Below are 49069 nucleotides of genomic sequence, written 5' to 3'. Positions count from 1 at the left end.
CCAGTAGCGCCCGTGTTACCTCGAGGTCCAGTGGCACCGGTAGCGCCCGTGTTACCTTGAGGTCCAGTGGCACCAGTAGCGCCCGTGTTACCTCGAGGTCCAGTGGCACCGGTAGCGCCAGTAGCGCCCGTGTTACCTCGAGGTCCAGTGGCACCGGTAGCGCCCGTGTTACCTTGAGGTCCAGTGGCACCAGTAGCGCCCGTGTTACCTCGAGGTCCGGTAGCGCCAGTAGCACCTGCTGGCCCTTGAGGTCCAGTAGGTCCAGTAGGTCCTTGAATGAATGAAGCAGAATTAACTAGAGCGGTTTGTAATGCTGCGATTAATTTAAGAAGCTCTTGAAGTGTGCAAGGGTCAATTCGGAATAGTTTTGTAATGGATAATAAAAAATTAATTAGATTTTGAAGCTCGATAAATACAGCGCTTGCTACGAAAGTTGGATTTTTTAATATAGTTATTAAGTTTTTAATAATAGCTAACCCTTGTGCTTTCAGGGAGGAAGTGGCGTCTAGTGAACAAATAAATTTACTTAGCAGGTTCAATGTATCGATTAGATCTTCAATATTTTGGGGAGATGGATTTGCGAAAAGTTTTGGGATTATTTTTGTTAAATCGATAATGATTGCGCGAAATGTTCTAAGTTGTGCCTTAGTAACTGGGATTGATGGAGTGTTGGGGATTCGTCCAGCGCTACTTGGAAAGCATGGTTTGGAGAATTTGTTTTGACTGTCGTCATAACGAGACATTAAATCTCTCCTTTCTAATGAGAATGTGAATGAAACTCATCATAGTAGATGCGAAAATTAGTTAAATGGTCATAGTAAAATCGTTTGTTTGAAGAAAAAATAGAAAAAACGCCTTATGATAAGGCGTTTTTTCTATTTTCTGCGTATTGATAATATCGTTTTAGTGAAATTTTTGATTTGAACCCAGCTAGCTTTATAATTTCTGACTCTGGAGTCTCTTTTTTAATTAAATTTAAAATATAGGTGTTACGAAAGTGTTGCCCGGAGATTCCTTTGCGTAAATTAGCTCTAGACACTTCAAGGCGAATCATTTTTTGGATAGCGATTTCTGTTAATCCCTTTGGTGCATCATTCTCGTATACCCATCTGTATGTTCCGCGATTAAAATCGAATGCGACAAATAATGGGTCATTACTATGATATTTTGGACGAACGGGTTCAGGGATGCTTTTGTAATAAGTATATAGTTGTTTTTTGTCTTCACTGGTTAATGTAATTGTTCTTTCTACTCCTGCGGTAGCGGGTATAGATAACGTGTTAGTTTCAAAGTGGACGTGATGCATAGTTAATGATGTAAGTTCCTGTAAGGATAATCCATAGTCAATTAATAAATTTAAAATAGCGATATTACGATCCATCAATAAAGGGCGTACAGGACGTTGTTTTTCTGAAAGTCCTTCTAATGAAGTGACTATATGTTTTAATCTTTTTTCTTCATCAGATGAAATGAAATCTTCATTGCGGAGTGTGCGGTCTGGTTGAATAGAAATTTCCATGTTCTTTAATGGATTAGGAATGTTTAGAAAGTGATGCATTCTATTTAGTACAATGAATACGCGGTGCATCGTTTTCTCTGAGTAATGTCGATTCTTTTTTAAGTCGGAAAAGTAATCTTCGTAGTCTTTTGTACAAAGTGTAGCCCATATATTACTGGAAGGGAGCTTTTTGTTTTTTTCTAACCAATGTCCGAAATCTTCAATGTCATAAACATAACGTTTAATGGTTGAAGGTTTTCGGCCTTTATTCAATAAAAAAATAGAAAAGGCTTGTATTGTATCATGGAATTCCGTTGTCTCCATAGTCCCACCACCTTCATTATTTCTTTTATTATAGCAAACTTTTCTGAAAATAGTCATTTGTAAGGGAGACAAGAATAATAATATTTGGTGAGTGGATAAAATGAGGTGATTGTATGGAACAATCGATGCGAAAGAAAAATAATAATCAAATTAACATTGTGTTAAATCATCGAAAGAAAATTTCTTTACCGGCCGCAGAAAATAAAACAGTAATTTCAAGTGAAACTACTACGAAACATGAGATGCTGCAAAGAATTGAAGAAGAGATGGGAAAGCTCGTTGGGATGGATGATATAAAAAAGATAATAAAAGAAATATATGCTTGGATTTATGTAAATAAAAAAAGACAAGAAATAGGATTGAAGTCTGAGAAGCAAGTGCTTCACATGTTGTTTAAAGGGAATCCAGGTACAGGGAAGACAACTGTTGCTAGAATGATAGGGAAATTATTATTTGAGATGAATATTCTATCAAAAGGGCACTTAGTTGAAGCGGAACGTGCAGATCTTGTAGGAGAGTACATCGGTCATACAGCTCAAAAAACAAGAGATTTAATAAAAAAAGCAATGGGAGGAATTTTGTTTATTGATGAGGCGTATTCATTAGCCCGAGGGGGAGAAAAAGATTTTGGAAAAGAAGCGATTGATACGCTCGTAAAACATATGGAAGATAAACAACACGGTTTTGTATTGATTTTAGCCGGATATTCAAGAGAGATGAATCACTTTCTTTCATTGAATCCAGGACTGCAATCTCGTTTTCCGTTTATAATTGAATTTGCGGATTACTCAGTAAATCAGCTGTTAGAAATAGGGAAGAGGATGTATGAAGAACGTGAGTATCAGTTATCGAAAGAGGCTGAATGGAAATTTAGAGATCATTTACATGCTGTAAAGTACTCATCGCAAATTACATCCTTTAGTAATGGCCGATATGTCCGGAATATTGTTGAAAAATCGATTCGTACACAAGCTATGCGGTTGTTGCAAGAGGATGCGTATGATAAATATGATTTGATTGGAATATCAAGTAGTGATTTGATGCTTGAAGAGGAGACGCACAGTACGTAAACTGTGCGTCTGTTTTTTCTATATAAGTGCTTTTACTATTTTTTTGCTTTTTCTTGATAAGATTTATGGAAACGTTCCATTTTAGCGCTTTTTTCGTGTGCAGAATTAGGATCATGTCCAATTTGACCTACTGAGCTTTTTTGAGCCCCTTTATTCACATGGTTTGTCATTTGTGTTCACCTCGCTTTGAGAATTAGTATAAACATTATGTAAGGAAAAACTCGTTAGAAAAGAAAAACCTCTTTACGATCTGTAAAGAGGTTGGATTGCTATTTGTGCATTGAACGTTCGTTTGTGTCGATGCGTCTATGTGGTAAATGCCATTTGTAATGAATAGAAACCATGCGGAAGCAAACAATTAAAATGAATAAGGTGTATAGAGCCCAATCGCTAACAATAATCTGAGCGCCGATTAAGAAACCTGCTAAAATCGTCCAAAAAGCATATACTTCAGCTCGAAGAACGAGAGGTTTTCTGCGGGCTAAAAGATCGCGGATAATACCGCCGCCAATACCGGTTAGAACAGCTGCTACGATTGTAGCGCTAATTGGTAAATTTAATTTCTGAGCGTATAATGCTCCTTGTACGGCAAATGCTGATAAGCCGATAGCATCAGTGATATTTTCCCACTTTTTCCAGTGTCTAATTAATTTATTTGGAAAAAGAAAAATAATCGTCATTGATAAAAGTGCGATTTGGAATAACATGTCTTGTTGCCAAAACGCGACAATCGGATAGCCGATTAATAAATTACGAAGGGCACCTCCCCCAAATGCGGTTGCCATTCCTAAGATATATACCCCGAAAATATCATAATCCTCTTCCATTGCAACAATGGCTCCACTTAATGCGAAAGCAATTGTGCCTATGATGCTAAAAATCTCCCATGCCATGAATTTTCTCCCCCGCTAACTAGATGAAATGTGCTTCCTCTGCTATTATATTAGAAGGTTTAAATTTCGAAAAGGATGAGTGAACATATTTGATGGAAGAAAAAGAAAAAGTCATATTAGTGGGCTGTCAATTGCCGCAAGATGATGATGAAAAATTTATGCATTCCATGAAAGAACTTGCATCATTAGCGAAGACTGCACAAGCAGAATTGTTAGTGTCTACAACGCAAAAACGACCGAAGTTTCATCCGGCGACTTATATAGGTAAAGGTAAATTAGAAGAGCTTACAATGTTAACTGAAGAATTAGAACCGGATGTTATCGTTTTTAATAACGAATTAACGCCGAGTCAAATTCGGAATTTATCCGCAGTATTAGATGCGAGGGTAATTGATCGAACGCAACTCATATTAGATATTTTTGCGCAACGTGCGAAGTCGAGAGAAGGGAAGCTTCAAGTAGAATTAGCCCAATTGCAATATACAATGCCGCGTCTTATGGGACAAGGATTGTCTTTATCACGTCTTGGTGGTGGTATTGGAACGAGAGGACCGGGTGAGACGAAACTTGAGACTGATCGTCGTCATATTCGATCGCGCGTTGATGAAATAAAGAAGCAACTTGCAGTTGTTGTGGAGCATCGAAAAAGATATCGTGAAAGAAGAAAAGATAATAAAGTATTCCAAGTTTCATTAATAGGATATACGAATGCGGGAAAATCTACACTGTTTAATAGATTAACGGAAGCTGATACGTTTGAAGAGAACTTGTTGTTTGCAACGCTAGACCCGACGACAAGGAAGATGCCGTTACCTTCTGGTTATACAGTATTACTAACTGATACGGTTGGTTTTATACAAGATTTACCTACGTCATTAATTGCTGCATTCCGTTCAACATTAGAAGAAGCTGGTGAAGCGGATGTTATTTTACATGTTGTGGATGCTGCAGATCCTAATTATGTAGGGCATGAGAAAACAGTAAAACAATTATTGTCAGAACTCGAAATCAATCATATTCCTATTATTACGTTATATAATAAAAAAGATGAATTACATCAAAACTTTATTCCGTTTCCGAAAAGTGACTTCTTAATGACTAGTGCTTTTGAAGAAAATGATCTATTACATATAAAAGAAGCGATAGAAACGAAAATGAAGGAAGAAATGAATTGTTATCAAGTGGAAATTCCTCCGAGTGAAGGTAAGTTATTAACTCTATTAAAGACGGAGACACTATTAACAAAAATGGAGTTTTTGGAAGATAAATTTGTATATGATTGCGCGGGGTATATTTTTGCTCATTCATCGCTTAATGTACAATTAAAGAGATTTTTAGTGGAAGAAGGAGAAAATAAAAATGTTTGATCGTTTGAAAAATGGAGAAAAAATTGCTCCAATCGTAAAAGAAGTAGAGAGCCAAATTACAGAAGTACATAAACGTGCGGATGAAGTAATTGAAAGTAATCAGTTTCGTGTATTAGAAAGTTTTCGTAAACATAAAATTAGCGATTCACATTTTATTCCGACGACAGGTTACGGTTATGACGATATTGGTCGTGATACGTTAGAGAAAGTGTATGCGGATGTATTTGGAGCGGAAGCTGGTCTTGTTCGTCCGCAAATTATTTCAGGTACTCATGCAATTTCAACAGCGCTATTCGGTATTTTACGTCCAGGAGATGAGTTATTGTACATCACTGGTAAGCCGTATGATACGTTAGAGGAAATTGTTGGTGTACGCGGAAAAGGTGTAGGATCATTCAAAGAATATAATATTGGTTATAATGCAGTTCCGCTTACTGAAGAGGGGTTTGTTGATTTTGGAGCTGTTGCAGCTGCCATTCATAGTAATACGAAGATGATTGGAATTCAGCGTTCAAAAGGTTATGCTACTCGTCCGTCGTTTACTATTTCGCAAATTAAAGAGATGATAGCGTTTGTTAAAGAAATTAAACCGGATGTTGTTGTGTTTGTAGATAACTGTTATGGCGAGTTTATTGAAGAGCAAGAGCCATGTCATGTTGGTGCAGATTTAATGGCAGGTTCGCTTATTAAAAACCCGGGCGGGGGAATTGTTAAAACTGGTGGTTACATTGTTGGTAAAGAACAGTATGTTGAAGCGTGTGCATATCGTTTAACATCTCCAGGGATCGGTGCGGAAGCAGGAGCATCTTTATACAGTTTGCAAGAAATGTATCAAGGTTTCTTCTTAGCGCCGCACGTAGCAGGACAAGCGCTAAAAGGTGCGATTTTTACAGCTGCATTTTTAGAGAAGTTAGGAATGAATACATCACCAGCATGGAATGCACCGAGAACGGATTTAATTCAGTCTGTTCAATTTGATGATAAAGATCGTATGATTGCATTCTGCCAAGCGATTCAATATGCATCCCCGATTAATTCTCACTTCACTCCATATGCTAACTATATGCCGGGGTATGAAGATGATGTAATTATGGCTGCGGGAACTTTTATTCAAGGTGCAAGTATTGAATTGTCAGCTGATGGTCCAATTCGTCCGCCTTATGTTGCTTACGTACAAGGTGGGCTAACTTATTCGCATGTGAAGATTGCGATCTGTTCTGCAATTGATGCATTAATTGAAAAAGAATTATTAACAATTTCTTAAAGGGAAGCTGTCGATTTCGACAGCTTTTTTTCGTGTGAAAGTAATGATTTATTGCATTAGAAAAAAGAATGAAAAAATTTTTAAAAAAATCATGTAAGAAAAGCTAACATCTATTGACACTAAACATAACATGGTATAAAATGAGAAGCAGTTAAGGCGAAGGAGGAACTGAAACAATGAAAGAAGATAGACGTTCTGCCCCGCTGTTTCCTATTGGTATTGTTATGGATTTAACACAATTATCTGCACGTCAAATTCGCTACTATGAAGAGCATAATCTTGTTTCTCCAACCCGTACAAAGGGGAATCGTAGATTGTTTTCATTTAACGATGTAGATAAGTTGTTAGAAATTAAAGATTTATTAGATCAAGGCTTGAATATGGCTGGTATTAAACAAGTGTTACTAATGAAAGAAAATCAAACAGAAGCAGTGAAAGTAAAAGAAGAAACGAAAGAAATTTCAAAAACTGAGCTTCGCAAAATACTTCGAGACGAACTACAACATACAGGTAGATTTAATCGAACTTCATTGCGACAAGGTGATATTTCAAGATTTTTTCACTAAAGAGAACTGATTCTGAAGGTGTTTAGAGGGACTAAGGAGGAATTTATAATGGCTAGGTACACAAAAGAAGATATTTTCCGTTTGGCGAAAGAAGAGAATGTAAAGTATATCCGTTTACAATTTACGGACCTTTTAGGGGTAATTAAAAACGTAGAAATTCCAGTGAGCCAATTAACAAAGGCTCTTGATAACAAAATGATGTTTGATGGATCTTCTATTGAAGGTTTCGTACGTATTGAAGAATCTGATATGTACTTATATCCAGACTTAGATACTTGGGTGATTTTCCCTTGGACAGCTGAAAAAGGTAAAGTAGCTCGATTAATCTGTGATATTTACAATGCAGATGGTACTCCATTTGAAGGAGATCCACGTAACAACTTAAAACGTGTATTAAAAGAAATGGAAGCTTTAGGATTCTCAGATTTCAATCTTGGACCAGAGCCAGAATTCTTCCTATTCAAAGTAGATGAAAAAGGAAATCCAACATTAGAATTAAACGATAACGGTGGATACTTCGACCTTGCGCCGATGGATCTAGGGGAAAACTGTCGTCGTGATATCGTTCTTGAACTTGAAGAAATGGGCTTTGAAATTGAAGCGTCTCACCATGAGGTTGCTCCAGGGCAGCACGAAATTGACTTTAAATATGCAAATGCAATTCGTTCATGTGATGACATTCAAACATTCAAACTTGTTGTAAAAACAATTGCTCGTAAACACGGTTTACACGCAACATTTATGCCAAAACCATTATACGGTGTGAACGGTTCAGGTATGCACTGTAACTTATCACTATTCAAAAATGGTGAGAACGTATTCTATGATCAAAACGGTGACTTACAATTAAGTGATGACGCTCGTCACTTTATCGCAGGTATTTTAAAACACGCACCAGCATTTACAGCGGTAGCGAACCCAACTGTAAACTCTTATAAGCGTTTAGTACCTGGATACGAAGCTCCTTGTTACGTAGCATGGTCTGCACAAAACCGTAGTCCATTAGTACGTATCCCTGCATCTCGCGGTATTAGTACACGCGTAGAAGTACGTAGTGTTGACCCAGCTGCAAACCCATATTTAGTAATGGCTACATTATTAGCAGCAGGTCTTGATGGAATTAAAAACAAATTAACTCCACCAGCTGCAGTAGACCGTAACATCTACGTAATGACAAAAGAAGAGCGCGAAGAAGCAGGTATCGTTGATTTACCAGCAACATTAGCGCAAGCTTTAGTTACATTACAATCAAATGAAGTGGTATGTGGTGCACTAGGTGACCATTTACTTGAGCACTTCATCGAAGCGAAGGAAATTGAGTGGGATATCTTTAGAACGCAAGTTCACCAATGGGAACGCGATCAATATATGTCTCTATACTAAGAGGTTTGAACCCTTGATACGACTGGTATCAAGGGTTTTTTATTTACCTCTCATTACAACGTTGTGTGGTTGCAAAATGAAAAACAGCCACGAATTAATAATGGGTAGTGATATCATAGAAAAACCTTATTAGATAAATGTAAGCTTTATATGATTGGTGAAGTGAAACCATATAAAACGAAGGAATATCTTTCGTATGCAAGTCCACCAATGGGAATAAAATAATTATATACATATATTATAATAATAAATGGAAAAGCCTTGATACTACGGTATCAGGGCCTTTTTTAAGTAAAGTTATTTGATATATTAACTACTAGATAATGGATTGTTTTTGGTTTTCTTGAATCGTGTTACTCAGAAGATCTTTTTAAAGAATCGATTTTATCTTTTTTAAATCACTTGTGCTATAACTTAATAATTCTTTACTGCCTGTACAACGCGACCAATGATTTTTACATCCGCGACTGAAAGGTCGTAAGTCTGTGGTTCGTGGATAGGGTCATTACTTAATGGTATTAAAGTAATGATACTTCCAGATTTTGAAATCTTTTTCACGGTAGCATCATAACCATTGACTTTTACAACAGCAATTTGTCCGTTTTCAACATAAGGAGTTTCCTCTACTAAAACATAAGAACCATCAGGGAATTCGAGATTCATGCTAGTGCCCTTTACAGTAAGATAAAAATACTTTTTACGCTTGTTTAAAAATGTACTTAGCATGGGTAAATAGCCTTCGATATTTTCTTCAGCGAATATAGGTGTACCAGCTGCTACAGAACCAATGATAGGAATATGAATAATATTTGATTGATCGTTTTGGATGGTTTCATAAATAGAAACTTCTTCTTTAACAGTATTGTCCTCTTGAGTTGTGAATCTTTCTAAATCATCAGTAGTGATTCCTAATCCCTTACAAACTTTTATTACATTATCAACGGATGCTTTACCAATCCCTCTTGATAACATGGATTGCAGTGTTGTGGGGGGGAGACCTATTTTTTCGGCGAAGGCTCTTTTACTATAACCAGCTTCTTTTATTAAGCGTGTTACAACCTCTGCTTTTTTCATTACTTTCACCATCTTTCTTATTAAAATGTATACGATGTTGCGTATTTCTGTATATATCATAACCTAACTAAATTTGTTAGTAAATATAAAAATATACGAAATTGAGTATTTAAATACGGTTTTTTGTTGACTAAATACGAAGTTGAGTTTATATTTAAATGGAAATGAACGCAGTATCGTACAAATGAATAGGTGGTGAGTTAATGTATCCGAATTTGCGTGCAGAGATGGCGAGAAAAAGAATTATGATTACACAAATTTCTTCGCATCTGAAACTTCGCCACGCAACAGTGAGCGACAAAATAAATGGTAAATTTCGTTTTTATTATAATGAAGCTTTTGAAATTAAGAAAACTTTTTTTCCAGAACATAATTTGGAATATCTTTTTGAAATTGAAGAAAACGAATCGAATTGAAATCGGAGGAGGTTTGTTTAAAGTGTAACGCGATAACCGAATTATTGAATAATGACTTAATAAGAGGGTTCATATCCAGGTATCTAATTTAAATTCCGATAATTAGTTAAGCTGTAAAAAAGAGAGTAACGAATTATGCGTAGTGTGAAATTATCTCAATGCAATAAAGATCGTTCAAAATTAGTAGTGAGGAGGAGATGGGGATGGGGCAATTAACTGACTCATCAGTACATAGTTCATTAGTATTTGAAGTTAATGGAAAAGTAGTAACGGATAGTTTGGTAATTGCGAAGATATTCAAAAAAGATCACTTCGACGTTTTGAAGGAAGTTCGAAAACAAATTGTATATGTAGGTGAAGAGTTTGGAGAAGAAAATTTTCACGAGTCCACGTATATTAATTCAAAGAACAGACGAATCCCTAAATATGATTTAACAGAAGAAGCATTCACGTTACTTGTTATGGGATATACCACTAGAGAAGCGGTTGGAATGAAAATTAAATTTATGAAAGAGTTTAAACGAATGAAGCAGTATATACAAAATCAACAAAATGTGCCAAAGGATCCAATGGGGGTTTTAAAGTTATCATTTGCTGCGTTAGAAGGGCATACCAAGGAGATACAAGAGATAAAGTCTGAGGTGAAGGGATTGCGAGAAAATACGCCGCTTTATGCTATCGAGTGTGAAGAGGTAACGAGGGCTGTAAAAAGGTTAGGTGTTATGTTATTGGGAGGTAAAAATTCAAATTCTTATCAGGATATCGGCCTTAGAAGGAAGTTATATAGAGATATTTATAGTCAGTTACATCGGGAATTTGGTGTGAATAGTTATAAAGCTATTAAACGTCATCATTTGGATAGAGCAATACAAATTATTAATGAAGAATATTCAATTCCAACTGTTTTAAATGAAGAAATTACAGTTAAAAACTCACAAATAAATATGGTAGAAATTCAGTAGGAGGAAAGAATATGCAAAGAAAGATTTTAGTAATTACTAGCAGTTTAGCAGGACTACCAACTGTCAGTGAATTTAAAACAAAAGAAGATGCAAAAGAGCAGATTAAAAAGCTTATCCAAAAAGGAATAAGTCAAAATGTGATTCGTATAGCACAAGAGATTTCTATGAATATCGAAATTCAGGTTGATGTTAAATTTGAGGAATAAGAAAGATTTAGGAGAAAAGAAATATGGGTAGCATGATGGATTTAAATGAGTATATAAGAAAAGAATCCGTTGCAGCGGATTCTTTAAGAAAAAATATCTCTAAATAAGTATAACATTGAGTATCGATTTTGAGAATTTATGAGGTGGCAAGTATGGGGATTATTCGAGTGAAAAAAGATAGTAATTATTCCGTCATAAATAATACTGGTTTAAAAGATAAAAGGTTGTCATGGAAGGCAAAAGGAATTTTGGCTTATACACTTACATTACCAGATGATTGGACTTTTCATATTAGTGAATTAGCTCAACATGCTAAAGATGGAGAAGATTCACTACGTACAGGTTTTAAAGAACTAAAAGAATTAGGCTATGTAAAGCGTTATCCCGTTCGTGATGAAAATACAAAGAAAATTAAAAGATGGGATACGGAAATTTATGAAACACCACAAAGGAGAATTCCACGAATGGAAAAGCAAGATGTAGGAAAGCCATATGAGGAAAATCCGACACTACTAAATATTAATAAACTAAATACTAAAATACAAAATACTAATCATGATAATAAGGATAAATTAGAATCTCATATATTATTCGGTGGAGAGTTTAAAAAAATTCATAATTTTTTTAAAGAGAGCGGCATTCCGTTAAGTGAAATTGCATTGACGGAGTTAGGCGATTTTTGTGATTTGTTTAGTAGTGAGTTAATTCAGTATGCAATTAATAAAGCTATTGATGAGAACGCACCAAGATGGAAATACGTTAAAGCTATATTGAGTAATTGGAAGGAGCAAAAAGTTAAAACATTTGCTGATGTGATCGCGCTAGATAGGCGTTTCAAAATGAGTAAGAATAAGAAATTTAATGAATCAGGTAGAAATTATTTGACTAGAAAAGAGGTTGTCCCAGATTGGTTATATAAAGATGACGAACAAACGAATCAAGAAGTGGAAAGACAACAAGCACAATCCACTGATGAAGAGCGTGAGAGATTACAAGAGGTATTAAATAAATATAAGTCTTAAAAAAGATAAAATGGTCGTTGACTTTGATGTTTTAAAATGTTTTTTCTTAATGTAAAGATTAAATGATTTTATTCTTTAAGGATGTTCGATGTATATTGAACATTCACATGAAGATATTCGTGAATGTTTGGAGCGGGTATTAATAATTTGTGATTTCTGTTTGCTTCTTAATGTCCTCTAAGGACTGCTAGAAGGGGGTTTTTTTATTATCTAGTCAGGAGTTAATTACAATATTGGAATTCTAAAGAGAAAATAAGTTTATAAATAGTAGGAAATGATTGTGTTTATTAAATGAAAGATGTTCTACAAATAACAAAGATTAAAAAAGCTAATAAGGATATAAGTTTTATTAAATTAGTAGTATTTAAATTTACAAAAAAGAAAGTAGGTGAATCGTTAGATGTTTGAATGGCTCAAAGATTATAAGAAGTTAGAAGAAGAAATTGCTTATTTAGAATACAACTTAGACAAATCAAAAGCGGAATTAAAGCGTTGGACTAGTGGGGACTTGCAAAATGTACGATTAACCGCTGAGTCAGAAGGGGCTAAGGTAGAAGACCGGATTGAAGCAATTGAATATGAATTAGCTCATAAGATGAATGAAGAATATGATTTAAAGCTTTTGATGAATAAGTTTGCAGGACTAGATCATCAAATACTTAAAATGAAATATGTTGATGGAATGACCTTAGAACAAATAGCATTTGAATTGCATTATAGTACAGGCTATATTCGACGCAAACATGCTGAAATAAGAAAGATTGTCAAGTTTTTAGATGGATTTTAATGTTACCTTTTTGTAGGGTACATGCGGTGTACAGAAAGTATTGAAAAAGTGATTTATAGTAGTAATATAAGATTTCGACGAAAGAGCAATTATTTTTATGGTTGCTCTTTTTGTTGTGAAAGAGGTGAGCCACATGAAGTGATTTTATAGATTAATGGGTATTTGGCTAATAACCATATGTAGTAAAGTAGTAGTTTTTTAGACAAAAATAATAGGAAAATAAGGAGATGTTTAGTAATGAGTATATTAGCTGCTTCAGCTACAACAAAAAATCTGCCACAACAAGTGTTACGTTGGCAATCGATGGTAGAAAGTGAATGTTCTGCACAAGGTGTTTCTGAGTTGGTTCCTTACGTACTTGGAATTATTATGGTGGAAAGTGGAGGGAACTCTGAAACAACACCGGATATTATGCAGTCAAGTGAATCACAAGGTTGGTCAATGAATACAATTAAAAACCCTAAAGATTCAATTTATTACGGAGTAAAGCATTTGAAAGGAGCTTTTGATGATGCAAAGAAAAATGGTATTACAGATTTAAGTGCCATTGTTCAATCATATAATTTTGGACGAGCTTACCTTCGCTGGTTAGCTTCTAACAATAAACAACATTCATTACCGGTCGCAGATCAATATTCTAAAACAGTGGTTGCACCATCGCTTGGAAATACGACTGGTGCTATGGTGAAATATAGTAACCCTATCGCTGTTGCATACAATGGTGGTTATCGATATAAAAACGGAGGGAATTTCTTCTACTCTGAAATTGTTAAACAATATGTAGATTTTAATGCAGGTGGAGTTCCGCAACCAGAGGGGATTGGGATGGCAAGATCAATATACTGGGAAGGATATGGCATTAACTATTATGATGGACCACACGGTAACTATCTTGGGGACTTTACGACAGCAGCAGAAGTATTATATTGGGATGCGTACTGGGGAGAAGATAATGATGTTTGGTTGGATTTAGGTAGAAGTCGTTGGGTAAAGGCAGAGCACTATTATTGGAGACCCTTCAAAGCAATATCAAAATTCCCAGAAGGATATGAAGTAAGCTATTGTGATGGAATTGACGGCGCATACAAAGGCAGTATTAATTCAAAAAAACCTCTTACAGTATTCTTCCGTAAAGAAGGCTGGATTGATATTGGTGGGAATAGTTGGGCACCAGAGAAACACTTTGACATTGTAGATATTCGATAAAAAAACAGCTCTGTTAAGAGTTGTTTTTTATCTTTAAACGGTGTTTTAGGCAAGAAGAGTTAGTTATATAGATAATAGCTTTCGATATTTTTGACTAATTTCAGTGACATTTAACTTATGGTTACAAGATGGATATTTTAATAGTAGATAACAATAGGGAAATGTTCTGTCTTGTTCACTTTAAGGTTGGGAAACCTACAGTATATTTAAAAAATAATAAATATAGACAATATAAAAATAGAAAGGAAGATTTATATGGCAACATTTATTTATCCAACAGATATAACGAGAGTAACAAGTGGTTTTAGGGGTGACAGACCGGATCATCATGGGATAGACCTTGCCCAAACAGGCTATCATCCGATTTATGCAGCGGCTAGTGGGAAAGTTAGTCGTTCGTATCTTTCATCTAGTTACGGTGAATGTATTATGATTGTTCATAATATTAATGGAGTTACATGGGAAACTGTATACGCTCATATGCGAAGTGGTTCTCGTACAGTTAAAGAAGGCGATTCTGTTACACAAGGACAAACAATCGGGGTTATGGGAGAAACAGGACAGGCTTATGGTCAACATTTACATTTTGAAATGCATAAAGGCGGCTGGAATATTAATAAGAGTAATGCTGTGAACCCATTAGACTACTTGGGAAAAGGTGGCGTTGTTGGTACACCGCAACCAGAAGGAATTGGGTTCGCAAAATCAATATACTGGGAAGGATATGGCATTAACTATTACGATGGACCGCACGGTAAATATATTGCGGACTTTACGACAGCAGCAGAAGTATTATATTGGGATGCGTACTGGGGAGAAGATAATGATGTTTGGTTAGATTTAGGTAGAAGCCGATGGGTAAAAGCAGAGCATTATTATTGGAGACCTTTCAAAGCAATATCAAAATTCCCAGAAGGATATGAAGTAAGCTATTGTGATGGAATTGACGGCGCATACAAAGGCAGCATTAACTCAAAGGAACCTCTCACAGTATTCTTCCGTAAAGAAGGCTGGATTGATATTGGTGGGAATCGTTGGACACCAGAGAAACACTTTGACATTGTAGATATTCGATAAAAACAACTCTGTTAGGAGTTGTTTTTTTATTCTTAAATTTTTATAGGGGAAAGAAGGAAAATGGAAATGAAGAAAATTGCAGATTTATCTCATCACAATAATTCAATAAATTGGGCTGCAGCTAGTAAAGAGCTAGACCTTGCTATTATACGTGTACAATATGGGTCAAGGACAATTGATAAACGTTATAAAGAGTATGTGCAAGGTTGTAAAGACTATGGTGTTCCATTTGGACACTATGCTTATGGATGTTATGTAAGTGTTCAGGATGCTATTGTAGAAGCAAATGATTTTATGGCACGCGCTGATAAAGAGGCGAAATTTTTAGTATTAGATGTAGAAGATGATACTTTAGCAAGTTGTGGAGCGGCTAACTTAGCAAAAGCTTCGCAGGCATTTATTGATACGTGCCGTGCAGCAGGCTGGAAAGTGGGGCTATATGTATCACACCACATGTATACAAGCTATGGACTAAATACTGTGAATGCGGATTTCCTTTGGATTCCACGTTATGGAAATAAACCAGCATATAGTTGTGATTTATGGCAGTATACAGAAACTGGTAGTCTTGCAGGCGTAACTGGTAATGTAGATTTAAATTATTTAAACGGTGAAAAATCTCTTGACTGGTTTACAGGTAAGGGTGGCGCTGTTGGTACACCACAACCAGAGGGGATTGGGATGGCAAGATCGATATACTGGGAAGGCTATGGCATTAACTATCATGATAGACCACACGGTAAATATATTGCGGACTTTACGACAGCAGCAGAAGTATTATACTGGGATGCGTACTGGGGAGAAGATAATGATGTTTGGTTAGATTTAGGTAGAAGTCGTTGGGTAAAGGCAGAGCACTATTATTGGAGACCCTTCAAAGCAATATCAAAATTCCCAGAAGGATATGAAGTAAGCTATTGTGATGGAATTAACGGCGCATACAAAGGCAGTATTAACTCAAAAGAACCTCTTACAGTATTCTTCCGTAAAGAAGGCTGGATTGATATTGGTGGGAATCGTTGGACGCCAGAGAAACACTTTGACATTGTGGATATTCGATAAAAACTCCAGTAGTAACTGTTTTTGTATTTTATAAAGTTATGACATAAAAGATAGCTTTAGTAAGAATTATAAGACAGAGAGATAGCGATAAGGACATATTGGTGTTAAAAGATGATAAAAGATTAGAGTCACTCGAATGAGTAATTATTTAGGTTAGAAAAGGAGTGAGAATAATAGAAGAACAAATCTTAAATTCAATGATTCAACAAGGAGCATTCGCAGCTTTATTTGTGTGGATGCTGTTTACTACGCAAAAAAAGAATGAACAGCGTGAAGAACAATATCAAAAAGTTATTGAAAAAAATCAACAGGTCATTGAAGAACAAGCAAAAGCATTTAGTTCGTTATCAAAGGATTTATCAGATGTTAAACAAAAAATCTTGGGAAACGGGGATGAGAAATAAAATATAATATTAAATTATTCGTCGCGTATGCAGATTTCCCAGTAAGAATTCGACTAATATATACTAATGAGAAAAAGCCCTAATACCGCTAAGTATTGGGGCTTTTTTTCATTAATCTATAGTGAATACGGTTATGGTTGATTCTTCAAGAGGAAAGGGCGAATGAATTCCAATATTAATGTAAAGGAAATGAAACCTTGAATGATGTTTAGTGATAATACGTTTTTATTCAAGAGTTCGTTTGTTCATTTTCTAAATTTAAGGAATACATATAGTTGAGTACCTTGCAATAAACAATACTAAGTGGTATATTATGGATATGTCAGGTACCGTGTATTGAACAGTACTGGAATGAGAAAGGGGGATTGCACTTGAACGTTCAGTTTAAAAAAGGTGTGTTAGAACTGTGTGTACTGGCACTTGTGAAACGTAAGGATTGTTACGGTTATGAACTTGTTCAGCAAATCTCAAATAAATTTTTAATATCGGAAGGCTCAGTGTATCCTTTATTACGCCGTTTAACGAAAGAAGGATATTTTCAAACGTATTTGAAGGAATCCACGGAAGGGCCACCTCGTAAATATTATCAATTAACAGAGCAAGGGGAAACGCAACTGAATTTGTTAGTAACAGAGTGGCGTGATTTTGCGAAAGGCGTACAAGAAATTATTGAAGGGGTGGAATGGGATGAGTAAAGAACAGTTTCTTAAGGAATTATCAAGTCACCTTAGAAAGTTACCGGACGAAGAGAGGAAAGATATTTTATTTGATTATGAAGAGCATTTTCAGTTTGGGATAGAAGAGGGGAAAACTGAATCGGAAATAATAAAGGGTCTTGGCTCTCCGAAAGTAATTGCAAAAGAATTGCTTGCGATGTATCGTTTCGATGAAATGAAAAAAGATCCATCAACTTCAAATGTGACAAGAGCTGTTATGGCAGCGATTGGACTTAGTTTGTTTAATTTCATTATTGTGTTAGGCCCATTAGTTGCAATTATTGCTTTTATATTTTCTTTTTGGGTCGGTGGGATTGCTAGTGTAGTGACACCATTTTTCGTAATTGGAAAAGTATTTATGGGTACTTTTATATGGTTAGATTTATTCGTTAGTATAACTTTTGTTGGAGTAGGTTTGCTGTTATGTATTATTGCTTATTATAGTACGAAGTGGTTTAAAAGGCTTTGCGTACGTTATGTAATATGGAACTTCAAAATGATAAAAGGGGAGTAGATGATGAAAAAAATATTGTTAGTAGCAATCGCTTGTATCATTATTGGAGTAATTGGGATTTCGCAAACATATGAAAAAGCAGTGCAAACTGCAGAAGAAGGAAACAAAGAAGATATAATTAAAAACGAAACATTAAAAAATATAGAAGTTAAATTAGATGCCAGGGATATTGTTGTTCAAAAATCTCCTGACTCTTCTTTTTATGTAAAGCAATCAGGAGATGCACGTAAACAAGAGGTTCGTATTACTGAAGATGGTGATACATTAAAAATCATTGGGAAAAGAGAAAAAGGTGCTTCATTTGATTTTTCCTTTTACGATTTTAGGTTTCAAACGTCTACATTGACTCTCCTTGTGCCTGAACGCTCTTACCAAGATGTAAAAGTAAATTCATCTGCTGGACAAATCGAAATAAGTGATGTGAAAAGTGACCATGTAAGTGTTGAGACACTTGCTGGAGAAGTGGATTTGAAACATGTAACGGCTAAGAATGTGGTGGGGTCTACAAAAGCTGGTGAAGTAAACTTTAAAAAAGTGATAGGAAAAGTGACCGCAAAAACGACCAGTGGGGAAATAAATATTCTAGATCATGATTCTAAGTATAATCTAGAAGCAAGTTCAACTGCGGGAGATATAGATATTACTTTATCGGAAAAACCACAAGATGCGGTAATTACTGGGCAAAGTGCTGCCGGGGATGTAACAATTTTTAATGAAGAAAATAAAAACGTAACAATTGGTAATGGGAGTAAAAAGATTAGCGGTAAAACAGCCGCGGGAGATGTGACGATTGAAACGCGTTCATAAGAAATAGAATGTATGAAAATCTATCAAAATACAAAAAGAAGATAATTACCGTATATAAATAAGGTAATTATCTTCTTTTATATTCTTAATGTAAATCACGATATACGCCAATTACTTTACCAATAACTGACACTTGTTTTAAAATGATAGGTTCTAATGAAGAGTTTTCCGGTTGTAGACGGAAATGGTCTTTTTCTTTATAGAAACGTTTAACAGTTGCTTCATTATCTTCTGTTAAAGCAACTACAATTTCACCATTATATGCAGACTGTTGTTGGCGAACAACAACTAAATCTCCATCGAAAATACCAGCTTCAATCATACTATCTCCAGAAATACGTAACATAAACACTTGATCTGCTCCTGCGACAATGCTAGCTGGAAGAGGGAAGTGTTCCTCAACGCTTTCGACCGCTGTAATTGGTAAACCGGCAGTAACTTTTCCGACAATTGGAACTTGAATAACAGATTGAGTTTCTGTATCCATTCGGTCTTCACCTAAAATTTCGATTGCACGTGGTTTTGTTGGATCGCGTCGAATGTATCCTTTTTCTTCTAATCTTGATAAATGTCCGTGCACTGTAGAACTAGAAGCGAGGCCGACTGCTTGACCGATTTCACGTACGGAAGGTGGATATCCTTTTTCTTGTACTTTTAGCTTAATAAAGTCGAGAATGTCTTGCTGGCGTTTCGTTAACTTTTCCATGTTTTCTAACACCTCGTTTTCTTTCATTTTTCTTATTAACAAGTATAACATGTGAAAAAACATTCTACAAACATAAGTTCGAACAAAAGGCGAATTTATGTTACACTGGAGGGGAATAATAGTGAGAAAGAGGGGTTCATAATGAATGCAATTATTTATGCACGTGTGAGTACAACAAAAGAAGCGCAAGAAACATCATTATTACGTCAAAAAGATGAATTATTGCATTTAGCGGAGCGCTATCAAATGAATGTTACTAAGGTAATTGAAGAGCAGGCTAGTGGTTATACAATTGAACGTGACGGCATATTAGAAGTGTTAGATACGATTCGAGACGAACAAATTGATGTGCTACTTATACAAGATGAAACGCGCCTTGGTAGGGGAAATGCGAAGATTGCATTAATGCACTGTTTACATAAAGAGGGAATAAAAGTATACACGCATACGCATAATGGAGAATTACAATTGTCAGATTCTGATTCAATGGTATTAGATATTATTGGTATTGTTGAAGAGTATCAAAGAAAGATTCATAATTTAAAAATTAAACGTGGTATGCAACGAGCAGTAGAAAAAGGTTATCGTCCAGAAAATAATTTAAAGAATCGTCATTTAAGCGTAGGACGAGAGAAGAAAGAAGTGCCAATTGAGGAAATTATACGCTTGCGTAAGAGTGAACTTACTTTCGAAGAAATTGCAGCAACGCTTCGTGGCTTTGGTCATAATGTTTCAAAAGCGACTGTACATCGTAGATATGTAGAGTATACAAAGCAATTGCTTGATAAAGAAGAGTAACTATTGTATGATAATAATCAGTTTTGATTAGAAGGGGGATTCGAGATGCTTAGTCACGAACTCGTTGAACGCATTAACTTCTTAGCGAAAAAAGCAAAAGCTGAAGGTTTAACTGAAGAAGAACAACGTGAGCGTCAATCGCTACGTGAACAATATTTAAAAGGATTTCGTCAAAATATGTTAAACGAACTAAAAGGAATTAAAGTCGTTAACGAACAAGGTACTGATGTTACACCGGCGAAATTAAAAGCTTTAAAAAAGCAAGATAATGCAAAATTAAACTAAAAGATGGGCGAAGCCCATCTTTTTTATTTATTATAATCGTTAGTTAATAACTTTCCAGTTGTTATTGACTGTTGCTTCTATCTTTTTGTGCTTCAATATATAGTTAGCGATAAGTTCAGACATATCTGTTGGTATATCTTTTATTACGGGCTTATTTTGAAACATAAAGAAGTTCCCTCCGCCGCTTGCGCGATAATTATTCATAACGACGTCATATTCTTCACTCATATTAAGAGGGGTGCCTTTATGCTGTAAAGATTCTACTCTTGCGCCAATTGGTTTGGAAATGTTTAATACGTACGAAATTCCTTCCCACATATCGTAATTATAGTGTTGCGGTTTTGGTTCTATGTAGCTAGAGTTTACGATGATGGTTCCATCTTCTTTTAATGTGAAATAAGAAGCAGAGAGTTCGAGAGCATCTTTTATATCCGCTCCAGTTATTCTAATTACTTTTAATGTATTTGGATAAATATAATTAGAAACGATGTCACGCATTGTTACATATTTCGGGAAACCTGGAGATGTATTATGGAATAAGCTTGTACAAGAAATGGAAACATTAGCTATATCCATCTGTATTTTGTTTATGAATTCAATAAAAGGATGGTCTTGCAAACGAGTTTGCATAGCATCTGAAATTTGCATGTCACCGTGGATGGTTCCAATAGGTTGATCAAGCCATTTTTGTGTTTTCTCTTCATAATCGGCTACCAAGTAAAGAACATCTGAATCTGCCTCGATTTCTTGCACAGTCAATAGTTCTGAATAACTCTCTTTTTTTACCCACTCTTGTTTCATTTTTTCAAATGTTACAGTTACTTTTCCAACTGAATGTCCATTACATCCAGTCTGTAAAATTGTTACATCATTACCCACTGTTTGAGCAATTTCTCGGTGCTGATGGCCTGTTAATAAAATATCTATGCCCTCAATTTCATGACACATAGCATACCCTTGGTTTTCACCTGTTAAAACTTCAGTCGGTTCTCCAGTTTGTAAATCGCGTTCAAATCCTCCATGATACGCTACGACTAGTAAATCTGGTTTCTCATGTTTGTGAATGTAAGAAACCCAATTTTGTGTTGTTTTTAATGCATCTTCAAATTGTAAGTCTTTAATGTGATGGGGTTGTTCCCAATTTGGAATATAATGCGTTGTTACCCCTAAAATAGCAATTTTTATATTTGATTCAATATGTTTTATTACATATGGTTTCCCGAAATAAGGTTTTTTACTGTTTTTATCTAAAATATTTGCTGATAAATACGGGAAGTTTGCAGTAGAAATAGCATTGTTTAAGACATCCATTCCGTAATTAAATTCATGATTTCCAATCACTGCAGCATCATAACGTAAATAGTTTGCCAATAAAGACATGGGATTTTTCTTATTATTTTCATATGTAGCGTAATGGTAAGTAAATGGTGTTCCTTGTATGAAGTCACCGTTATCAATTAAAAGAACGTTTTTATTTTGGGACCGTTCTTTTTTTATAAGAGTAGAAATCTTAGCTAAACCAATTTCTGCTGGAGAGTTATCTTGGTAGTGAATTGGATAAACAGTACCATGTATATCACTTGTTAATAGGATGTTTAAAGTTACAATTTGATTTTGCTTCAATATCATTCACCTTTTCTATTATTATCTACCGATTAAGCATATCAAATATATGGAGAGAATTTTAATGTGAGTGTATAGAATGTGTAAAGATTCTGTAAATAATCAATTATTTGTAAAAATGTGTGATATATTTCTTCATGTTTATGAAAGGTTATTTTATAACAATGAAAAATGGAGGCATTAACATGTTGAAAAAAGTTTTTGCAATGAGCACAACAGTTGTACTAGCAGCGGGTTTGTTAAGTGGCTGTGGAACGAAGGAATCAAGTGCAAGTAAAAATGAAGATACGAAAAAAGGGTATGTACCGAAGACTTTAAATGTTCAATTTGTTCCTTCTCAAAATGCAGATACGTTAGAGGCGAAGGCAAAACCATTAGAAAAACTATTAAGTGATAAATTAAATATTCCAGTAAAAGTTAGTATTTCAACGAATTACAATACAATTGTAGAAGCGATGGCATCTAAGCAAGTAGATGTAGGTTTTTTACCTCCAACAGCGTATGTGCTAGCACATGAGAAAAAGGCTGCAAATGTAATTTTACAAGCACAACGTTTTGGAGTAGATGATGAAACGGGAGCTCCTACAAAGGACTTAGTAGACTTTTATAAATCTGAGTTTGTTGTTAAGAAAGATTCAAATATTAATAGTGTAAAAGATTTAAAAGGTAAAAAAATTGGCTATCAAGATGTAACGTCATCAGCGGGATATGTGTGGCCTGCGGCTGTACTATTAAAAGAGGGCGTTGATCCGTTAAAAGATGTGAAACCTGTTACATTAAAAGGTCATGATCAGTCGCTTATTGCTCTTTTAAATGGTGATGTAGATGCAGCTGTTGTATTCCAAGATGCTCGTAATATTGTAAAAAAAGATTATCCGAATATATTTGATCAAACGAAAATAGTGAAATTTACGGAGAAAATTCCAAATGATACGATTTCGGTACGTTCTGATTTAGATGAAGAGTGGAGCAAGAAATTACAGGATGCTTTCATTGAAATTGGAAAGAATGAGGAAGGTCACAAAATCATTAAAGAAGTATATTCACATGAAGGATATGTTAAATCTGATGATAGTAAATTTGATATCGTTCGTGAATATGGGAAGAAAGTAAAAACGCAATAATACATATGGAAATGGCAGCTAGCTGGAAAGGTATGTTTTCAGTTAGTTTGCCGTTTTGAATTCATAGAAGGTAGGTAAGATGTGTGATAGAGTTTCGAAATGTTTCCAAAGTGTATCCAAATGGTACAAAAGGATTGAATAATATAAACTTGAAAATTCAAAAAGGTGAGTTTGTTGTAATGGTAGGGCTGTCCGGAGCTGGAAAGTCTACACTTTTAAGATCGGTAAATCGTCTTCATGAGATTACAGAAGGTGAAATCATGATTGAAGGTGAGTCTATTACTGCTGCAAAAGGACAAGGATTACGCCGCATGCGCCGGGATATTGGTATGATTTTTCAAAGTTTTAACCTTGTGAAGCGATCAACTGTATTAAAGAACGTATTAGCTGGCCGTGTTGGGTATCATTCAACATTGCGTACAACGTTAGGTCTATTTCCGAAAGAAGATTTGGAGCTTGCTTTTCAATCGTTAAAAAGGGTAAATATTTTAGAAAAAGCATATGAGCGGGCTGATGAATTATCAGGAGGACAACAACAACGTGTATCGATTGCTAGAGCGTTGGCGCAAGAAGCGAAAATCATATTGGCAGATGAACCTGTTGCGTCGTTAGATCCGCTAACAACAAAGCAAGTATTAGATGATTTGAAAAAAATTAATGAAGATTTTGGAATTACAACAATTGTAAACTTACATTCTATTGATTTAGCTAGGCAATATGCGACACGCATTATTGGATTACATGCAGGCGAAATTGTTTTTGATGGCCTAGTAGAAGAGGCAACGGATGAAAAATTTGCTGAAATTTATGGTGATGTAGCGCAGAAAAGTGAATTGTTAGAGGTGGCAGTTAAATGAATGACGTGACGATATATTCGAAATCGATACCGAAGCCACCGAGTAAGTTAAAACATATGTTAACGGCTGTTCTAGTCATTTTACTGTTGTGGGGAAGTAGTGTACAGGTCGATGCATCATTGTCAAAACTAGTAGTTGGTTTTCCTAATATGATGGATTTGTTAAAAGAGATGGTGCCGCCAGATTGGAGTTATTTTCAAGTTATTACAACAGCGATGTTAGATACAATACGTATGGCGATTATTGGGACGACTTTAGGAGCGATTTTAGCTATTCCACTGGCACTGTTTGCGGCAAGCAATGTGTTTACTAGTGCATTTTTGTACAGTCCAGCTCGATTGATTTTAAATTTTATCCGAACGATACCAGATTTATTATTAGCGGCAATTTTCGTAGCGATTTTTGGAATCGGGCCACTTCCAGGTATTCTGGCTCTTACTTTTTTCTCAATTGGGCTCGTGGCGAAATTGTTGTATGAGTCAATTGAATCAATTGATCCAGGTCCGTTAGAGGCGATGACAGCGGTAGGAGCAAATAAAGTGCAATGGATTGTCTATGGGGTAATTCCGCAAGTGAAAGCACATTTTGTCTCCTATGTTCTTTATACATTTGAGGTGAACGTACGTGCAGCAGCTGTGTTAGGTTTAGTAGGAGCAGGTGGTATTGGATTATATTATGATCGTACACTTGGATTTTTACAATATCAACAAACTGCATCTATTATTATCTATACCCTTGTTGTTGTATTGTTAATTGATTATGTAAGTACATTGTTGCGGGAGAAATTATAATGAGTAAAACGACGATAATCGTACCAAAACCGAAGAAACCGAGTGTGTATCGTTGGTTTGTTTTTATAGCACTTACATTTGTTTATGTATGGGCTTTTTCAGGAGTACCGCTAGAGGGAATAAAGGAAACGGCAGGAGAAATTACAAAAGCGATTATGACAGGTGTATTGAATCCAGATTGGGCGTATGTATCTTTGCCAGATGGTGAAGATTTATTACATGGTTTAATTGATACGTTGGCAATAGCAATATTAGGTACATTTATTTCTGCCTTTTTATCTGTTCCATTCGCTTTTTGGGCGGCAACGAATATAAGTAGTGGAAAATTAACTTCGGGAACTGGGAAATTTGTACTTAGTTTTGTCCGTACATTTCCTGAATTAGTTATGGCCCTTTTATTTATAAAAGCTGTTGGACCAGGTTCTTTTGCCGGCGTTCTAGCTTTAGGATTACACTCTATTGGAATGTTAGGGAAATTATATTCAGAAGGAATTGAAAATATAGATAAGGGGCCGACAGAGGCGTTAATAGCTACAGGCGCAAACCGGTTTCAAATACTTTGGTATGCAGTATTGCCACAAGTACTACCAGATTTTCTATCGTATACATTATACAGGTTCGAAATTAATGTACGATCCGCTGCCATTTTAGGTGTTATTGGAGCTGGTGGTATTGGTACGCCCCTAATTTTTGCGCTGAGTTCACGTAATTGGTCTCGCGTGGGCATTATTTTATTAGGCATCATTTTAATGGTCATTATCATTGATTTTATTTCAAGTTTGATTCGGAAACGGATTGTTTAGCTGATTGAAAAGCATCGAATGTAGATGCTTTTTTGTATTTTTAACGCATTATCCGAAAGAAATCTCCTTCCTGGGGCGTGTGAAAGACGATAGCATAGCGGTAGGTGGGAGATGGATTTCGGTTTGGCGTAACCAAACATTTGGTTTTCCTATTTATTTCGCCCCTGCTATAATCAGTCTTATAAGGGGTAAAGTTTGGTTAACAATGAAAGTAGATAATAATCATGTTAAGTGGGGGTAGTTCACAAGTGGGTTAAAAAGTTAGTATAGAAGAATTTTGTATATCTGTATAAATATACAGATAATTCCCTTTCTTTTTAAAATAAAAATAATGAAAAAGTATGTCATATTGAATACCCATACATTCCCGAAAACATTGATTTTTTTATAAAAAATCAAAAAAACATCAACATATTTGTCGATACATGTTGTATAATCTTGCGTGGGAAGCTATCATATAAATGTATAAAACGTTTACTAATATAAGCGAAGGGAAGAATAGCATGTCACATTCAATCGAACAACTTTCTATCAACACGATTCGCACATTATCCATCGATGCGATTGAAAAAGCAAACTCTGGTCACCCAGGAATGCCAATGGGTGCAGCACCAATGGCTTATACATTATGGACTCAATTTATGAAACACAATCCAAATAACCCAACGTGGTTTAACCGTGATCGTTTCGTATTATCTGCAGGTCATGGTTCAATGTTATTATACAGCCTACTTCACCTATCTGGTTATGATGTAACAATGGATGACTTAAAGAACTTCCGTCAATGGGGAAGCAAAACTCCAGGACATCCTGAGTACGGTCATACAGCTGGTGTAGATGCAACGACTGGTCCACTTGGACAAGGTATTGCAACTGCTGTAGGTATGGCAATGGCAGAAAGACATTTAGCTGCTAAATATAACCGTGATGCGTATAATGTAGTAGATCATTATACATACGCTATTTGTGGTGATGGAGATTTAATGGAAGGCGTTTCTGCTGAAGCATCTTCATTAGCTGCTCATTTACAATTAGGTCGTCTTGTTGTGCTTTACGATTCAAACGATATTTCATTAGATGGCGATTTAAATCGTTCATTCTCTGAAAGTGTAGAAGATCGATACAAAGCATACGGATGGCAAGTAATCCGTGTTGAGGATGGAAACGATATTGAAGCTATCGCGAAAGCAATCGAAGAAGCGAAAGCCGACGAAAAACGCCCAACGCTAATTGAAGTAAGAACGACAATTGGTTTCGGTTCTCCAAACAAATCAGGAAAATCAGCTTCACATGGTTCTCCACTTGGTGTAGAAGAAACAAAGTTAACGAAAGAAGCATACGCTTGGACTGCTGAGCAAGACTTCCATGTAGCAGAAGAAGTATATGACAACTTCCGTAAAACAGTACAAGATGTTGGTGAAACTGCGCAAGCTGAGTGGAACACGATGCTAGGTGAATATGCACAAGCATACCCAGAATTAGCAAACGAACTGCAAGCAGCAATGAATGGTCTTCTTCCAGAAGGTTGGGAGCAAAACTTACCAACTTATGAATTAGGATCAAAAGCAGCAACTCGTAATTCTTCAGGTGCTGTAATTAATGCGATTGCAGAGTCTGTGCCATCATTCTTCGGTGGATCTGCTGACCTTGCTGGTTCTAACAAAACATACATGAATAACGAAAAAGACTTTACAAGAGATGATTACAGCGGTAAAAACATTTGGTACGGTGTACGTGAGTTCGCAATGGGTGCAGCAATGAACGGTATTGCACTACATGGTGGTTTAAAAACTTACGGTGGTACGTTCTTCGTATTCTCTGACTACTTACGCCCAGCAATTCGTCTTGCAGCATTAATGCAATTGCCGGTAACGTATGTATTTACACACGACAGTATTGCTGTTGGTGAAGATGGTCCAACACATGAACCAATCGAACAATTAGCAGCGCTTCGTGCAATGCCAAATGTATCTGTTATTCGTCCGGCTGATGGTAACGAATCTGTTGCAGCTTGGAGACTAGCTTTAGAATCTACAAACAAACCAACTGCTTTAGTATTAACTCGTCAAGATCTTCCAACATTAGAAGGGGCAAAAGACGATACGTATGAAAAAGTAGCAAAAGGTGCATATGTAGTTTCTGCAAGCAAGAAAGAAACAGCTGATGTAATCTTACTTGCAACTGGATCTGAAGTAAGTCTAGCTGTTGAAGCTCAAAAAGCATTAGCAGCAGACGGCGTTGACGCATCTGTTGTCAGCATGCCATCTATGGATCGCTTTGAAGCTCAAACTGCTGAGTACAAAGAATCTGTATTACCAAAAGCAGTAACAAAACGTTTCGCAATCGAAATGGGTGCTACATTCGGATGGCATCGTTACGTAGGTCTTGAAGGAGATGTGTTAGGTATCGATACATTCGGTGCTTCTGCTCCTGGTGAGAAGATTATGGAAGAGTATGGATTTACTGTAGAGAACGTTGTTCGTAAAGTAAAAGAAATGCTTTAATGATTTTAGAAAAATCTCTCCGGCATGGAGAGATTTTTCTATGTAAATGAGTTTTTTCGACAGAAAAAGTTTTTTATCTCTCCGCAGTCAGACAATCATTGCAAAATTTCTTCTATATAATGAAGAGAAAAGGTTGTCCAGATTGGGAGGCGAAAGATGAAAACGTATGAATTGTATTTAATTCAAGAGGATATTGCGAAAGCTTACTTTGGTCGTGAATATTTGTTTTTTGATTTATTTGCTCGATTTTCAGAATCTGGGTCCCTTTCGGAGAAAAAAGTGTTATATAAACAAATGATGTATATAACGATGCCATTACAAGTAATGAAAATTCATCATAAATTAGAACAAGCTTTGCGCGTTCTTGGTAAATATGATCGAACACATCATACACATACACTTTATACAGGGGCGGAATATGGCGAAATAATGGTGAAACCACATTATATTCGCATGAATACCTCTGGAAATGTTTCTATGGAAACGACTTTCTTTGAGGTGCTTCGGAAGTGTGAATTAACATTTTTAGCTATGGATTATGAAAATACAAAGTACGGATGGCTGAATCCTCTAAAACAAGTACGAACATATGTGTAAAAAATGTCGAATTGTATCTTGTCTTATTGAAAAGGTTTTAGTACACTGTAAGGTAGACAACATGAAGGAGGAAAATATATGCCAATTTGGTTAGGTATTCTAGTGGGCGTAGTAGCACTAGTAGCAGGCGTGGCGTTAGGATTTTTCATTGCCCGCAAATACATGATGAATTACTTACAAAAAAATCCACCAATTAACGAACAAATGTTAAAAATGATGATGATGCAAATGGGACAAAAACCTTCCCAAAAGAAAATCAATCAAATGATGAGCGCGATGAACAAGCAACAAATGAAATAAGCGCTAAAAGACACTCGCTAAGAGTGTCTTTTCTTTTTGTTAGTTACAGTGTTTGAAACTTTTAAAAATTCTGTATTTTTGATAAACTGAAAACATCGCTCATTTTAAGGGAGGAGGAAAAAAATGAAAGTATTTATGAATTTAGCGTGGTTTTTTAAACAAGAAAAACGAGCGTACATAACCGGAATTATTTTATTATTTGGCGTTGCACTTTTAGAACTGGTAGCACCAAAAGTGATTGGGATTGTTGTAGATGAAATTAATGAGGGAACATTAACGACTGATAAGTTACTAAAATGGGTCGTACTCTTAGTAATTGTAGGTATTACGATGTACATATTACGTTACGTATGGCGTATTATGATTTTTGGGTCTTCATTAAAGTTAGCTCGCCAATTACGGAAAAATTTGTACGAACATTTTACAAAGATGAGTCCATCTTTCTACCAGTCAAATCGCACGGGGGATTTAATGGCACATGCGACTAATGACATTCAAGCCATTCAGCAAACTGCTGGAGCTGGTGTTTTAACACTTGTTGATTCTTTAGCTGTTGGGGGATGTGTACTCGTAGCGATGGGGTTTACAATTAGTTGGAAGTTAACATTGTTAAGCTTAATTCCGATGCCGATTGTAGCAATATCGACAAATTATTACGGATCTTTATTACATAAAAGGTTTCATAAAGCGCAGCAATCGTTTTCGGAAATCAATGATAAAGTGCAAGAGAGTATGAGTGGGATGAAGGTAATTCGATCGCTTGGACAGGAGAAAGAAGATTTACAAGCGTTTCGAAAAAAATCAGAAGATGTCGTACATAAAAATATGTTAGTTGCACGTATTGATTCGTTATTTGATCCAACAATCGCTCTTATCGTAGGATTTTCTTTTTTAATCGCAGTATGTTATGGGTCAGTATTAGTTGTGAGAGGTGAATTAACAGTAGGTGATCTCGTTACATTTACGACGTATTTAGGTACCCTCGTTTGGCCAATGTTAGCGTTTGGATGGCTGTTTAATATTATGGAGCGTGGGCGTGCTTCGTATGACCGTGTAGAAAAAATCCTCTCGCAAAAATCAGATGTAGTAAATAGAGAAAATGCTGTGCATACAATAGCGAGCGGTGATGTTTCATTTGCGGTTGATTCGTTTTCGTATAAGAAAAATGAACTGTTACATTTAACAGATATTCACTTTGATTTGAAGAAAGGGGAAACGTTAGGGATTGTAGGACGTACAGGTGCAGGGAAAACGACTTTATTAAAATGTTTAATCCGTGAGTATGATCATTTTAATGGTGAATTAAAAGTTGGAGAGCGGGATATTCGCGATGTAACACTTTACGGTGTCCGTTCTGCCATTTCATATGTGCCGCAAGATCATTTTTTATTTTCAGCAAGTATTGGGGAGAACATTGCCTTTGGAAAGGCAGATGCTACATATAATGAAATTACCCAAGCTGCAGAGATTGCTTGTATTCATAATGACATCCTCCAATTTTCAGAAGGATATGAAACAGTAGTAGGAGAAAGAGGTGTTTCATTATCTGGTGGTCAAAAGCAGCGAATCTCTATTGCTCGTGCTTTATTAACAAATGCTGAAATTTTAATTTTGGATGATTGTTTATCAGCGGTAGATGCAAAAACAGAAGAAACAATTTTAAATGCTTTAAAGAGGGAAAGAGCAGGGAAAACGACAATTATTACTGCCCATCGTTTAAGTGCAATTCAGCATGCCAATCTCATTCTTGTTGTGGATGAAGGTAGAATTGTACAACGAGGTACACATGAACAATTAATGAAAGAACATGGTTGGTATAAAGAAATGTATGAGAGCCAGCAGTTAGAAGCATTAGTCGAGAAAGGAGGCGTATGATGGCTGAGAAAAAACAGAGCGATTTAAGAAGATTACTGTCTTATATGAGGCCATATAAAGGACTATTAGCATTAGCATTTTTATTTCTAGTTGGTGCAACTGTAACGGAAATGATGGGTCCTTTTTTAATTAAACAATTTCTTGATGAACACTTAGTACCACGTAACTTTGATCAATCAGCACTTGTTACTCTATTTGTAGTGTATATTGTTGCTCACTTATTAAAAGTATTATTTACTTATTTAGATTTATTATATTTTCAAAATATCGCTTTTAAAATTGTTCAAGATATGCGTGTTGAAGTATATGAGCATGTTCAAAAGTTGTCATTAAGTTTCTTTGATCGTACGCCGATTGGTACGCTCGTATCGCGTATAACGAATGATACAGAAGCAATTAAAGATTTTTATGTCAGTGTATTATCAACATTTGTTAAAAATATCGTATTTTTAGTAGGGATTTTAGTAGCTATGTTTTTATTAAATGTAAAATTAGCGCTATTTTCTCTCGTATTAATTCCGATCATGTTTGCGATTATGGTGCTATATCGCCGGAAAAGTGCAGCTTTTTATTTAGAAGTCCGTAATCAATTAAGTGTGTTAAATGCAAAGTTAAACGAGTCCATTCAAGGGATGAATATTGTTCAAGTGTTCAGACAAGAAAAGCGCATGAGAAAAGAGTTTGAAGAAGTGAATAATAAACATTATAGTGCAGGGCGACGTACTTTAAAGTTAGATGCATTGCTTTTACGTCCAGCAACTGATTTAGTTCATATTGTAGCTATTGCGTTAGTACTTGGTTTATTTGGAATTGATGCTTTGAAGAGTCCTGTTGAAGTAGGCGTTTTATATGCGTTTGTTAACTATATACATCGTTTCTTCCAGCCTGTAAATGAGATGATGATGAAATTATCATTTTTCCAACAGGCACTGGTTTCATCATCACGTGTATTTCATTTAATGGATGAGAAAGATTTAGCGCCAGTTCAAAAAGGGGATGGAAATCCTCAAGTTATTAATGGCGATATTGAATTTAAAAATGTTACTTTTTCGTATGATGGAAAACGTGATGTTTTAAAAAATGTATCTTTTCACGTGAAACATGGGCAAACGGTTGCTTTCGTTGGGCACACTGGTAGCGGAAAGAGTACCATTATGAATTTATTACTGAGATTCTATAATATTAAGTCCGGAAATATTGTAATAGATGGTGTAGAGTTAGAGAAATTTGAAGAACAAGAAATTAGAAAGAAAATAGGACTTGTATTGCAAGATGCATTTTTATTTGCGGGAAATGTAAAACAAAATATTCGTATGTATAATGAAGAAATTACGGATGAAGAAGTAAAAGAAGCGGCACAATTTGTGCAAGCGAATACGTTTATTGAAAAATTACCAGAGCAGTATGAAACGGAAGTAGTAGAAAGAGGAGCTGCATTTTCTAGTGGTCAACGACAATTAATTGCTTTTGCTAGAACGATAGCAACGAATCCGAAAGTATTAGTATTGGATGAAGCAACAGCAAATATTGATACAGAAACTGAAGATGCAATCCAAACAGCGTTACAGCAAATGCGAAAAGGACGGACGACGATAGCAATTGCACACAGATTATCTACAATACAAGATGCAGATCAAATCTTTGTTATGCACGATGGAGAGATAGTAGAAAGAGGGACACATCAAGAATTACTGAGTGAACAAGGATTGTATTATAATATGTATTTACTACAAAATAAAGGAAGTTTACAAAAGGCCTTGTAATTACAGGGCCTTTTTTACTTTGTTTATAAAATGTGTTTGCTCTTTATGTCTATAGTATAAACGACGTGACCCTTTAATAAAGTTGTACATATTGTATGTATACGAAATGAAAATAATTGATAGGAGCTTTTATATGCAAGATAGATCTAGTTCAAATATTACGTTTATCGATGTGTCTCATTGGGAAGGGAATATTGATTGGAATGCAGTGAAGGGATCCGGTATTTCAGCGGCATATGCAAAAGCAACAGAAGGTGTGAATAACCTTGATCCTACTTTAGTTCAAAATGTACAGGCAGCGCGAAATGCGAATGTATTAATCGGTGCATACCATTTTGCACATCCAGAACTAAATGATGCAATTTCAGAAGCAAAACATTTTGTGAACATATTACAAAGCAATCAGACAGACTTAATGCCAGTTCTAGATTTAGAATCACCGATAGATCCGAGTAATAGTAATTTAACTGGTACTGATATATCTAATTGGGCAAGAAGTTTCATAAATTATGTGAAACAGGCTACTGGAAAAGATGTCATGTTATATACAGGAATTTGGTATATTAATGAGTTTGGAATTAACGGTTTAAGTGATATACCACTTTGGATTTCTAAATACTCTAGTACGCCGCCAGCTGATGCTGGTGGATGGACAGAGTGGACAGCGTGGCAATACACAGATTCTGGTAAAATTTCAGGTGTAGTAGGAAATTGTGACGTATCAGCAGCGGTTTCATTAGAAGCTTTGCAAGGAAATGGAACAAATGGAGGCGGAAATGTTTCCCCACCTAGTACTGCTACTGCAGTCTATGGCGTTGCTGTAATTAAAGGTGATAATGTAAATTTACGGAGTGGACCATCTTTACAATCTAGTGTAATTCGACAGCTAAATAGAGGAGAATCGTATGAAGTTTTGAACGAACAAGGTAGCTGGCTTGCTTTAGGTGGAAACGAATGGATATACTATGATCCAAGTTACATTCAGTATAAACATTATGTGGCGACTATTATTGGTGATAATGTGAATCTGCGGGATGCTCCATCAGTAAGTGGAAATGTTATAAGACAGTTACATCATGGTGAAGCATATCGAGTATGGTGTAAGCAAGATGGTTGGCTTGGTTTAGGAGGAAATGGCTGGATATACTATGATCCAAGTTATATTCAGTATGGTGTACAATAAAATGAGCGTAAAAGGTATCTCCCCTGAGATGCCTTTTATTATAAATGTGTAATTTTTACAAAGTGTATATTGAAAGCATAGTATAATATAATGGATAATTATAAAAAATAATTAAAAATGAGATAAAGGAGTAAAAATATGGATTATGTGCTAATAGGTGTGATTTTACTATTATTAGCTGCAGTATTCGTGCTGTTTTATAAAAATAAACAGTTAGAATCAGAGAGTCAGCAAGTAGAATTTGAAAAGAAACAAGCAATTGAAACGTATGAAAATGAAATTGCAGCCACGGTTACAGAGCATGAAGAACAACAAAATACATTGAAAAATATGGAACAGAAGAAATACAATGATTTACAAATAAGTGCAGCTAGAGAACTTGAAAATATGCGTATGATGAAAAATCAATTAGCTATGCAGCATAGTAAAGAACGCAGTGAAATGCAAGAAAACCATAGTAAAGAAATACATATGTTTCAAAAGTTAATTTCAGATTTGCGAGAGTATACGAAAAATGGAGCTGAGGTGAATACACACGAAACATTACATTATATGAAGCGTGGCTTCGTAGAGCAAGGCATAATACTAGATAATGAATTTCATATTATGCCCAATGTTTTTATGAGGAATCAGCGTGGAGGAAATGATTTTCGAATTCATCATCTTGTCTTAAGTAAAACGGGCATGTATCTACTTGAGACGAAAGAATGGACAGGGAAATTAATTCATGGCTTAACGAAAGAGAATGCTAGTGTATATTCATTTATGATCGATGAAATTGGCAAGCATCAACAAGAGATAGAGAAAGAAGAGACGTTTGAATATATTACAGGTGAAGATTCATTAACGATACAAGTGAAAAATGAAGGGAATCCAGTAAATAGAGCGAAGAAACTATCTCATATTCTATACAATTGTTTGAAAGAAATGCAAGTTGATATTGTAAAGGAAAACGTAAAACCGATTGTATATTTTTATAATGAGAGTGGGAAAGAAGTGCTAGATCTTTCTGAAGAAAAAACGCCGAGATTAAAAGATAGAGAGCAAATTGTAACGTTCTTCAAAAATGAAATCTTAACGGGGAAAGTAATATATACAGGTCAAGAATTAGAAAAACTTCGAGAAATCATTAGTCGGATGAATTATACGATGAATTAAAAAAGGGGTGGGCATTCTGAGTGCAATATTAAGGGGTATTTTGTATGTTTATATTTGTTTGTATATACTAATGTATTTGGGATTTGTTTTCATTATTGATATGGCTCATACGTCATTAAGTGTAACGAGTGTTTTTGTAGTAGTCATGCCATTTGTTTTATTAGTTGTGATTCAAAAGTTCGTCTTACGTACTTCTGTAAATCGTAATACAGAAAAGAAGCAAATGTTAGGTGTAATGATAGTAGGTTGCATTCTATTGTTAGTGTGTACTGCGCAATTAAGTATGAATACATACAATTCCAAGTTTAATCAAGATCGATGGTTACATGCTGAAGAAAACCGGGTACATATGGTAGATGATCTATTGCAAAAATATAAATTAACAGGAAAATCAAATGAAGAAATTACAAAATTGTTAGGAGCTCCTACTGAAACGAGAAATGAGGAAAGTGGGGTTAGCACTGTGTACTATCTTGGGAATGAACGTGGTTTTATTTCCATAGATAGTGAACAGCTTGTTTTACAATTTGATAAAGATGGTAAAGTTGTGGAATATAAGGTGCATAACGATTAAAGAAACGTAGAGAGAAGCTATATATTATAGCTTCTTTTTCATATTCCAATATAGTAAATGTAGGCAAATAGTAGTCATTCCTATCTATACGAATTGGAATGAGTCTGTTATATTGTAAATGGTTATGTTACTTAATAGTTTAGTAGATAACCTATATTTTGGTTGAGGAGGGGAATTTTAACACGAATTTAATGATATGCGTGTTAAGTATTATGATGAAAAAAGGATTTTATAATGTTTTAGCTGCATCAATTGTATTTAGTATGGTAACGATTCCAAATTATTCCTATGCTAATGAACTTGACAAAACGGTTACAGTTTCACCTGATGAACAAGCTTTAAAAAGTATTGAAAACCATATGAAAGATGAAGATGGTAGAGGAGAAGATAAGGGAGTAAGAAATGAAGTGCAAGGTGAATTTCTTGTACATATAGTGAAAGAAGTACCTTTATATGATTCTAGTAATTTTCAAAAAGAGACAGGGGTTCGTATTTCGAATCAAGTCGTAAAAGCTGAGAAGAGAAAAGGAAACGCTTACTATGTTCAAACTTCATCGGGAACGGGATGGATACAAAATAGTGATGGAAATGTAGAGGTTAAAGAAATTCACCCGTTATTAAGTGAGAAATTAGTTGTAAATGAAGAAATCTCTACATACACTGAACCATTTGCTTCATATAAAGAAGAATATGTACTGAAACCACAAACTATTCAAGCAATTGGACAGGCGGGAGAATGGTTCCAAGTAAAAATAAATAATGAGATAAAATGGATTCATTCACCTTCAGCAAAATTTGAAGGAACAAAAGCTTCGCTTATTCAAGATACAACGCCAACACGTACAAAACGTGCAGCCGCTATGTATGCTGCGCCAATAGAAGAGAAAACAACAGATATTTATGGTGTACCTTTAAAAGAAATGATTGTACCGAAAGGAAATGAAAATATTCGCCCAGGTTATGCGATGAACCCGAAGTATATTACGATTCATGAGACAGATAATTATAGTGTTGGGGCAAATGCTAGAAACCATGCAATATATTTATATAACCAAGCAACGGGAACGGAAGATCGTTCAGCGTCGTGGCATTTTACGGTAGACGATAAAGAGATTTATCAACACCTTCCATTAAATGAAAACGCTTGGCATGCAGGAGATGGGGCAGAAGGAACTGGAAATCGAGAATCGATTGCGATTGAAATTGCTGTAAACGAAGATGGTGATTATAATAAAGCTGTTGAAAATGCTCGTAAACTAGCAGCTTATTTAATGGGGGAATTAAATATCCCTTTAGAAAATGTGAAGAAGCATCAATTTTGGAGTGGCAAAAATTGTCCAGCTATTATGATTAAAAATAATGCATGGGAACCATTCTTACAAGGAACGAAAGTTTATTATGATGCGAACCATAAAGATGATATAACAGGTGGTTGGTACGAAGCAGACATTCGTGAATTAGATAAGCGCGGCATTATGGTCGGGGATGGAAAAGGTTCTTATTGGCCAGAGCGTCTTGTAACGCGTGGTGAATTTGCAAATTTAATATCTAGATCATTGCAATTACCTGAAGGGTCATCGAATTTTAATGATTTAAATACAGCACATCCATCGCTAATAGATGGTATTAATCGTGCAGCAAGTGCCGGAATAATAAATGGTAGAGGAAATGGCATATTTGCTCCAAATGATACGATTAAACGAGATGAAGCTGTTATCATGATTGACCGTGCACTGCAATATAAAAAAATTAAAGGTAACTTAGTCTCGTTACCATTCTCGGATCAAGATGTAGCATATGATAAACAAGCTGTACAACGTGTTTATGGATTAGGTATTGTAAAAGGAAATGATAATAATGAATTTATGCCGAAAGGTTCTGCAACGCGTGGTGAATCGGCAGCATTCATTAATAGAATGTTAAAAGTAATAGAGAGTAAATAATGAAGGGCATTCGCTTTTGCGAGTGCTTTTTTATTTTTCAATATGTTATGGAAGGGAGGGGAGGCTATTGAGTGGAATAAGGAATGAAAGCGGAGGTGATGCATATATATAGATGCGTTAAGGTGTTTTTTGCATATTGTATAAATGAAAAGGAGGTAAGACGGTGAAAGCTATACCGACTGATGTCCTGAGTAAAGAATTAATGGAAAGAGAAGGGGTTATATCTATTACAGTAAAGGAATTTGAAAAAATAGAAGTAGCTGGAGTAGTAGTCGCTGGCCCCGCGGTTATTTTGATTAATCAAGATTAAGTACATAGTATCAATTTAGAAAAGTACGAAAAGCATCCTTCCAGGGTGCTTTTTATTTGTATGCAAGGAAGAAGATGGTGGATAATTGGATTACTGGAGGGAGAGTATGTGGCAATTATTATAACGATGTTAGTAATGGGAGTTTTATTAGGATTTGTTGGAGCTGGGGGAGCTGGGTTTATTATCGCGATACTCACGTTAGTATTCCATATTCCTATTCATGTTGCACTTGCAACGTCTTTAACTGCTATGGCATTTACGACATTATCTGGGGTTATAAGTCATTATCGTGAAGGAAATGTCGTACTTACTATAGGCGGGATTGTTGGTGGATGTGGGGCATTTGGTTCTTATATCGGTTCAAAAATTGGCTCGCTTATACCACCGTATCTTCTTCATTGGTTTACAGCTGGGATGTTATTTTTATCTGCGATTTTTATGTGTATTAAATTAATTAAATTTCAAAATAAGGAAGAAGTACGATTAGTAAAAATTAAAGATATTTCGAAAGAAAACATAATGAAATGTATATGTCTTGGGTTAGTCACCGGAATGATGGCTGGTTCATTCGGGATTGGTTCTGCACCATTTATTCAACTTGGATTAATGGTTCTATTAGGATTGACGATTCAGCAATCTGTAGGAACAACAATGCTTGTTATATTGCCGATTGCGATTGGGGGTGGGTTAGGATATAGTTCAGAAGGGTATCTAGATTATATATTATTATTGCAAGTATTAATTGGGACGATGTTAGGAGCTTATATCGGTGCGAAGTTTACAAATTATGCACCACGTATGCTTTTGAAGTTTTCAATGATTATGACACCAGTTTTCGCTGGATGTATGTTATTAATGGAATGAAAATAATATAGCAAACTAATATGTTTTACGAATGAATTATGTAAGTAATTCATATTTCCCATATAAAAGGATTTGCTTTAATATAATGAGTGTAAAGTTCGAGTATTCGAAGTACTACTTGAATTATATCCCTATCCCTTTTCTAAAAATGCGAACAAGTTTTGCCCTATTCTATTCAATATTTAATTGTATAGAAATATATTGTTCGATGACCATTATGGAACGTACATAATGGGAAAATCCCGATCCTTAAAGAGGATGCCCCTAATCTTCATGTGAAAATATGATCGGATATGAAAGCTGACCAATTTATGGTCAGCTTTCTTTTTGTCCAAAGACTATTTCTTTTTTAATTTCAGTTTGTAACAATAAAGCTTTTCCGAAACGACGTTTACATTCTGCACGCACTTTTTCAATGGCTAGTAGCTGAGTAGTAGCAGGAACTGTGACGATAGCTTGGCGAGGTTTTCGATTTTCTTCACAAAAGACACATTCCACAACATATTTAGAAATCATGCTTTCATCCTTCCGTTTTTAATTTCTAAGAAGGAACTGCCTATGAAGTTGATGTAAATTTTCGTCATTGTTTTCCTTTTTCCCTCTTTTTTCAAGGAGAAAATAAAAAAGGAGACGAATAGTAGTAGGGGAGGGATGTATATGGAAAGATGGATAGGTTGTGCAGCAGTATGTGTAAATGAAAGAAATGAAGTTTTAATGGTATTGCAAGGACAAAAGGGTGAAGAAAAAAGGTGGTCCGTCCCAAGCGGAGGACTTGAAAAAGGAGAAACACTAGAGGAATGTTGTATCCGAGAAGTTTGGGAAGAAACAGGTTACAATGTGGAAGTTGTAAGTAAAATATACGAAAAAGAAGGTATTACATATGGGGTTCCTGTATACGTTCATTATTATGTCGTAAAAAAAATAGGCGGTAGTATGAAAATCCAAGATCCTGATGAGTTAATACATGAAATTGCTTGGAAGAGGATAGATGAAATGAAGGAATTAACGTTATCTTTCCCGGAGGATTATGAGATTTTAAACAAATACATAAATAAAAAAGCGAGTGTTTAAACACTTGCTTTTTCAATGTATCCACGATAAGAAAAGCGGAACGATAACTAAACTAGCTCCTGCAGTTAAAAGCATAGATAAACTTGCAATCGTTCCTTCTACAGGACCGATTTCGAAAGCTTTTGATGTACCGGTTCCATTTGCGCTCGTTCCTAACATAATACCTTTTGCAATTGCTGTTTTAATACGGCATATACGAATGAGAGAAGGTCCGAGCAATGCTCCTGTTAACGCAGTTAAAACAACAAATACTGCTGTTAATTGTGACATACCACCAATCATTTCTGAAATGGCCATTGCAATTGGCGTCGTTACAATATGAGGTGCTAAACTATGTTCTAACGATGAATCAATTTGAAAATAATTTGCTAGTAGTGCTGAAGTAATAACTGATAGAAACGAACCGACAATGACATTAAGTAAAATAGCCATTCCATGTTTCTTGAGTAAATCAAAGTATTTATAGATTGGCCATGCAAAAGCAACTGTTGCAGGTTTTAATAATTCTGTTAACCAATGGCCTCCAGTTTCATACGTTTCATAAGATGTGTCTAGTCCGAGTAATAAAGCGATTAAAATAATAGGACAGACGAGAAGAGGAGAAAGTAAGCTCCAATTCCAGCGTTGATACATTTTCTTCGATATCCAATATGTGAATAGTGTTAATAGTAAACAAAGAAAGCCGATCATTGCACGGATCCTTTCCGCTTTAGTAGCAATTCTGTTAAGAGTCCTGTAACGAGAGTGACACAAAGTGTACTAATCATAATAATTAAGATGAGATCGATTCCATATTGTGATAGTGTATCTTTGTAGCGTATGACAGCGACTGCAGAAGGAATGAAAAATAAAATAAGTTCTTTTAATAAAAAGTCTGCACCGTCCTGTATCCACTCTTTTTTCACTAGGTTAAATTTTAATGAGATTAATAATAAAAAAATACCGATAATACTTCCTGGAACTGGGAGGTGTGCCTGTTTTGCAATCCATTCACCTGTCCAAGCGAAACAAAATAATAGTAAAATTTGTCCGCTTAATTTCCACCATTTCATACAGTAACCACCTCTTTCTTTTTTTACATAAAAATTGTAAAAAAGAATTAACAATTTCTACTATACGTTCATTCAAAAAATTTGTCTAATATATAAATTATATGTTATTAATATATTAGACGTATTAATTGAAATGGAAAAGGGTGTCCAAAATGGAATTACGGCATTTGCAATATTTTGTTGTAGTGGCAGAGGAGTTACACTTTGGACGAGCGGCTGCTCGTTTACAAATGACACAACCACCGCTTAGTCAACAAATTCAGCAATTAGAAAAAGAAATGGGAGTTATGTTATTTTCAAGAACGAAGAGAAAGGTTGAATTAACAGAAGCTGGAGAAATGTTTTTGAAAGAAGTAAAAAAAGCGTTCGAACAAATTGAAAAAGCGGTAGAGATTGCACAAAGTGCCCAAAGGGGAGAAGTGGGCTCACTTTCAATTGGTTTTGTAGGTGCGGCGATATATGATATTTTACCATCTATCGTAAGGGAGTATAGAAAGAAATTTCCGAGGGTGTCTGTTGCATTACATGAATTATCTACTCCAGATCAAGTGCATGCACTTCATGATAATCGTATTGATATTGGATTTTTGCGTCCACCAATCCCAACACAATTATTAGAATTAGAGCCAATTCAAAAACTATCTTGTACGTTATGTTTACCGAAGGCTCATCCACTTGCAGAAAAAGATGAAATACATATAGAAGATTTACGGGATGAACCGTTTGTATTTATTACGAGACCAGTATGGCCAGCTTTGTATGATACAATATTATCTCTTTGTAGAGAAGTTGGATTTAGTCCGCGTATTGTGCAAGAAGCAACAGAGTATCAAACAGTTATGGGACTTGTAGCAGCTGGGATTGGAATTACAGTAATACCTGTATCGGCAAATAAATTATATAAAACAGAAGTTGTATATAAAGAGCTATATGATTCTAATTTTGTTGCAGAAATGTCAGTAGCTTACAAAAAAATGAATAGCAATCCAGAGCTTTTAGAGTTTTTAAAAATTGCAAGAGAGAAGAAAAGAATAGAAGTTGAGGATGAGATTAATTAAGTTGTTAAAAAGTACACCTCATTAAACACTAAAGCGGAAAGGCAATTATATTGCCTTTCCGCTTTAGTGTTCTTTTTTTAGTTCTATACTAAAGAGATAAACATGTTCATTTTCTTGTAATAGTTGGTCAATAGCGGTTTTTTCCTCAAGTATTGGTACTCTTGAGGTTTCATTATTCGTTTTTATTATAGCAGCTACAGTCGTCTTTTGATTGTATTTTAAGTTTATAGCAGATTGAATAGTAGTAGATGCTGAGCTATTTACGATCGGTGGTGCTTCTTCAGGAACTAGCGTTGAACCACCTTCAATGCTCATAAACCATTGACTTGTTTCTTGTATACCTTTATCAAATTGGAAATATGGTGGTATAAAGGAAATCTTCACTTTCTTTTTTGAAAAATGCGAGGTAGCAATGTAAGCAATTTCTTTTGTTTTTTTACCATTTTGATAATAATCAATCGTAGCATGTATTTCATCTTTATCATTTTTAAGTGTAATGTTATAAAACATGCTATTTCCTTCTTGAAAAGGAGTCATTTGTAAAATAGAAGTTTGCTCTTTTGTTAATTTGTATGGCTCAATAATCGCAACTTCATTGTTTTTTAGTGGGCTACAACTTGTGAGTAATAATAAAGACAAGATTAATAGTAATTTTATACGCATGCAACCCCTCCTTTTTTACAATTATATTCTAAATATGATTTTTTTACCATTTTATTTTGTAGGACTAAAGACTTAGAGAAAATTCCGATTGTAGTGCGATGTTTAAAATGTCATATTTTTATACACTAGTAGTATAGAATGCGTATGTAATAAGGTAGGGGAAGAATTTTATGTCTTTATGTCGGTTAGCGAGAAAAAATATAAGAACATTTGCTACCAAAAGGATGAAGCAATTTATCTGGATTGCTATGAGTATTATGATTTTGTTTTTTATGATATCGCTACAATTTAATGAAGTAGTTGCTGGGGAATTAGGGACTACGCTTTTATTTCAAATGTGTTTTTACACGTTGTTTATTGCAGTCATTTTCATATGTACGTTTATTACATATAAAATGACTTATTCTCTTCTGCAAGTGAGGAAAGAAGAAATTAAATCTTATGTAGCAGAGAATAGGAAGAGAAATGATGTACTATGTTTATTATGTCAGGAGCAATTATTTATTTATGGAGCAGCGTTTGTTTTTGGATTAGTTAATGGGATGTTATTTTTAAAATTATTTACGATTATCTTTATAAGAATAGCAGGAATACAAGGGATAAATAGTGCACCGATTACAATATATGCAATAGTAGTAGTGAGTATAGTTATGATTGTTATCCTTCTATTATCGATGGTGCAATGTTTTCGATTTGTTCAAAGTTTACAAGATAAAAATTCGTTGCATTTCAAGAAAAAGGCATGAGAAATCATGCCTTTTTCTTGAAATGCCTTTTGAGAGGACTCCCACCTCTAAACGTAAATGAAGGTGGTGAGGTGAATCGAAAGAAATATCTTATTTTCAAGAATGTTGTCATAACGCTAAGAACATGTACAACACCACAAACTTTTATATACGCCAGGTGTACACTGGATTAACACAAGAAAAAGAGTTGCAGCCTTTGCAAAAAGAAGTTCTGGCTAATATTCATAAAAATATTGGTAAGATGAATGACACACAACTTCTTGCCTATCAGAAGAAATTGGAAAAAGAGAAATTAAAACCTAAAGAAGAACAGAAAGAGATTACATGTAATTTGTTTTCAGAACCTAATTTTGAAAAACCTTATGTAGATTACAACTTTCTAGATGCACTATTTAAGGCTATGATTCAAAATGATTATCGAGCTTTGCCTACGCAATGTAGCCAGTCAATCATGAAGGGTTTGTTCCAAAATTGGAAATCTTTTTTTTGCTAGTTTAAAAGACTATAAAAAGAATCCAAACAAATATGCTGGAACGCCTAGGATTCCAAAGTATATTCGTTCTTCTGAAAAAGAGATTCTGTATACAAACCAAGATTGCATCATTAAAAACGGTAGATTTTTAAAGTTTCCAAAGACGAAATTACAATTAAATATTGGGAAACTAGGTTTCACTGAAGGTAAACTGAAACAAGTTCGTGTGATTCCAAAATACAATGAATATGTAGTGGAATTGGTAATTGATGTTCCTTCTGAACAACAAATAATTGAAGAGAATGCTCGTTATATGAGTATTGATTTAGGGATTGATAACCTTGCAACCATCGTAACAAACACAGGTATGAAACCTGTCCTTGTTAAGGGCAAACATGTCAAAAGCATAAATCAATATTACAACAAAATGAAGAGTCATTTTACAAGTATTCTTAGAAATGGAAAACAAACGAATGAAGGACCTTTTACTTCTAAAAGGATAGAAAAACTTCATCAAAAACGTTACTTGAAACTAAAAGACGTCTTCCATAAAGTTAGTCACCACATCGTAAAACGAGCTCAAGAAGAAGTTTGTAAAATCGTTATTGGTCAAAACAAAAGTTGGAAACAAGAAACGAATATGGGAAAAAGAAATAACCAATCGTTTTGTCATATCCCGCATAATTTACTGATTCAAATGATTACATACAAAGCAAATGCTGTAGGTATTCAAGTTGTTGTAACTGAAGAATCATATACATCGAAAGCAAGTTTTCTGGATAACGACTTCATTCCAACGTATGGAGAAAATGACCAAAATACAACTTTTTCAGGAAAACGAATAAAGCGCGGCATATATCGTTCAGCAAATAAAACTTTAATTCATGCAGATGTAAATGCTGCGGCTAACATTTTACGAAAAGTAATCCCAAATGCATGGACAAATGGGATAGAGGGGTTAGGCGTGAAACAGCTCGCTAATGTGTTAACTCCCCTGACGTTAATCGTCCGTTAGGTCGAAACGTTAGAACTCCCCACTTCAAGCTTTGCTAAGTGGGGGAGTGTTCATTTTACACAGAAAAATAATCATGTTACAGTGTAAAGACCTGACAAAGAATGGGAAGGAAAGGTTGTATAGCATGACAAATGAACAATCAATTGTAAAGGTTGAGCGGTTAACGAAGCGAATCGGTTCAAAGACACTTGTAGAAAATATTAGTTTCGAAGTTAAAAAAGGTGAAGTAGTTGGTTTGCTCGGACCAAATGGTGCTGGAAAAACGACTTTAATGAGAATGATGGTCGGCATGATTCGTATGACAGAGGGCGAAGTTTGGATTGACGGTCAATCTGTCAAACAGCAATTTGAAAGTACTGCTGCGAAAATTGGGGCAGTAATTGAGACACCGGAATTTTATCCTTTTTTGAGCGGCTATGAAAATTTAACATATTTCGGACGAATGAATGGTAATGTGACAGAAGAACGTATCGATGAAGTAGTGAAATTATTAGGGATGGGACAAGTAATTGATCGCAAAGTAAAAGCATATTCACTCGGCATGAGACAACGTTTAGGAATTGCTCAAGCGCTTATTCATGATCCAGATGTATTAATATTAGATGAACCAACGAATGGATTAGACCCTAGTGGAATACATGAAATGAGAATGTACATAAAGAAAATTGCACATGAACAAGGAAAAGCGGTACTTGTATCTAGTCATTTACTTTCAGAAGTTGAATTAATGTGTGACAGAGTTATCATTATTCAGCACGGAGAATATGTGGCGACGCAAAATATTCAGCATAATCAAAGCGAAGAGTTGGAGACAATCCGTATCCGTGTAGATGATGCGAATAAAGCGGCAGAAATGTTAAAACAAGATGTTTTGATAAAAGGTAATGATCTACTTATTAATGTAAAAGATGAAGAAATCCCAAATGTTATTCGTACATTGCTTGAGAAAAATATTCAAGTTTATCGTGTATATGAAGAAAGAAAGACGTTAGAAGAGCAATTTTTAGAATTAACAGGGGGAAAAGATATTGTTTAATTTAGTATATAACGAACTGTATAAAATATTTAAGCGAAAGCGAACGATTATTCCATTTGCAGTTATTGCAGTATTAATAATTGGATTAGGGTGGGTTACGGTCAAGTATTTAGAACCGGAAACAAAAGGATGGAAAGCTGATTATACAGAACGAACTGTAGAAATAGAGAAAAAGCTAGGCATGAAAAAAGAAGCTATTTTAGCAGAACGATCTGGAGACGAGCTTGTAAATGAATATCAACTTAAGATGAAGCATTTAGATACAGATACAGCGCCGGCAAGCAGTTCTCCGCTTTCTTTCATGAGAGATACAGGTTTTATCGTATTTCCAATATTGCTCCCGTTTATCCTTGTGTATGCAAGTACAATTTTTGCGAATGAATATAGCTGGGGAACATATAAATTTTTAACGATACGACCAGCAAGTCGCTTTAAAATTTTGACAGCTAAATTTTTAGCAATCGTGATATTTGCAGCGTTATTGTTTATATTTAATATGATTTTCTCAACTTTATGTGGACTAGTTATATATAAATTCCAGCAGCCTGCATGGAGCGAATTTATTTTCCGAGATGGGAATATTATAAAACAAAATATTTTTGTAGAAGCTAGTAAGTATTATATTTTATCGTGGTTGCCGACGATTGTGTATGCAGCGTTTGCATTTATGATTTCTGTGCTAACAAGATCTAGCGGAGGCGCGATTGGTATTTCACTATTTCTTGCTTTATCAGGAAACATTGCATTACTAGCAGCAACTAGATATGATTGGGCGAAATATTTATTGCCAGCAAACACAGATTTATATAGTATTTCAAAGAATGGAAGTTTTATTGATGGAGTAACATTCCCGTTTGCTTCATGTATGTTATTACTGTATTTATTTGTATTTTTAAGCATTTCTTATACAGTATTTTTAAAACGTGATTTAACCTAATAAAAGGAGCCGTTAAGTATGTCTTAACGGCTCCTTTTATATGCAAATTGTTTAAGTGCTTTTTCAGCTAACAAAGCGAAGTATTCTGCACTTATAGGTAAAGATCGCTCGTCTACTGTAAAAGCTGGATGATGCCATTCATGTGTACCACTCGTTCCCATAAAGACAAATGAACCAGGTATTTCTTGTTGATAAAAAGAAAAATCTTCTCCGGCCATTGACGGGGTAGGGGAGATGATATTTAAATTCATTTGTTCGGCAACTTGAATCGATAAGTTTGTTAGAGATGTATCGTTATGAACGGCAGGAGGACCTGGATAAAAACGAAATTCTGTTTTTACACCTAATGCATCAGAAATCCCATGAATAATACGTTTCATTAGAGCAGGAATCTTTTCGCGTGTTTCTGCTTGGAAAGTGCGAACCGTTCCTTCCAACGTAGCTTTTTCAGGAATAACGTTCCACGTATTTCCTGAATGGATGTTTGTAACGCTAACAACGGCATTATGAGAAGAACTTATATTTCGGCTTACAATTGTTTGGAGTGCCATAACAATTTGAGAGGACGCGACAATAGGATCTACTCCAGCGTCTGGTACAGCTGCATGTGTACCAACTCCGTGAATTTCAATTTCAAATCGATCAACTCCGGCCATCAGTGGACCATCTTTAATACCGATTGTACCTACTGGTAAATCAGGTTTATTATGCATACCGAAAATAGCTTGCACGCCATGTAAATGTCCGGCTTCAATGACTTTGCAAGCACCATTGCTACTTTCTTCAGCTGGCTGGAATATAAAGCGTACAGTTCCGCTAAGAGAAGCTTCTTTCTCCTTTAATAAATAAGCGGCCCCTATAATAGAAGCTGTATGAAAATCGTGCCCACAAGCATGCATTTTACCGTGAATTTTTGAAGCGTACGGCAAATTTGTTTCCTCTTGGATAGGAAGGGCATCAATATCAGCACGGATTGCTATAAGCGGTCCGCTATTATTCCCCGAAATCTCAGCAATAACGCCTGTTTCTAAACTAGAATTTATAATCGTGATGTTTTTTTCCTCTAACCAATTTTTTATAGCCTTCGTCGTTTCAAATTCTTCGTATGATAATTCGGGATGCTCATGTAAATTTCGACGAATAGAAATCAGCGTCTCAGTTAATTGCTTTAGATTGGTTGCCACTTAGAATGACCTCTTTCTTAAATAAAGTATTTACATTAAGTATACAATAATAAAAGAGAGGATTCTCAAATGAAAATCCTCTCTCGTTTATGCTGCCAATTTTTTGTGTGTATGATGTTTACGATAACGTCCACGCATTGCATAAGCAATTTGCGGGATTGCAATCCCAATTAAAATAAGTGATACACCGAACCATTGTGAAGATAGTACAGCTTCTTTTAAAACGAATACAGACATAATTGTTGTAACTGGTAGTTCTGCAGCGCCAAGAATAGTCGCTAAGCCAGAACCAATCTTTGGAATACCAATTGTAAAGGCGATAGAAGGAATGACGATACTGAATGTTCCTAAACCTAAACCGTATTTCCAAAGTCCTTCAGAAATTGCACCGTTAAAAATAAATGTTGGAGGGAATACGATCATTACTAAAGTTAAAGCACCAGCCATTAAAAGAACACCGCGTGGTAATGAAGGTACTTCAACAGCAACTTTTCCGCTCACGAAAATGTATGTGGCAAATGTAACAGCAGATAATAAACCTAGTATGATTCCAGTCGTATCGAAATCACCTGCTGATTTTTCTAGTAAACCACTTGATAAAAATGTACCTGCAAGTAAGAAAATAACGGAAATAACTTTTTCTCTTGAAGGTAATGTTTTTGTTGAGACTGCTTCAATAATAATTCCGACCCAAACGAATTGGAATAAAAGTATAATTGCAATAGATGCTGGTACAGTTTTTAATGATGCATAATAAAAAATGCCAGTGAAGCTTGCAGATGTTCCTGCAACGAATAAAATTAACGCTTGTTTTAATGGAACACGATGTCTAGAAAATAGAAGTGTAATAGCAAGCAAAATAATCCAACCGAACATATATTGGCTGCCAATTACCTCTCCAAGTGAAAATCCTTCTGCATATGCAAGTTTAACGAAAATAGCTAAAATCCCATAACTACACGCTCCTAATAAAACTAAAAGAGAATAACGAAGCATAAAAAATTCCTCCCATCTATATGAAATTGTTCCATAACGGACATATATAACTAGAGGGAAGTATACAAAATTAAAAATAAAGGGTCAAATAAAAGAAAAGTGTGACATTTTATAGAATAATAATAAAAGTATGATATTTATGCATAATCTTGAAATTAGTAAT

At 35.3% G+C, this 49069-nt stretch carries 52 protein-coding genes and 1 pseudogene; 40 read left to right on the top strand and 13 right to left on the bottom strand.

The features are described from left to right. Both AC2CGR_RS13540 and AC2CGR_RS13535 read right to left on the bottom strand, forming a co-directional pair. Window positions 1–743: collagen-like repeat preface domain-containing protein (locus AC2CGR_RS13540; protein ID WP_484480903.1), on the bottom strand; the 743-nt coding region annotated here is incomplete at its 3' end. Between the two features lie 113 nt (window positions 744–856). Beyond that, window positions 857–1822, bottom strand: a complete 966-nt coding sequence (locus AC2CGR_RS13535) for a tyrosine-type recombinase/integrase (protein ID WP_000450314.1) — start codon at window positions 1820–1822, stop codon at window positions 857–859. A gap of 113 nt (window positions 1823–1935) precedes the next feature. Here AC2CGR_RS13535 and spoVK point away from each other — a divergent pair, with 113 nt between their 5' ends. After that, window positions 1936–2892: a stage V sporulation protein K gene (spoVK, locus tag AC2CGR_RS13530; RefSeq protein WP_000438184.1), complete on the top strand. Its 957-nt coding sequence runs from the start codon at window positions 1936–1938 to the stop codon at window positions 2890–2892. Between the two features lie 35 nt (window positions 2893–2927). Here spoVK and AC2CGR_RS13525 read toward each other — a convergent pair whose 3' ends face one another. Beyond that, a complete protein-coding gene (locus AC2CGR_RS13525; protein WP_000181496.1) occupies window positions 2928–3062 on the bottom strand; it encodes a hypothetical protein in 135 nt (44 codons plus the stop codon). A gap of 99 nt (window positions 3063–3161) precedes the next feature. Continuing rightward, entirely contained in the window at window positions 3162–3785 is a 624-nt protein-coding gene (locus AC2CGR_RS13520; protein WP_000312272.1) for a trimeric intracellular cation channel family protein, read from the bottom strand. Between the two features lie 92 nt (window positions 3786–3877). Between AC2CGR_RS13520 and hflX the strand changes: the two genes are divergently transcribed. From hflX to glnA, 4 genes are all read left to right on the top strand, one after another. After that, a complete protein-coding gene (gene hflX, locus AC2CGR_RS13515; protein WP_140349796.1) occupies window positions 3878–5152 on the top strand; it encodes a GTPase HflX in 1275 nt (424 codons plus the stop codon). After that, window positions 5145–6416 carry a methionine gamma-lyase family protein gene (locus tag AC2CGR_RS13510; RefSeq protein ID WP_087967168.1) on the top strand — a complete coding sequence of 424 codons (1272 nt, stop codon included), beginning with the start codon at window positions 5145–5147 and terminating at the stop codon, window positions 6414–6416. The genes hflX and AC2CGR_RS13510 overlap by 8 nt, the downstream gene beginning before the upstream one ends. 176 nt (window positions 6417–6592) lie before the next feature. Then, on the top strand, window positions 6593–6982 hold the full coding sequence (gene glnR / locus AC2CGR_RS13505; RefSeq protein ID WP_000656783.1) for a transcriptional repressor GlnR: 390 nt from the start codon (window positions 6593–6595) through the stop codon (window positions 6980–6982). A gap of 48 nt (window positions 6983–7030) precedes the next feature. After that, entirely contained in the window at window positions 7031–8365 is a 1335-nt protein-coding gene (gene glnA / locus AC2CGR_RS13500) for a type I glutamate--ammonia ligase (RefSeq protein WP_000135331.1), read from the top strand. 414 nt (window positions 8366–8779) lie between these two features. On the opposite strand, the gene AC2CGR_RS13495 is transcribed toward glnA, so the two are convergent. Continuing rightward, window positions 8780–9439, bottom strand: coding sequence for a LexA family protein (locus AC2CGR_RS13495; protein WP_078420208.1), 660 nt, complete (start codon window positions 9437–9439; stop codon window positions 8780–8782). Between the two features lie 203 nt (window positions 9440–9642). Between AC2CGR_RS13495 and AC2CGR_RS13490 the strand changes: the two genes are divergently transcribed. The 12 genes from AC2CGR_RS13490 (at window position 9643) to AC2CGR_RS13435 (ending at window position 18618) form a co-directional block, all read left to right on the top strand. Then, on the top strand, window positions 9643–9855 hold the full coding sequence (locus AC2CGR_RS13490) for a hypothetical protein (RefSeq protein WP_078420209.1): 213 nt from the start codon (window positions 9643–9645) through the stop codon (window positions 9853–9855). 203 nt (window positions 9856–10058) lie between these two features. Continuing rightward, window positions 10059–10817: an ORF6C domain-containing protein gene (locus tag AC2CGR_RS13485; RefSeq protein WP_087967173.1), complete on the top strand. Its 759-nt coding sequence runs from the start codon at window positions 10059–10061 to the stop codon at window positions 10815–10817. A gap of 11 nt (window positions 10818–10828) precedes the next feature. Beyond that, window positions 10829–11023: a hypothetical protein gene (locus AC2CGR_RS13480; protein ID WP_078420211.1), complete on the top strand. Its 195-nt coding sequence runs from the start codon at window positions 10829–10831 to the stop codon at window positions 11021–11023. Between the two features lie 152 nt (window positions 11024–11175). Further along, complete coding sequence (locus AC2CGR_RS13475) at window positions 11176–12045, top strand: DnaD domain protein (protein WP_484480902.1); 870 nt, start codon at window positions 11176–11178, stop codon at window positions 12043–12045. A 400-nt stretch (window positions 12046–12445) separates the two neighbouring features. Beyond that, the gene (locus tag AC2CGR_RS13470; protein ID WP_048527510.1) at window positions 12446–12832 is read left to right on the top strand and encodes a phage protein; all 387 of its coding nucleotides are present in this window, start codon (window positions 12446–12448) and stop codon (window positions 12830–12832) included. Window positions 12833–13069: 237 nt separating this feature from the next. Beyond that, window positions 13070–14038, top strand: a complete 969-nt coding sequence (locus AC2CGR_RS13465) for a lysozyme family protein (RefSeq protein ID WP_087967178.1) — start codon at window positions 13070–13072, stop codon at window positions 14036–14038. Window positions 14039–14293: 255 nt separating this feature from the next. Then, window positions 14294–15115 carry a M23 family metallopeptidase gene (locus AC2CGR_RS13460; protein ID WP_000190128.1) on the top strand — a complete coding sequence of 274 codons (822 nt, stop codon included), beginning with the start codon at window positions 14294–14296 and terminating at the stop codon, window positions 15113–15115. 66 nt (window positions 15116–15181) lie between these two features. Further along, window positions 15182–16177: a GH25 family lysozyme gene (locus tag AC2CGR_RS13455; RefSeq protein ID WP_087967400.1), complete on the top strand. Its 996-nt coding sequence runs from the start codon at window positions 15182–15184 to the stop codon at window positions 16175–16177. 173 nt (window positions 16178–16350) lie between these two features. Then, the gene (locus AC2CGR_RS13450; protein WP_033690712.1) at window positions 16351–16581 is read left to right on the top strand and encodes a BhlA/UviB family holin-like peptide; all 231 of its coding nucleotides are present in this window, start codon (window positions 16351–16353) and stop codon (window positions 16579–16581) included. Window positions 16582–16952: 371 nt separating this feature from the next. Continuing rightward, window positions 16953–17276 carry a PadR family transcriptional regulator gene (locus tag AC2CGR_RS13445; protein WP_001102620.1) on the top strand — a complete coding sequence of 108 codons (324 nt, stop codon included), beginning with the start codon at window positions 16953–16955 and terminating at the stop codon, window positions 17274–17276. After that, window positions 17269–17811 (top strand): DUF1700 domain-containing protein, encoded by a 543-nt coding sequence (locus AC2CGR_RS13440; RefSeq protein WP_087967183.1) that lies wholly within the window; start codon window positions 17269–17271, stop codon window positions 17809–17811. Before AC2CGR_RS13445 ends, AC2CGR_RS13440 begins: the two co-directional genes overlap by 8 nt. Continuing rightward, on the top strand, window positions 17812–18618 hold the full coding sequence (locus AC2CGR_RS13435) for a DUF4097 family beta strand repeat-containing protein (protein ID WP_087967185.1): 807 nt from the start codon (window positions 17812–17814) through the stop codon (window positions 18616–18618). It abuts the gene before it with no gap. An 85-nt stretch (window positions 18619–18703) separates the two neighbouring features. Here AC2CGR_RS13435 and lexA read toward each other — a convergent pair whose 3' ends face one another. Continuing rightward, the gene (gene lexA, locus AC2CGR_RS13430) at window positions 18704–19324 is read right to left on the bottom strand and encodes a transcriptional repressor LexA (RefSeq protein WP_000413738.1); all 621 of its coding nucleotides are present in this window, start codon (window positions 19322–19324) and stop codon (window positions 18704–18706) included. A 141-nt stretch (window positions 19325–19465) separates the two neighbouring features. On the opposite strand from lexA, the gene AC2CGR_RS13425 reads away from it, so the two are divergent. Together AC2CGR_RS13425 and AC2CGR_RS13420 are read left to right on the top strand one after the other, a co-directional pair. Then, window positions 19466–20122 carry a YneB family resolvase-like protein gene (locus AC2CGR_RS13425; RefSeq protein ID WP_087967187.1) on the top strand — a complete coding sequence of 219 codons (657 nt, stop codon included), beginning with the start codon at window positions 19466–19468 and terminating at the stop codon, window positions 20120–20122. A 45-nt stretch (window positions 20123–20167) separates the two neighbouring features. Further along, a complete protein-coding gene (locus tag AC2CGR_RS13420; protein WP_000948565.1) occupies window positions 20168–20407 on the top strand; it encodes a DUF896 domain-containing protein in 240 nt (79 codons plus the stop codon). Window positions 20408–20446: 39 nt separating this feature from the next. Here the strand turns inward: AC2CGR_RS13420 and AC2CGR_RS13415 are convergent, their stop codons facing one another. Continuing rightward, window positions 20447–22030 carry a bifunctional metallophosphatase/5'-nucleotidase gene (locus AC2CGR_RS13415; RefSeq protein WP_087967189.1) on the bottom strand — a complete coding sequence of 528 codons (1584 nt, stop codon included), beginning with the start codon at window positions 22028–22030 and terminating at the stop codon, window positions 20447–20449. A gap of 185 nt (window positions 22031–22215) precedes the next feature. On the opposite strand from AC2CGR_RS13415, the gene AC2CGR_RS13410 reads away from it, so the two are divergent. From AC2CGR_RS13410 to AC2CGR_RS13340, 15 genes are all read left to right on the top strand, one after another. Further along, the gene (locus AC2CGR_RS13410; protein ID WP_000915052.1) at window positions 22216–23154 is read left to right on the top strand and encodes a phosphate/phosphite/phosphonate ABC transporter substrate-binding protein; all 939 of its coding nucleotides are present in this window, start codon (window positions 22216–22218) and stop codon (window positions 23152–23154) included. A gap of 83 nt (window positions 23155–23237) precedes the next feature. Beyond that, window positions 23238–24011: a phosphonate ABC transporter ATP-binding protein gene (phnC, locus tag AC2CGR_RS13405; RefSeq protein WP_042875411.1), complete on the top strand. Its 774-nt coding sequence runs from the start codon at window positions 23238–23240 to the stop codon at window positions 24009–24011. Further along, window positions 24008–24802, top strand: coding sequence for a phosphonate ABC transporter, permease protein PhnE (gene phnE, locus AC2CGR_RS13400; protein ID WP_073536352.1), 795 nt, complete (start codon window positions 24008–24010; stop codon window positions 24800–24802). The genes phnC and phnE (AC2CGR_RS13400) overlap by 4 nt, the downstream gene beginning before the upstream one ends. After that, window positions 24802–25605 (top strand): phosphonate ABC transporter, permease protein PhnE, encoded by an 804-nt coding sequence (gene phnE / locus AC2CGR_RS13395; RefSeq protein ID WP_087967191.1) that lies wholly within the window; start codon window positions 24802–24804, stop codon window positions 25603–25605. The genes phnE (AC2CGR_RS13400) and phnE (AC2CGR_RS13395) overlap by 1 nt, the downstream gene beginning before the upstream one ends. Window positions 25606–26108: 503 nt before the next feature. Next, window positions 26109–28109, top strand: coding sequence for a transketolase (tkt, locus tag AC2CGR_RS13390; protein ID WP_087967195.1), 2001 nt, complete (start codon window positions 26109–26111; stop codon window positions 28107–28109). 156 nt (window positions 28110–28265) lie between these two features. After that, window positions 28266–28706 carry a sporulation inhibitor of replication protein SirA gene (gene sirA / locus AC2CGR_RS13385; protein ID WP_000860645.1) on the top strand — a complete coding sequence of 147 codons (441 nt, stop codon included), beginning with the start codon at window positions 28266–28268 and terminating at the stop codon, window positions 28704–28706. Window positions 28707–28784: 78 nt separating this feature from the next. Beyond that, window positions 28785–29006, top strand: coding sequence for a YneF family protein (locus tag AC2CGR_RS13380; RefSeq protein ID WP_001123317.1), 222 nt, complete (start codon window positions 28785–28787; stop codon window positions 29004–29006). 123 nt (window positions 29007–29129) lie between these two features. Next, complete coding sequence (locus AC2CGR_RS13375; protein WP_029439751.1) at window positions 29130–30881, top strand: ABC transporter ATP-binding protein; 1752 nt, start codon at window positions 29130–29132, stop codon at window positions 30879–30881. Then, window positions 30881–32644, top strand: coding sequence for an ABC transporter ATP-binding protein (locus AC2CGR_RS13370; RefSeq protein WP_002194652.1), 1764 nt, complete (start codon window positions 30881–30883; stop codon window positions 32642–32644). Before AC2CGR_RS13375 ends, AC2CGR_RS13370 begins: the two co-directional genes overlap by 1 nt. A 133-nt stretch (window positions 32645–32777) precedes the next feature. Next, window positions 32778–33827: a GH25 family lysozyme gene (locus tag AC2CGR_RS13365; protein ID WP_087967197.1), complete on the top strand. Its 1050-nt coding sequence runs from the start codon at window positions 32778–32780 to the stop codon at window positions 33825–33827. 138 nt (window positions 33828–33965) lie between these two features. Further along, the gene (locus AC2CGR_RS13360) at window positions 33966–34985 is read left to right on the top strand and encodes a nuclease-related domain-containing protein (protein ID WP_087967199.1); all 1020 of its coding nucleotides are present in this window, start codon (window positions 33966–33968) and stop codon (window positions 34983–34985) included. Window positions 34986–34992: 7 nt separating this feature from the next. Next, complete coding sequence (locus AC2CGR_RS13355; RefSeq protein WP_270184885.1) at window positions 34993–35559, top strand: outer membrane protein assembly factor BamE; 567 nt, start codon at window positions 34993–34995, stop codon at window positions 35557–35559. A 215-nt stretch (window positions 35560–35774) separates the two neighbouring features. Then, entirely contained in the window at window positions 35775–37502 is a 1728-nt protein-coding gene (locus AC2CGR_RS13350; RefSeq protein WP_087967402.1) for an S-layer homology domain-containing protein, read from the top strand. 163 nt (window positions 37503–37665) lie between these two features. After that, window positions 37666–37812, top strand: coding sequence for a BC1881 family protein (locus AC2CGR_RS13345; protein WP_000644411.1), 147 nt, complete (start codon window positions 37666–37668; stop codon window positions 37810–37812). A gap of 108 nt (window positions 37813–37920) precedes the next feature. Further along, window positions 37921–38676, top strand: a complete 756-nt coding sequence (locus tag AC2CGR_RS13340) for a sulfite exporter TauE/SafE family protein (RefSeq protein WP_087967205.1) — start codon at window positions 37921–37923, stop codon at window positions 38674–38676. Window positions 38677–38991: 315 nt separating this feature from the next. On the opposite strand, the gene AC2CGR_RS13335 is transcribed toward AC2CGR_RS13340, so the two are convergent. Next, a complete protein-coding gene (locus AC2CGR_RS13335) occupies window positions 38992–39192 on the bottom strand; it encodes a DUF3903 domain-containing protein (protein ID WP_000624207.1) in 201 nt (66 codons plus the stop codon). 141 nt (window positions 39193–39333) lie between these two features. Here AC2CGR_RS13335 and AC2CGR_RS13330 point away from each other — a divergent pair, with 141 nt between their 5' ends. Beyond that, window positions 39334–39747 (top strand): NUDIX hydrolase, encoded by a 414-nt coding sequence (locus AC2CGR_RS13330; RefSeq protein WP_000442971.1) that lies wholly within the window; start codon window positions 39334–39336, stop codon window positions 39745–39747. A 12-nt stretch (window positions 39748–39759) separates the two neighbouring features. Here AC2CGR_RS13330 and AC2CGR_RS13325 read toward each other — a convergent pair whose 3' ends face one another. Together AC2CGR_RS13325 and AC2CGR_RS13320 are read right to left on the bottom strand one after the other, a co-directional pair. After that, window positions 39760–40437 carry an LrgB family protein gene (locus AC2CGR_RS13325; RefSeq protein ID WP_000578958.1) on the bottom strand — a complete coding sequence of 226 codons (678 nt, stop codon included), beginning with the start codon at window positions 40435–40437 and terminating at the stop codon, window positions 39760–39762. Beyond that, entirely contained in the window at window positions 40434–40799 is a 366-nt protein-coding gene (locus AC2CGR_RS13320) for a CidA/LrgA family holin-like protein (RefSeq protein ID WP_000872364.1), read from the bottom strand. Before AC2CGR_RS13320 ends, AC2CGR_RS13325 begins: the two co-directional genes overlap by 4 nt. 152 nt (window positions 40800–40951) lie before the next feature. Here AC2CGR_RS13320 and alsR point away from each other — a divergent pair, with 152 nt between their 5' ends. Continuing rightward, window positions 40952–41857, top strand: a complete 906-nt coding sequence (gene alsR / locus AC2CGR_RS13315; RefSeq protein WP_000423226.1) for an acetoin biosynthesis transcriptional regulator AlsR — start codon at window positions 40952–40954, stop codon at window positions 41855–41857. 63 nt (window positions 41858–41920) lie between these two features. Here alsR and AC2CGR_RS13310 read toward each other — a convergent pair whose 3' ends face one another. Beyond that, complete coding sequence (locus tag AC2CGR_RS13310) at window positions 41921–42520, bottom strand: histidine kinase (RefSeq protein WP_270184887.1); 600 nt, start codon at window positions 42518–42520, stop codon at window positions 41921–41923. Window positions 42521–42690: 170 nt separating this feature from the next. On the opposite strand from AC2CGR_RS13310, the gene AC2CGR_RS13305 reads away from it, so the two are divergent. The 4 genes and pseudogenes from AC2CGR_RS13305 (at window position 42691) to AC2CGR_RS13290 (ending at window position 46726) form a co-directional block, all read left to right on the top strand. Continuing rightward, window positions 42691–43266: an ABC transporter permease gene (locus AC2CGR_RS13305; protein ID WP_484480901.1), complete on the top strand. Its 576-nt coding sequence runs from the start codon at window positions 42691–42693 to the stop codon at window positions 43264–43266. An 85-nt stretch (window positions 43267–43351) separates the two neighbouring features. Next, window positions 43352–44753, top strand: a pseudogene (locus AC2CGR_RS13300) (RNA-guided endonuclease InsQ/TnpB family protein). A gap of 124 nt (window positions 44754–44877) precedes the next feature. Further along, window positions 44878–45789: an ABC transporter ATP-binding protein gene (locus tag AC2CGR_RS13295; RefSeq protein WP_131100575.1), complete on the top strand. Its 912-nt coding sequence runs from the start codon at window positions 44878–44880 to the stop codon at window positions 45787–45789. Continuing rightward, the gene (locus AC2CGR_RS13290) at window positions 45782–46726 is read left to right on the top strand and encodes an ABC transporter permease (protein WP_087967212.1); all 945 of its coding nucleotides are present in this window, start codon (window positions 45782–45784) and stop codon (window positions 46724–46726) included. Before AC2CGR_RS13295 ends, AC2CGR_RS13290 begins: the two co-directional genes overlap by 8 nt. Window positions 46727–46749: 23 nt before the next feature. Here the strand turns inward: AC2CGR_RS13290 and AC2CGR_RS13285 are convergent, their stop codons facing one another. Together AC2CGR_RS13285 and AC2CGR_RS13280 are read right to left on the bottom strand one after the other, a co-directional pair. Next, on the bottom strand, window positions 46750–47910 hold the full coding sequence (locus AC2CGR_RS13285) for a M20 peptidase aminoacylase family protein (RefSeq protein WP_270184889.1): 1161 nt from the start codon (window positions 47908–47910) through the stop codon (window positions 46750–46752). A gap of 87 nt (window positions 47911–47997) precedes the next feature. Next, the gene (locus tag AC2CGR_RS13280) at window positions 47998–48906 is read right to left on the bottom strand and encodes an EamA family transporter (RefSeq protein ID WP_060631865.1); all 909 of its coding nucleotides are present in this window, start codon (window positions 48904–48906) and stop codon (window positions 47998–48000) included. Window positions 48907–49069: the final 163 nt, after the last annotated feature.

Source organism: Bacillus sp. LSHTCR4 (assembly GCF_057197025.1).
This window is presented reverse-complemented; position numbering and strand designations above follow the sequence as displayed.

Excerpts from the sequence above, each read along its gene's own strand:
- AC2CGR_RS13490 (WP_078420209.1), top strand. The coding sequence starts at position 9,643 with ATGTATCCGAATTTGCGTGCAGAGATGGCGAGAAAAAGAATTATGATT.
- AC2CGR_RS13280 (WP_060631865.1), bottom strand. The coding sequence starts at position 48,906 with ATGCTTCGTTATTCTCTTTTAGTTTTATTAGGAGCGTGTAGTTATGGG.
- AC2CGR_RS13425 (WP_087967187.1), top strand. The coding sequence starts at position 19,466 with ATGAATGCAATTATTTATGCACGTGTGAGTACAACAAAAGAAGCGCAA.
- AC2CGR_RS13325 (WP_000578958.1), bottom strand. The coding sequence starts at position 40,437 with ATGATCGGCTTTCTTTGTTTACTATTAACACTATTCACATATTGGATA.
- tkt (WP_087967195.1), top strand. The coding sequence starts at position 26,109 with ATGTCACATTCAATCGAACAACTTTCTATCAACACGATTCGCACATTA.
- AC2CGR_RS13380 (WP_001123317.1), top strand. The coding sequence starts at position 28,785 with ATGCCAATTTGGTTAGGTATTCTAGTGGGCGTAGTAGCACTAGTAGCA.
- AC2CGR_RS13420 (WP_000948565.1), top strand. The coding sequence starts at position 20,168 with ATGCTTAGTCACGAACTCGTTGAACGCATTAACTTCTTAGCGAAAAAA.
- AC2CGR_RS13470 (WP_048527510.1), top strand. The coding sequence starts at position 12,446 with ATGTTTGAATGGCTCAAAGATTATAAGAAGTTAGAAGAAGAAATTGCT.
- AC2CGR_RS13495 (WP_078420208.1), bottom strand. The coding sequence starts at position 9,439 with ATGAAAAAAGCAGAGGTTGTAACACGCTTAATAAAAGAAGCTGGTTAT.
- AC2CGR_RS13365 (WP_087967197.1), top strand. The coding sequence starts at position 32,778 with ATGCAAGATAGATCTAGTTCAAATATTACGTTTATCGATGTGTCTCAT.
- AC2CGR_RS13455 (WP_087967400.1), top strand. The coding sequence starts at position 15,182 with ATGAAGAAAATTGCAGATTTATCTCATCACAATAATTCAATAAATTGG.
- AC2CGR_RS13465 (WP_087967178.1), top strand. The coding sequence starts at position 13,070 with ATGAGTATATTAGCTGCTTCAGCTACAACAAAAAATCTGCCACAACAA.
- AC2CGR_RS13520 (WP_000312272.1), bottom strand. The coding sequence starts at position 3,785 with ATGGCATGGGAGATTTTTAGCATCATAGGCACAATTGCTTTCGCATTA.
- phnE (WP_073536352.1), top strand. The coding sequence starts at position 24,008 with ATGAATGACGTGACGATATATTCGAAATCGATACCGAAGCCACCGAGT.
- glnR (WP_000656783.1), top strand. The coding sequence starts at position 6,593 with ATGAAAGAAGATAGACGTTCTGCCCCGCTGTTTCCTATTGGTATTGTT.
- AC2CGR_RS13305 (WP_484480901.1), top strand. The coding sequence starts at position 42,691 with ATGTCTTTATGTCGGTTAGCGAGAAAAAATATAAGAACATTTGCTACC.
- AC2CGR_RS13335 (WP_000624207.1), bottom strand. The coding sequence starts at position 39,192 with ATGATTTCTAAATATGTTGTGGAATGTGTCTTTTGTGAAGAAAATCGA.
- AC2CGR_RS13435 (WP_087967185.1), top strand. The coding sequence starts at position 17,812 with ATGATGAAAAAAATATTGTTAGTAGCAATCGCTTGTATCATTATTGGA.
- AC2CGR_RS13310 (WP_270184887.1), bottom strand. The coding sequence starts at position 42,520 with ATGCGTATAAAATTACTATTAATCTTGTCTTTATTATTACTCACAAGT.
- AC2CGR_RS13320 (WP_000872364.1), bottom strand. The coding sequence starts at position 40,799 with ATGAAATGGTGGAAATTAAGCGGACAAATTTTACTATTATTTTGTTTC.
- AC2CGR_RS13375 (WP_029439751.1), top strand. The coding sequence starts at position 29,130 with ATGAAAGTATTTATGAATTTAGCGTGGTTTTTTAAACAAGAAAAACGA.
- glnA (WP_000135331.1), top strand. The coding sequence starts at position 7,031 with ATGGCTAGGTACACAAAAGAAGATATTTTCCGTTTGGCGAAAGAAGAG.
- AC2CGR_RS13295 (WP_131100575.1), top strand. The coding sequence starts at position 44,878 with ATGACAAATGAACAATCAATTGTAAAGGTTGAGCGGTTAACGAAGCGA.
- AC2CGR_RS13510 (WP_087967168.1), top strand. The coding sequence starts at position 5,145 with ATGTTTGATCGTTTGAAAAATGGAGAAAAAATTGCTCCAATCGTAAAA.
- AC2CGR_RS13350 (WP_087967402.1), top strand. The coding sequence starts at position 35,775 with ATGAAAAAAGGATTTTATAATGTTTTAGCTGCATCAATTGTATTTAGT.
- AC2CGR_RS13360 (WP_087967199.1), top strand. The coding sequence starts at position 33,966 with ATGGATTATGTGCTAATAGGTGTGATTTTACTATTATTAGCTGCAGTA.
- AC2CGR_RS13485 (WP_087967173.1), top strand. The coding sequence starts at position 10,059 with ATGGGGCAATTAACTGACTCATCAGTACATAGTTCATTAGTATTTGAA.
- AC2CGR_RS13460 (WP_000190128.1), top strand. The coding sequence starts at position 14,294 with ATGGCAACATTTATTTATCCAACAGATATAACGAGAGTAACAAGTGGT.
- AC2CGR_RS13525 (WP_000181496.1), bottom strand. The coding sequence starts at position 3,062 with ATGACAAACCATGTGAATAAAGGGGCTCAAAAAAGCTCAGTAGGTCAA.
- lexA (WP_000413738.1), bottom strand. The coding sequence starts at position 19,324 with ATGGAAAAGTTAACGAAACGCCAGCAAGACATTCTCGACTTTATTAAG.
- sirA (WP_000860645.1), top strand. The coding sequence starts at position 28,266 with ATGAAAACGTATGAATTGTATTTAATTCAAGAGGATATTGCGAAAGCT.
- hflX (WP_140349796.1), top strand. The coding sequence starts at position 3,878 with ATGGAAGAAAAAGAAAAAGTCATATTAGTGGGCTGTCAATTGCCGCAA.
- AC2CGR_RS13475 (WP_484480902.1), top strand. The coding sequence starts at position 11,176 with ATGGGGATTATTCGAGTGAAAAAAGATAGTAATTATTCCGTCATAAAT.
- AC2CGR_RS13410 (WP_000915052.1), top strand. The coding sequence starts at position 22,216 with ATGTTGAAAAAAGTTTTTGCAATGAGCACAACAGTTGTACTAGCAGCG.
- alsR (WP_000423226.1), top strand. The coding sequence starts at position 40,952 with ATGGAATTACGGCATTTGCAATATTTTGTTGTAGTGGCAGAGGAGTTA.
- spoVK (WP_000438184.1), top strand. The coding sequence starts at position 1,936 with ATGGAACAATCGATGCGAAAGAAAAATAATAATCAAATTAACATTGTG.
- phnE (WP_087967191.1), top strand. The coding sequence starts at position 24,802 with ATGAGTAAAACGACGATAATCGTACCAAAACCGAAGAAACCGAGTGTG.
- AC2CGR_RS13480 (WP_078420211.1), top strand. The coding sequence starts at position 10,829 with ATGCAAAGAAAGATTTTAGTAATTACTAGCAGTTTAGCAGGACTACCA.
- AC2CGR_RS13330 (WP_000442971.1), top strand. The coding sequence starts at position 39,334 with ATGGAAAGATGGATAGGTTGTGCAGCAGTATGTGTAAATGAAAGAAAT.
- AC2CGR_RS13370 (WP_002194652.1), top strand. The coding sequence starts at position 30,881 with ATGGCTGAGAAAAAACAGAGCGATTTAAGAAGATTACTGTCTTATATG.
- AC2CGR_RS13535 (WP_000450314.1), bottom strand. The coding sequence starts at position 1,822 with ATGGAGACAACGGAATTCCATGATACAATACAAGCCTTTTCTATTTTT.
- AC2CGR_RS13440 (WP_087967183.1), top strand. The coding sequence starts at position 17,269 with ATGAGTAAAGAACAGTTTCTTAAGGAATTATCAAGTCACCTTAGAAAG.